General features: G+C 62.9%; 53 protein-coding genes and 1 pseudogene (2 of these 54 only partly in view). 27 read left to right on the top strand and 27 right to left on the bottom strand.

Annotated features, from left to right (window positions below; translation table 11 throughout):
- The 6 genes from JW897_RS00520 to JW897_RS00495 form a co-directional block, all read right to left on the bottom strand.
- Positions 1-158, bottom strand: partial view of a DUF2970 domain-containing protein gene (locus tag JW897_RS00520; protein WP_082158757.1) — the 5' portion only. The gene continues 19 nt to the left of window position 1, outside the view; only the first 158 of its 177 coding nucleotides appear in the window; the start codon lies at positions 156-158; its stop codon lies beyond the left edge, outside the window.
- Positions 155-712 carry a cytochrome c oxidase assembly protein gene (locus JW897_RS00515; protein ID WP_048412976.1) on the bottom strand — a complete coding sequence of 186 codons (558 nt, stop codon included), beginning with the start codon at positions 710-712 and terminating at the stop codon, positions 155-157. Before JW897_RS00515 ends, JW897_RS00520 begins: the two co-directional genes overlap by 4 nt.
- 10 nt (positions 713-722) lie before the next feature.
- Positions 723-2,360 (bottom strand): cytochrome c oxidase subunit I, encoded by a 1,638-nt coding sequence (gene ctaD, locus JW897_RS00510; RefSeq protein ID WP_048412975.1) that lies wholly within the window; start codon positions 2,358-2,360, stop codon positions 723-725.
- Between the two features lie 38 nt (positions 2,361-2,398).
- Complete coding sequence (gene coxB, locus JW897_RS00505) at positions 2,399-3,451, bottom strand: cytochrome c oxidase subunit II (protein ID WP_231589204.1); 1,053 nt, start codon at positions 3,449-3,451, stop codon at positions 2,399-2,401.
- 238 nt (positions 3,452-3,689) lie between these two features.
- Positions 3,690-4,328: a dethiobiotin synthase gene (gene bioD, locus JW897_RS00500; protein ID WP_205464832.1), complete on the bottom strand. Its 639-nt coding sequence runs from the start codon at positions 4,326-4,328 to the stop codon at positions 3,690-3,692.
- 443 nt (positions 4,329-4,771) lie between these two features.
- Positions 4,772-6,580, bottom strand: coding sequence for a 2-isopropylmalate synthase (locus tag JW897_RS00495; RefSeq protein WP_205464831.1), 1,809 nt, complete (start codon positions 6,578-6,580; stop codon positions 4,772-4,774).
- Positions 6,581-6,815: 235 nt separating this feature from the next.
- Here JW897_RS00495 and asd point away from each other — a divergent pair, with 235 nt between their 5' ends.
- Positions 6,816-7,658, top strand: a complete 843-nt coding sequence (gene asd, locus JW897_RS00490) for an archaetidylserine decarboxylase (RefSeq protein ID WP_048413199.1) — start codon at positions 6,816-6,818, stop codon at positions 7,656-7,658.
- Positions 7,659-7,773: 115 nt separating this feature from the next.
- Here asd and ilvC read toward each other — a convergent pair whose 3' ends face one another.
- The 3 genes from ilvC to ilvB are packed head-to-tail and all read right to left on the bottom strand — an operon-like array spanning position 7,774 to position 11,120.
- Positions 7,774-8,790 carry a ketol-acid reductoisomerase gene (ilvC, locus tag JW897_RS00485; protein ID WP_048407995.1) on the bottom strand — a complete coding sequence of 339 codons (1,017 nt, stop codon included), beginning with the start codon at positions 8,788-8,790 and terminating at the stop codon, positions 7,774-7,776.
- Between the two features lie 60 nt (positions 8,791-8,850).
- Positions 8,851-9,342 carry an acetolactate synthase small subunit gene (gene ilvN, locus JW897_RS00480; protein WP_048412972.1) on the bottom strand — a complete coding sequence of 164 codons (492 nt, stop codon included), beginning with the start codon at positions 9,340-9,342 and terminating at the stop codon, positions 8,851-8,853.
- 11 nt (positions 9,343-9,353) lie between these two features.
- Positions 9,354-11,120 (bottom strand): biosynthetic-type acetolactate synthase large subunit, encoded by a 1,767-nt coding sequence (gene ilvB / locus JW897_RS00475; protein ID WP_205464830.1) that lies wholly within the window; start codon positions 11,118-11,120, stop codon positions 9,354-9,356.
- Between the two features lie 196 nt (positions 11,121-11,316).
- Between ilvB and JW897_RS00470 the strand changes: the two genes are divergently transcribed.
- The 4 genes from JW897_RS00470 to JW897_RS00455 are packed head-to-tail and all read left to right on the top strand — an operon-like array spanning position 11,317 to position 13,174.
- The gene (locus tag JW897_RS00470; protein WP_048412970.1) at positions 11,317-11,883 is read left to right on the top strand and encodes an RNA polymerase sigma factor; all 567 of its coding nucleotides are present in this window, start codon (positions 11,317-11,319) and stop codon (positions 11,881-11,883) included.
- Complete coding sequence (locus JW897_RS00465; protein WP_048412969.1) at positions 11,880-12,245, top strand: DUF3619 family protein; 366 nt, start codon at positions 11,880-11,882, stop codon at positions 12,243-12,245. Before JW897_RS00470 ends, JW897_RS00465 begins: the two co-directional genes overlap by 4 nt.
- On the top strand, positions 12,238-12,627 hold the full coding sequence (locus JW897_RS00460; RefSeq protein ID WP_048412968.1) for a DUF3106 domain-containing protein: 390 nt from the start codon (positions 12,238-12,240) through the stop codon (positions 12,625-12,627). The genes JW897_RS00465 and JW897_RS00460 overlap by 8 nt, the downstream gene beginning before the upstream one ends.
- Positions 12,614-13,174 carry an RDD family protein gene (locus JW897_RS00455; RefSeq protein WP_048412967.1) on the top strand — a complete coding sequence of 187 codons (561 nt, stop codon included), beginning with the start codon at positions 12,614-12,616 and terminating at the stop codon, positions 13,172-13,174. The genes JW897_RS00460 and JW897_RS00455 overlap by 14 nt, the downstream gene beginning before the upstream one ends.
- Here JW897_RS00455 and JW897_RS00450 read toward each other — a convergent pair whose 3' ends face one another.
- Positions 13,175-14,068, bottom strand: coding sequence for a LysR family transcriptional regulator (locus JW897_RS00450; RefSeq protein WP_205464829.1), 894 nt, complete (start codon positions 14,066-14,068; stop codon positions 13,175-13,177).
- A gap of 116 nt (positions 14,069-14,184) precedes the next feature.
- On the opposite strand from JW897_RS00450, the gene JW897_RS00445 reads away from it, so the two are divergent.
- Complete coding sequence (locus tag JW897_RS00445) at positions 14,185-14,613, top strand: carboxymuconolactone decarboxylase family protein (RefSeq protein ID WP_205464828.1); 429 nt, start codon at positions 14,185-14,187, stop codon at positions 14,611-14,613.
- Between the two features lie 132 nt (positions 14,614-14,745).
- Complete coding sequence (locus JW897_RS00440; protein ID WP_043589515.1) at positions 14,746-15,243, top strand: MarR family winged helix-turn-helix transcriptional regulator; 498 nt, start codon at positions 14,746-14,748, stop codon at positions 15,241-15,243.
- 93 nt (positions 15,244-15,336) lie between these two features.
- On the opposite strand, the gene JW897_RS00435 is transcribed toward JW897_RS00440, so the two are convergent.
- Together JW897_RS00435 and JW897_RS00430 are read right to left on the bottom strand one after the other, a co-directional pair.
- Positions 15,337-15,972, bottom strand: a complete 636-nt coding sequence (locus JW897_RS00435; RefSeq protein ID WP_205464827.1) for a lytic transglycosylase domain-containing protein — start codon at positions 15,970-15,972, stop codon at positions 15,337-15,339.
- Positions 15,973-15,979: 7 nt separating this feature from the next.
- Positions 15,980-17,689, bottom strand: coding sequence for a proline--tRNA ligase (locus JW897_RS00430; RefSeq protein ID WP_205464826.1), 1,710 nt, complete (start codon positions 17,687-17,689; stop codon positions 15,980-15,982).
- Between the two features lie 309 nt (positions 17,690-17,998).
- On the opposite strand from JW897_RS00430, the gene kup reads away from it, so the two are divergent.
- Positions 17,999-19,864 (top strand): low affinity potassium transporter Kup, encoded by a 1,866-nt coding sequence (gene kup / locus JW897_RS00425; RefSeq protein WP_048412962.1) that lies wholly within the window; start codon positions 17,999-18,001, stop codon positions 19,862-19,864.
- A gap of 208 nt (positions 19,865-20,072) precedes the next feature.
- On the opposite strand, the gene ampD is transcribed toward kup, so the two are convergent.
- The gene (gene ampD, locus JW897_RS24205) at positions 20,073-20,660 is read right to left on the bottom strand and encodes a 1,6-anhydro-N-acetylmuramyl-L-alanine amidase AmpD (RefSeq protein ID WP_231589216.1); all 588 of its coding nucleotides are present in this window, start codon (positions 20,658-20,660) and stop codon (positions 20,073-20,075) included.
- Between the two features lie 48 nt (positions 20,661-20,708).
- Positions 20,709-21,092, bottom strand: a pseudogene (locus JW897_RS24200) (GNAT family N-acetyltransferase); the annotation flags it as partial.
- Between the two features lie 234 nt (positions 21,093-21,326).
- Here JW897_RS24200 and JW897_RS00415 point away from each other — a divergent pair.
- Positions 21,327-21,860 (top strand): hemerythrin domain-containing protein, encoded by a 534-nt coding sequence (locus JW897_RS00415; RefSeq protein WP_205464824.1) that lies wholly within the window; start codon positions 21,327-21,329, stop codon positions 21,858-21,860.
- Between the two features lie 73 nt (positions 21,861-21,933).
- Here JW897_RS00415 and tal read toward each other — a convergent pair whose 3' ends face one another.
- The 3 genes from tal to phoB form a co-directional block, all read right to left on the bottom strand.
- Positions 21,934-22,995 carry a transaldolase gene (tal, locus tag JW897_RS00410; protein WP_205464823.1) on the bottom strand — a complete coding sequence of 354 codons (1,062 nt, stop codon included), beginning with the start codon at positions 22,993-22,995 and terminating at the stop codon, positions 21,934-21,936.
- 176 nt (positions 22,996-23,171) lie between these two features.
- A complete protein-coding gene (gene phoR, locus JW897_RS00405; RefSeq protein ID WP_048412958.1) occupies positions 23,172-24,479 on the bottom strand; it encodes a phosphate regulon sensor histidine kinase PhoR in 1,308 nt (435 codons plus the stop codon).
- A gap of 6 nt (positions 24,480-24,485) precedes the next feature.
- Positions 24,486-25,175, bottom strand: coding sequence for a phosphate regulon transcriptional regulator PhoB (gene phoB, locus JW897_RS00400; protein WP_048412957.1), 690 nt, complete (start codon positions 25,173-25,175; stop codon positions 24,486-24,488).
- Positions 25,176-25,606: 431 nt separating this feature from the next.
- Between phoB and JW897_RS00395 the strand changes: the two genes are divergently transcribed.
- The 6 genes from JW897_RS00395 (at position 25,607) to JW897_RS00370 (ending at position 30,172) form a co-directional block, all read left to right on the top strand.
- Positions 25,607-26,050: an Lrp/AsnC family transcriptional regulator gene (locus JW897_RS00395; RefSeq protein WP_048412956.1), complete on the top strand. Its 444-nt coding sequence runs from the start codon at positions 25,607-25,609 to the stop codon at positions 26,048-26,050.
- A 242-nt stretch (positions 26,051-26,292) separates the two neighbouring features.
- Positions 26,293-27,099: an IclR family transcriptional regulator gene (locus JW897_RS00390; protein WP_205464822.1), complete on the top strand. Its 807-nt coding sequence runs from the start codon at positions 26,293-26,295 to the stop codon at positions 27,097-27,099.
- A 162-nt stretch (positions 27,100-27,261) separates the two neighbouring features.
- On the top strand, positions 27,262-28,422 hold the full coding sequence (locus JW897_RS00385; protein WP_048412954.1) for an acyl-CoA dehydrogenase family protein: 1,161 nt from the start codon (positions 27,262-27,264) through the stop codon (positions 28,420-28,422).
- Positions 28,416-28,571, top strand: a complete 156-nt coding sequence (locus JW897_RS00380) for a hypothetical protein (protein WP_156187766.1) — start codon at positions 28,416-28,418, stop codon at positions 28,569-28,571. The genes JW897_RS00385 and JW897_RS00380 overlap by 7 nt, the downstream gene beginning before the upstream one ends.
- Positions 28,572-28,582: 11 nt before the next feature.
- Positions 28,583-29,746 carry an ABC transporter substrate-binding protein gene (locus JW897_RS00375; protein WP_048412953.1) on the top strand — a complete coding sequence of 388 codons (1,164 nt, stop codon included), beginning with the start codon at positions 28,583-28,585 and terminating at the stop codon, positions 29,744-29,746.
- A gap of 9 nt (positions 29,747-29,755) precedes the next feature.
- Entirely contained in the window at positions 29,756-30,172 is a 417-nt protein-coding gene (locus tag JW897_RS00370) for a PaaI family thioesterase (protein WP_205464821.1), read from the top strand.
- 55 nt (positions 30,173-30,227) lie between these two features.
- On the opposite strand, the gene gap is transcribed toward JW897_RS00370, so the two are convergent.
- From gap to JW897_RS00340, 6 genes are all read right to left on the bottom strand, one after another.
- A complete protein-coding gene (gap, locus tag JW897_RS00365; RefSeq protein ID WP_048412951.1) occupies positions 30,228-31,241 on the bottom strand; it encodes a type I glyceraldehyde-3-phosphate dehydrogenase in 1,014 nt (337 codons plus the stop codon).
- 192 nt (positions 31,242-31,433) lie between these two features.
- A complete protein-coding gene (gene nagE / locus JW897_RS00360) occupies positions 31,434-33,110 on the bottom strand; it encodes an N-acetylglucosamine-specific PTS transporter subunit IIBC (protein ID WP_338030540.1) in 1,677 nt (558 codons plus the stop codon).
- Between the two features lie 145 nt (positions 33,111-33,255).
- A complete protein-coding gene (ptsP, locus tag JW897_RS00355) occupies positions 33,256-35,760 on the bottom strand; it encodes a phosphoenolpyruvate--protein phosphotransferase (RefSeq protein ID WP_205464820.1) in 2,505 nt (834 codons plus the stop codon).
- Between the two features lie 119 nt (positions 35,761-35,879).
- A complete protein-coding gene (locus tag JW897_RS00350; RefSeq protein WP_048412949.1) occupies positions 35,880-36,890 on the bottom strand; it encodes an SIS domain-containing protein in 1,011 nt (336 codons plus the stop codon).
- Positions 36,883-38,004 carry an N-acetylglucosamine-6-phosphate deacetylase gene (gene nagA, locus JW897_RS00345; RefSeq protein WP_156187765.1) on the bottom strand — a complete coding sequence of 374 codons (1,122 nt, stop codon included), beginning with the start codon at positions 38,002-38,004 and terminating at the stop codon, positions 36,883-36,885. The genes JW897_RS00350 and nagA overlap by 8 nt, the downstream gene beginning before the upstream one ends.
- Positions 38,001-38,735 (bottom strand): GntR family transcriptional regulator, encoded by a 735-nt coding sequence (locus tag JW897_RS00340; protein ID WP_048407974.1) that lies wholly within the window; start codon positions 38,733-38,735, stop codon positions 38,001-38,003. The genes nagA and JW897_RS00340 overlap by 4 nt, the downstream gene beginning before the upstream one ends.
- A gap of 439 nt (positions 38,736-39,174) precedes the next feature.
- On the opposite strand from JW897_RS00340, the gene JW897_RS00335 reads away from it, so the two are divergent.
- Entirely contained in the window at positions 39,175-40,338 is a 1,164-nt protein-coding gene (locus JW897_RS00335) for a lytic polysaccharide monooxygenase (protein WP_048412948.1), read from the top strand.
- Between the two features lie 199 nt (positions 40,339-40,537).
- On the top strand, positions 40,538-41,065 hold the full coding sequence (locus JW897_RS00330; RefSeq protein ID WP_205464819.1) for a cytochrome b: 528 nt from the start codon (positions 40,538-40,540) through the stop codon (positions 41,063-41,065).
- 139 nt (positions 41,066-41,204) lie between these two features.
- On the opposite strand, the gene yedA is transcribed toward JW897_RS00330, so the two are convergent.
- The 4 genes from yedA to JW897_RS00310 form a co-directional block, all read right to left on the bottom strand.
- Positions 41,205-42,068 carry a drug/metabolite exporter YedA gene (gene yedA / locus JW897_RS00325; RefSeq protein ID WP_205464818.1) on the bottom strand — a complete coding sequence of 288 codons (864 nt, stop codon included), beginning with the start codon at positions 42,066-42,068 and terminating at the stop codon, positions 41,205-41,207.
- An 85-nt stretch (positions 42,069-42,153) separates the two neighbouring features.
- Positions 42,154-42,822: a protein TolQ gene (gene tolQ / locus JW897_RS00320; RefSeq protein WP_019101077.1), complete on the bottom strand. Its 669-nt coding sequence runs from the start codon at positions 42,820-42,822 to the stop codon at positions 42,154-42,156.
- 26 nt (positions 42,823-42,848) lie between these two features.
- Positions 42,849-43,439 (bottom strand): L-threonylcarbamoyladenylate synthase type 1 TsaC, encoded by a 591-nt coding sequence (tsaC, locus tag JW897_RS00315; protein ID WP_082158755.1) that lies wholly within the window; start codon positions 43,437-43,439, stop codon positions 42,849-42,851.
- A 56-nt stretch (positions 43,440-43,495) separates the two neighbouring features.
- Complete coding sequence (locus JW897_RS00310) at positions 43,496-43,690, bottom strand: hypothetical protein (RefSeq protein ID WP_205464817.1); 195 nt, start codon at positions 43,688-43,690, stop codon at positions 43,496-43,498.
- A gap of 414 nt (positions 43,691-44,104) precedes the next feature.
- On the opposite strand from JW897_RS00310, the gene JW897_RS00305 reads away from it, so the two are divergent.
- The 10 genes from JW897_RS00305 to JW897_RS00260 all read left to right on the top strand — a co-directional run.
- Positions 44,105-44,992: a KpsF/GutQ family sugar-phosphate isomerase gene (locus JW897_RS00305; RefSeq protein WP_205464816.1), complete on the top strand. Its 888-nt coding sequence runs from the start codon at positions 44,105-44,107 to the stop codon at positions 44,990-44,992.
- Between the two features lies 1 nt (position 44,993).
- Positions 44,994-45,767 (top strand): ABC transporter permease, encoded by a 774-nt coding sequence (locus JW897_RS00300; protein ID WP_205464815.1) that lies wholly within the window; start codon positions 44,994-44,996, stop codon positions 45,765-45,767.
- A complete protein-coding gene (locus JW897_RS00295) occupies positions 45,764-46,435 on the top strand; it encodes an ABC transporter ATP-binding protein (RefSeq protein ID WP_205464814.1) in 672 nt (223 codons plus the stop codon). The genes JW897_RS00300 and JW897_RS00295 overlap by 4 nt, the downstream gene beginning before the upstream one ends.
- On the top strand, positions 46,419-47,537 hold the full coding sequence (locus JW897_RS00290) for a KpsE/RkpR family capsule polysaccharide export protein (RefSeq protein WP_205464813.1): 1,119 nt from the start codon (positions 46,419-46,421) through the stop codon (positions 47,535-47,537). Before JW897_RS00295 ends, JW897_RS00290 begins: the two co-directional genes overlap by 17 nt.
- A 7-nt stretch (positions 47,538-47,544) precedes the next feature.
- Complete coding sequence (locus tag JW897_RS00285; protein ID WP_205464812.1) at positions 47,545-49,200, top strand: polysaccharide biosynthesis/export family protein; 1,656 nt, start codon at positions 47,545-47,547, stop codon at positions 49,198-49,200.
- A gap of 69 nt (positions 49,201-49,269) precedes the next feature.
- Positions 49,270-50,592 (top strand): CDP-glycerol glycerophosphotransferase family protein, encoded by a 1,323-nt coding sequence (locus JW897_RS00280; RefSeq protein WP_205464811.1) that lies wholly within the window; start codon positions 49,270-49,272, stop codon positions 50,590-50,592.
- A gap of 13 nt (positions 50,593-50,605) precedes the next feature.
- Entirely contained in the window at positions 50,606-51,988 is a 1,383-nt protein-coding gene (locus JW897_RS00275; protein WP_205464810.1) for a bifunctional cytidylyltransferase/SDR family oxidoreductase, read from the top strand.
- A gap of 73 nt (positions 51,989-52,061) precedes the next feature.
- Positions 52,062-53,219 (top strand): hypothetical protein, encoded by a 1,158-nt coding sequence (locus tag JW897_RS00270; RefSeq protein WP_205464809.1) that lies wholly within the window; start codon positions 52,062-52,064, stop codon positions 53,217-53,219.
- A gap of 285 nt (positions 53,220-53,504) precedes the next feature.
- Positions 53,505-55,535: a capsular polysaccharide biosynthesis protein gene (locus tag JW897_RS00265; RefSeq protein ID WP_420837261.1), complete on the top strand. Its 2,031-nt coding sequence runs from the start codon at positions 53,505-53,507 to the stop codon at positions 55,533-55,535.
- A 10-nt stretch (positions 55,536-55,545) separates the two neighbouring features.
- Positions 55,546-55,624: the beginning of a capsule biosynthesis protein gene (locus tag JW897_RS00260; RefSeq protein WP_205464808.1), read on the top strand. It continues 1,154 nt past the right edge of the window; the window shows 79 of its 1,233 coding nt (coding positions 1-79); it begins with the start codon at positions 55,546-55,548; its stop codon lies off the right edge, out of view.

The following is a 55,624-nucleotide window of genomic DNA, read 5'->3' as shown; positions in this document are numbered from 1 at the left end:
ACCACCAATAGCAACACCCCGATAAAAGTGGCCGCCAACAACAAGGCGGTCAGTATCAGCTGCAGCGGCGACAGCTTGCTGTCTTCGCGCGCGTCCGCCTTGCGGCGCACGCCGAAAAAGGCGGACAGCACCGCCAGCACTCCTTGCCACGCTTTCATGAGCCCGCTCCCGCGTTGCCCGGCACGTCAAACACGGTATAGGCCAGCGTGATGCTGTCTATTGAGGCCGGCAAACGCTTGTCGACGACGAACACCACCGGAAAGCGCCTGGTTTCGCCCGGCGCGAAGGCCTGCTGGCGGAAGCAGAAGCACTCCAGTTTCTTGACGTACTCGCCGGCGGCGGCGGGCAGATAGCGCGGAATCGCCTGCCCCACCACCCGCTGACCGCTGGCGTTGGTGATTTCGTACTCCACCTGCACAAACTGGCCTGGCTTCACCTTGAGCCGGGTCTGCAAGGGACGCACCTGCCACGGCAGGCCGGCCTGCACGGTGGCGTCGAAGGTCATCTCCACCTCGTGCGTCGCCGCGCCGCCGCTTGCCGCCGCATCGTCCAGGCTGTCCGCCTTGACCACGTCGTTGAGGCCGGTGACTTCGCACACCACCTTGTACAGCGGGATCAGCCCCCAGGCGAAAACGAACATCAGCAAGGCCACCACCGCCAGCTTCTTCATCAGCTGGCGGTTGCTGCGTCCCTGCTTGGCGGCGGCTTCCATCGCGTCGTCCTCAGTGGTGCTTGCCGCCGGTGCTGGACACCACCACGCCGTTCTCGATGACTTCCAGCTGCGGCGCCTCGACGAAGCTGTGGTAAGGCGCCGGCGTCGGAATCGCCCACTCCAACGTGTTGGCGCCTTCCCATGGATGCGGCGGCGCGGGCCGGCCGCGGCGCAGCGAACGCAGGATGTTGTAGAGGAAGATCAACTGCCCCAGGCCGAACATGAAGGCGCCGATGCTGGCCAGCTGGTTGAACTCGGTGAATTGCAGCGCGTAGTCGGGAATCCGCCGCGGCATGCCGGCGAGGCCGAGGAAATGCATGGGAAAGAAGGTGACGTTGAACCACAGCAAGGACCACCAGAAGTGCAGTTTGCCCAGGCCCTCGTGGTACATCTTGCCCGTCATTTTGGGGAACCAGTAATAGATGGCGGAGAACAGGCTGAACAGCGCCCCGGCCACCAGCACGTAATGGAAATGGGCGACCACGTAGTAGCTGGCGTGCAGCTGGATGTCCACCGCCGCCACGCTGAGGGTGACGCCGGACAGGCCGCCGATGGTGAACAGCAGGATGAAGCCGATGGCGAACAGCATCGGCGTTTCGAAGCTCATGCTGCCCTCCCACATGGTGGCCACCCAGTTGAACACTTTGACCCCGGTGGGCACCGCGATCAGCATGGTCGCGTACATGAAGAACAGCTGGGCGGTGGCCGGCATGCCGGTGGCGAACATATGGTGCGCCCACACCATGAAGGACAGGATGCCGATGCTGGAGGTGGCGTAGACCATGGAGGCGTAGCCGAACAGCGGCTTGCGGGCGAAGGTGGGAATCACCTGGCTGACGATGCCGAAGGCCGGCAGCGCCATGATGTAGACCTCGGGGTGGCCGAAGAACCAGAACACGTGCTGATACAGGATGGGGTCGCCGCCGCCGGCGGCGTTGAAGAAATGAGTGCCGAAGTGGCGATCGGTCAACACCATGGTGACCACGCCGGCCAGCACCGGCATCACCGCGATGATCAGGTAGGCGGTGATCAGCGAGGCCCAGGCGAACATGGGCATCCGCATCATGGTCATGCCCGGCGCGCGCAGGTTGAGGATGGTGACGATGATGTTGATCGACCCCATGATGGAGCTGACGCCCATGATGTGGATGGCGAAGATGGTCATGTCCATGCCCATGCCCATCTGGGTGGACAAGGGCGCGTACAGCGTCCAGCCGGCCGCCGCCGCGCCGCCGGGCACGATGAAGGACAGCAAGAGCAGCAGCGCCGCCGGCGGCAGCAGCCAGAAGCTCCAGTTGTTCATCCGGGCGAAGGCCATGTCCGGCGCGCCTATCATCAGCGGCAGCATCCAGTTGGCCAGGCCGGTGAAGGCCGGCATGATGGCGCCGAACACCATGATCAGGCCGTGCAGGGTGGTGAACTGATTGAACAGCTCCGGCTGGAAGAACTGCAGGCCGGGCTGGAACAGCTCGGCGCGGATGCACAACGCCATCACCCCGCCTGACAGGAACATGATGAAGGAGAACCACAAATACATCGAACCGATGTCCTTGTGGTTGGTGGCCGCCAGCCAGCGCATGATGCCGCGCGGGCGCTCATGGTGCCCCGGCGCGTGCCCGGCATGGCCGGCGTCATCGACAATTGCCATATCGCTCTCCTTGCATGGATGCGTCGCCGGTCCCGGGCTCAGCCGGTGGCGCCGCGGGCCGCCTTGACCTCTTTGGGCTGCACTAGTTGGCCGGTGTGATTGCCCCAGGCGTTGCGCTCATAGGTGATCACCGCGGCGATGTCGGTATCGGACAGCTGCTTGCCCCAGGCTTGCATCGCCGGATTCTTCTGGCTGCCGAACAGCACGATGTGGATGTGCGCCGGCTTGTCGGCGGTGACCATCTTGGAGCCGTCCAGCGCCGGGAAGGCGCCGGGCAGGCCTTTGCCGTTGGCCTGGTGACAGGCGACGCAGTTCTGGGCGTAGACTTTTTCGCCGCGGGCCTTCAAGTCGGCCAGCGTCCACACCTTGTTGGGGTCGTCCGCCGCCGCGGCCATCTGTTTTTTCTTGGCCTCCAGCCACTTGGCGTAGTCGTCCGGCGTCTTGGCCTCCACCACGATGGGCATGTAGCCGTGGTCCTTGCCGCACAGCTCGGAGCATTGGCCGCGATAGGTGCCGGGCTTGTCGATGCGGAACCAGCTGTCGCGCAGAAAACCGGGAATCGCGTCCTGCTTGACGCCCAGTTGCGGCACCCACCAGGAGTGGATCACGTCGTTGGCGGTCAGCAGCAGCCGCACTTTCTTGCCGATAGGCACCACCAAGGGCTCGTCCACTTCCAGCAGGTAGTTGACCGGTTTGGCCGCGGCGTTGGCGATGGCCTCGCGCGGCGTGGACAAATGGCTCATGAAGCCGAAGTTGTCGTCCAGGTAGTCGTAGCGCCACTTCCATTGGTAGCCGGTGACCTTGACCGTCATGTCCTCGCCACGCGTGCTCTTCTGCGACAACACCGCCTTGGTGGCCGGCCAGGCCATGCCGATCAGGATCAGCAGCGGAATCACCGTCCAGATGATTTCCACCGTGGTGTTTTCATGAAAGTGCTTGGCCTGGTGGCCGGCGGCTTTGCGGTGGCGGACGATGGCGTACATCATCACCAGGAACACCAACGCGAAGATCACACAGGTGATGATCAGCAACATGGTGTGCAGATCGTATTGCTGGCGGGCAATGGGAGTAACGGGGGCTTGCAGATTCAACTCGGCCGCTGACGCGCAGGATATCGGCAGCCAACAGCAAAGGACGCGCATACAGGACATGGAGCCCCCCTAGAAATCCTCAACTGACATGAAATGGTGCTGACGGGTCCGATCTATTCTCATGACCGGTTAATGGCATGCTAGAAAAAAAGGTCAAGGAAAACAAGAAAATGTCTTGCGGCAACGCAATAAAATATTACGAATGCAAGTTAGGCGCAGGCCGCGCCGCGCGCGCGGCTCAGTGGGATTCGCCGGCCTGATGCGGCACTTCCAGCAATAGCGGCGCCGGCATGTGCCGTTGCAGGGTCTCCAGATTCTGCTCGTAAGCCTGTTGCTGCGGCACCACGCGATTGGCCACCCAACCGGCCAGCGGCAGGCCGGCGTCCAGCACCGCGCGCGCGGTCAGCAAGGCGTGGTTGATGCAGCCCAGCCGCATGCCCACCACCAGGATCACCGGCAATTGCAGCGCCTTGGCCATATCGGCCATGAACAGCCGGTCGGACAGCGGGGCCAGCCAGCCGCCCGCGGCCTCCACCACCACCACGTCGGCGCAGGCGGCCAATTGCTGGTAATGGTCGATGATCACGTCCAGCCGGATTTCCACGCCGGCCTCGCTCGCGGCGATATGCGGCGACACCGCCGGCAGGAATCGATAGGGGTTCATCAGCTCCAGGTCGGACTGGCCGGTGGCGGCGGTCAGCCGCGCCACGTCGTCGTTCCACCAGCTGCCGTCGGCCAGCAGTTCGCAGCCTGAGGCCACCGGCTTCATCGCCAGCACGCGCTTGCCTTCGGCCTGCCATTGGCGAATTAGTTGCACGGCGACGTGGGTCTTGCCGATTTCGGTGTCGGTGCCGGTAATGAAGAAGGCTGCGGACATGGCGCTTTCCGTAATGGGGAAGTAGAGAGCTGGCAGTCTAGCGCCGGCCCGTCCGCGCGTAAAACGCAAAAAACCCCGGCTCTGCCGCGCAACGACGCCGACCTCATGGGTCGGCAGTCCGCCGCGCGGCTTTGTGAGCCGGGGCCAGAAGGGGCGGCCTTGTGGGCCTGATGGACTTCACACTCGATAAAGTGAACTCCCGAGGGACTGCGAAAAACCTGCTGCGCGCTCCGAATAGCGTCGTTGCTCCGTGCTCGCTTCCTCGCCGTACCTTTGTACTAGCTCGGTCGCTGCGCGCGGTGCGCCTTGCTCTCGGACCGCTCACGACGGTTTTTCGAGCCCCTTCTGCGGCCGGGCGGTCTAGCGCTGGCGATGCGCCGACAAGGACGGGATGGAAAACCTTGTCGACGCGGCACCGCGCTGGCCTCCTCGGCCGGAAAACGTCATACCAGCGCTTGTGCGTTCAGCTTTTGCTCCTGGTTCATCAATTTGTTCAAGGCGGACAGATAGGCCTTGGCCGAGGACACGATGATGTCGGTGTCCGCGCCCTGCCCGCTGACGATGCGGCCGTCGCGCGCCAGGCGCACCGTCACTTCGCCCTGGGATTCGGTGCCCTTGGTGATGGCGTTCACCGAGTACAATTCCAGCTCCGCGCCGCTGTCGGCCACGCTTTCAATCGCCTTGAAGGCGGCATCCACCGGGCCGGAGCCGCTGGACTGGGCGCGACGTTCTTCGCCGTGCGCCAGGAACACGATGGAGGCCACCGGCGCTTCGCCGGTTTCGGTGGCGATCTTCAAGGACACCAGCTTGTAATCCTCTTCGCGGCCGGTGCTCAATTCGTCCGACACCAGCGCGTGCAGGTCTTCGTCGAAGATCTCGCGCTTGCGGTCCGCCAGCTCCTTGAAGCGGGCGAAGGCGGCGTTCAGCGCTTCTTCGCTGTCCAGCACGATGCCCAGCTCGATCAGCTTGGTCTTGAAGGCGTTGCGGCCGGACAGCTTGCCCAGGGTCAGCCGGTTGGTGCTCCAACCCACCGATTCGGCGGACATGATTTCATAGGTTTCGCGATGCTTGAGCACGCCGTCCTGGTGGATGCCGGATTCGTGGGCGAAGGCGTTGGCGCCGACGATGGCCTTGTTGGGCTGCACCGGATAGCCGGTCACCGTGGACACCAGCTTGGACGCCGGCACGATCTGGGTGGCGTCGATGCCGGTTTCCAGCGCGAAAACGTCCTTGCGGGTGCGCACCGCCATCACCACTTCCTCCAGGCTGGCGTTGCCGGCGCGCTCGCCCAGACCGTTGATGGTGCATTCCACCTGGCGCGCGCCGCCCAGCACCGCGGCCAGGCTGTTGGCCACCGCCATGCCCAGGTCGTTGTGGCAATGGGCGGACCAGATCACCTTGTCGCCGCCCGGCGTCTTGGCGATCAGTTCGCGGAAGAAGGCTTCGGTGATGAAGGGCACCGCGTAGCCGACGGTGTCCGGCACGTTCAGCGTGGTGGCGCCGGCCTTGATCACCTCGCCGAAGATGCGCGCCAGGAAGTTGATGTCCGAGCGCAGCGCGTCTTCGGCGGAAAACTCCACGTCGTCGGTGTATTCGCGGGCGATTTTCACCGCTTCCACCGCCGCCGCCACCACTTCGTCCGGACTCATGCGCAGCTTCTTCTCCATATGGATGGGGCTGGTGGCGATGAAGGTGTGGATGCGGCCGCGCGCCGCCGGCTTGATCGCTTCGCCCGCGGCGCGGACGTCGCGCTCGTTGGCGCGGGCCAGGCTACAGACTGTGGAGTCCTTGATCACCTCGGCGATGGCGCGGATGGCGTCGGCGTCGCCCGGGCTGGCCGCGGCGAAGCCCGCTTCGATGATGTCCACGCCCAGGCGCTCCAGCTGGCGGGCGATCCGGATCTTTTCTTCCTTGGTCATCGATGCGCCCGGCGATTGCTCGCCGTCGCGCAAGGTGGTGTCGAATATATACAGACGATTGCCCATCTGACTGTTTCTCCCTGGTCCCTGCATTGCAATTTCCGCGCCTGTCCCGACGCCGATCAGATAATCGTTGAAATCGAAGCGTTTGCCCTGGCTGGCCGCCATCACCGCCAGCTTGTTGAGCTGGGCCAATGGCAGGCTGCCGCGTTCTCTCCATTTGTATATCGCCGCCCGAGTCACCGGCTCATCGGCGAACAAGCGATTCAGATCTTCGGCCAGCTGTCCCGGCCCGCCGAAATCCGCAATCAAGCGTTCAATGTCCAATTGCATCATGTGCTCCCGCAGCAAATTTTGATTCAGCCTACCGGCAAGCAAGACATAAAGTCAAATTTGCATGTTGAAAACTGTGATTAAAACGTCACACCCGATGTCCAAACCAAAAATATCGGACAATATGTCTATTTTCAATGAAAACCTGCTTACAATTTAAGCAAGCCACACGCGATCAGACGTCGGCAGATCGGTTATACTCTTGGGTTTAGTCAGATTGATCGAGGACAAACCAGTGTCCGAACGCCTGTTCGTGCTGTTGCAACACCTGATGCCCAAGCTGGCCATGACCCGCTTGGCCGGCCGCATCGCCAACTGGGAAGGCGGCAACCTGACGCAATGGATCATCCGCCGCTTCATTGCCCGCTACCAAGTGAACATGGACGAAGCCGCCGCCAGCGATCCGGCGGCCTACGCCAGCTTCAACGCCTTCTTCACCCGCGCCTTGCGCGCCGACGCGCGCCCGCTGGCGAGCGAACGGCTGGTCTGCCCGGTGGACGGCGCCATCAGCCAGTTCGGCCGCATCGAACAGGGACAGATCTTCCAGGCCAAGGGCCGCAGCTACTCCGCCCAGGCCTTGCTGGCCGGCGACGCCGAGTGGGCGCGCCGCTTCGACGACGGCCATTTCGCCACCATCTACCTGAGTCCGCGCGACTACCATCGCATCCACATGCCTTGCGCCGGCCGTCTGCTGCGGATGAGCTATGTGCCGGGCGAGCTGTATTCGGTGAACCCGGCCACCGCCCGCGGCGTGGACCGTCTGTTCGCGCGCAATGAGCGCGTGGTCTGCCTGTTCGAGGGCGAGGACGGCCAGCCTTTCGCGCTGGTGCTGGTGGGCGCCACCATCGTCGGCAGCATGGCTACCGTCTGGCACGGCGTGATCAATCCGCCGCGCCCGGGGCAGATCCGCCACTGGGATTACCGCGACCAGGACATCCGCCTGGCCAAGGGCGAGGAGATGGGCCGTTTCCTGCTGGGCTCCACCGTGGTGCTGCTGTTCCCGCAAGGCCCGCTGAGCTTCAACCCCGGCTGGCAAGCCGCCGGCGCGGTGCGCATGGGCGAGCCGATGGCGGACTGAACGCCTTCGCTCCGGACACGACGGCGCCCTGGGCGCCGTTTTTCATTTCCCCTGCCCCCAAACGCAAAAAAGCCGGGAAGATTCCCGGCTTTGGTCGATGCGGCAGGCTGCGGACTTAGTTCTTGGACTGGTCCACCAGCTTGTTCTTGGCGATCCACGGCATCATCGCGCGCAGCTCGGCGCCGACCTTCTCGATCGGGTGATCGGCGGTCAGACGGCGACGCGCGGTCATGCTCGGATAGTTGGTCTTGCCTTCCAGGATGAACATCTTCGCGTACTCGCCGGACTGGATGCGGTACAGCGCTTTTTTCATCGCGTCCTTGGTGGCGGAGGTCACCACTTCCGGGCCGGTCACGTACTCGCCGTACTCCGCGTTGTTGGAGATCGAGTAGTTCATATTGGCGATGCCGCCCTCGTACATCAGGTCGACGATCAGCTTCAGTTCGTGCAGACACTCGAAGTAAGCCATTTCCGGCGCGTAGCCGGCTTCCACCAGGGTTTCGAAACCGGCTTTGACCAGTTCCACCGCGCCGCCGCACAGCACCGCCTGCTCGCCGAACAGATCGGTCTCGGTTTCTTCGCGGAAGTTGGTCTCGATCACGCCGCCCTTGGTGCCGCCGTTGGCCGCCGCGTAGGACAGCGCCACGTCGCGAGCCTTGCCGGACTTGTCCTGGTAGACCGCGATCAGGGTCGGAACGCCGCCGCCCTTCAGGTATTCGGAGCGCACGGTGTGGCCCGGGCCTTTCGGCGCCACCATGATCACGTCGACGTCGGCCGGCGGCACGATCTGGTTGTAATGGATGTTGAAGCCGTGGGCGAAGGCCAGCGCCGCGCCCTTCTTCAGATTGGGAGCGATGTCCTTGCCGTAGACGTCGGGCTGCGACTCGTCCGGCAGCAGAATCATCACCACGTCGGCCTTCTTCACCGCCTCGGCCACTTCCTTGACCTTGTGGCCGGCCGCTTCCGCCTTCTTCCAGGAAGCGCCGTCCTTGCGCAGGCCCACCACGACGTCCACGCCGGAGTCTTTCAGGTTCTGCGCATGGGCGTGGCCCTGGGAACCGTAGCCGATGATGGCGACCTTCTTGCCCTTGATGATGGAGAGGTCGGCGTCTTTGTCGTAGAAAACTTTCATTTGCAATCCTTGATATCGTTTGTTTGGGCGGCCCGGCCTCCGGCCGGGCTCTCGCCTGCGTCAGATTTTCAGAATCCGTTCACCCCGACCAATGCCGGATGCGCCGGTACGGACCGTTTCCAGGATCACTGTGCGGTCCACCGCCTCGATGAAGGCGCCGAGCTTTTCGCTCGTACCGGTCAGCTCGATGGTGTAAGTCTTTTCCGTCACGTCGATGATGCGTCCGCGGAAGATGTCGGCCATGCGCTTCATCTCCTCGCGGTCCTTGCCGGTGGCGCGGACCTTGATCAGCATCAGCTCGCGCTCGATGTGCTCGGATTCATTGAGGTCTATCACCTTGACCACCTCGATCAACTTGTTGAGATGCTTGGTGATCTGCTCGATGACTTCGTCGGAACCGTGGGTGACGATAGTCATGCGCGACAGCGTCGGGTCCTCAGTCGTGGACACTGTCAGCGAATCGATGTTGTAGCCACGGGCCGAAAACAGGCCCACCACGCGGGACAATGCGCCCGCTTCGTTTTCCACAAGAGTGGATAGGATATGTCGCATACCGGTTGACCTCAACACATATTGCCGTAGTCACGGTTGTTCTCGAAGGGCACGTTCTGCACCTCGCTCATGTGCGCGGGCAGGTCCATCTGGTCCAGACCCTTGCCGTTTTGCACCATCGGGAACACGTTCTCGGACTGGTCGGTACGGAAATCCAGGAATACCAGGCGTTCCTTCAGCTTCTGGCTGAACGCCTCCTTCAATACCGGCTCCACGTCGGCGGGGTCTTCCACCTTGAAGCCGATATGGCCGTAAGCCTCGGCGATTTTGACGAAGTCCGGCAAGGCGTCCATATAGGATTCGGAATAGCGCGTGCCGTAGAAGAACTGCTGCCACTGGCGCACCATGCCCAGGTAGCGGTTGTTCAGGGCCACCACTTTCACCGGGGTATGGTATTGCTTGCAGGTGGACAGTTCCTGGATGTTCATCTGGATCGAGCCCTCGCCGGTGATGCAGGCGACGGTGGCATCCGGGTTGGCCAGTTGCGCGCCCATCGCCGCCGGCAGGCCGAAGCCCATGGTGCCGAGGCCGCCGGAGTTCAGCCACTGCTTGGGGCTGTCGAACTTGTAATACTGCGCCGCCCACATCTGGTGCTGACCCACGTCGGAAGTGACGATGGCCTTGCCGCCGGTGATCTCGTACAGCTTCTCCACCACGAACTGAGGTTTGATCAGCTCGGTGGACGGGGTGTACAGCAGACAGTTGTGGCCGCGCCATTCCTCGATCTGCTTCCACCAGCCGGCCAGGGCCTGAGCGTCCGGCTTCTGGCCGGATTGCTTCAAGAGGTCCAGCATGTCTTTCAACACATGCTTGACGTCGCCGACGATGGGGATGTCCGCCTTGACTCGCTTGGAGATGGAGGACGGGTCCACGTCGATGTGGATGATCTTCTTGGGCTGGCTGAGGAAGTGCGACGGCACGCTGATCACGCGGTCGTCGAACCTCGCGCCTATGGCCACCAGCACGTCGCAGTACTGCATCGCCATATTGGCTTCATAGGTGCCATGCATGCCCAGCATGCCGAGGAACTGCGGGTCGGATCCCGGATAGGCGCCCAGGCCCATCAGGGTGTTGGTACACGGCAGGCCCAGCGATTTGACCAGTTCGGTCACTTCGCCGGCGGCATTGCCCTGCACCGCGCCGCCGCCCACGTAAATGAAGGGGCGCTTGGCTTCCAACAGCAGGTTCACCGCTTTCTTGATCTGCCCCGGGTGGCCGCGGGTAGCCGGCACGTAGGAGCGGATATGCACGCTTTCCGGATATTGGAATTCCGTGCGCAGCTGGGTGATGTCCTTGGGGATGTCCACCACCACCGGACCGGGGCGACCGGTCCTGGCGATGTAGAACGCCTTCTTGATGGTGGAGGCGATCTCGTTCACGTCCTTGACCAGGAAGTTGTGCTTCACGCACGGGCGAGTGATGCCCACCATGTCCACTTCCTGGAAAGCGTCCAGGCCGATGGCCGGGGACGGCACCTGGCCGGACAGCACCACCATGGGGATGGAGTCCATATAGGCGGTGGCGATGCCGGTCACGGCGTTGGTCGCGCCGGGACCGGAGGTGACCAGAGCCACGCCCACCTTGTCGCTGGAACGGGAGTAGGCATCGGCGGCATGCACCGCCGCCTGCTCGTGCCTGACCAGCACATGTTTGAATTTGTCCTGCCGGAAAATGGCATCGTAAATTTCCAGCACCGCGCCGCCGGGGTAGCCGAAAACAAATTCGACACCTTCTTCCTGCAGGCAGCGGACAACCGCTTCCGCGCCCGATATCTGCATATGGCCTCTTTATCTTTGCGTTAGTTTCATCCCGTATCGGTCGACCTTAGCGTATTGCTTTGAAACCGGTCAAGTGCTTTTGTGCAGGTGCAATATGCGCCTAAGCCTCGGTAAATTCAGGAAAAAAATCAGGCTTGGCCGAATCGGCGGCGCTCTGCTACCATCTTCTGTTGGCATCAACTCAAACTCTCATCCGATGGCTAGCCGCGAGGAAATGGCCGACTTCCTGGAGTCGGCGGAGAAACGCGCTTTCAAGCAGGCGTGGTATGCGGTCCAGAACGAAGACAGCGCATTGGATATCGTGCAGGACTCGATGATGAAATTGGCGGATCGCTATCCGCACGCCCCGGCGGCGGAACTGCCGCTGATCTTCCAGCGCATCCTGCAAAACACCATTCGCGACTTCTACCGCCGCAGCAAGGCGCGCCGCTTCGTCAGCACGCTGCTGTCCTCGCTGATCCCCGCCCGCGAAGAGGACGACAGCCCGGATCCGCTGGAAACGCTGGACGTGGCCGCGGACGAGGCGCACAGCAATCCCGAGCTGTGGTGCGCGCGCAAGGAAACCGCCGTGCTGATCGAGGCCTCGCTGCAGCTGCTGCCGGCCCGTCAACGCGAGGCCTTCCTGCTGCGTTATTGGGAGGGTCTGGATGTCGCCGCCACCGCGCGCGTGATGGGCTGCTCCGAGGGCAGCGTCAAAACGCATTGCTCGCGCGCCAATCACACGCTGGCCGCCATCCTCGCGCAAAAGGGAGTGACGCTATGAAACCTTCCAACCCCCTTCCCGGCCATGTGGCGCGCGTGCTGGACCACGCCGCCGCCGATCTCGACGCCGAGCAGAAACGCAAGCTGACCCAGGCGCGCGAGCGGGCGCTGGCCCGTTTCGACGCCCAGGCCGCGGAAGCGGAATCGCCGCGCGAGCGGCTGGGCCTGTGGGCGCAGCGCCACGTGTTGTCGCTGCGCCGCGGCGGCCTCGCCTTGGGCTTCGCGCTGCTGACCGGCGCCGGCATGATGCTGGCGGAAGACCTGCTGCTGGAGGAGGAAGCGGTCGACGCCGCGCTGCTGGCGCAGGATCTGCCCTTCGAGGCCTTGCTGGAACCGCACTTCAGCCGAGGGCTGCATGAATAGCGGCCGCCGCCTCTTGCTCGCCCTGTGCCTGAGCGGACTGCTGGCGCCGGCGGCCAAGGCCAGCCCGCCGGCCAGCCCCCGCTGGGCGCAATTGAGCGCGGAACAGCAACAGGTGCTGGCGCCGCTGGCCACCGAATGGGACCGCTACGCGCCGTACAAAAAGCAGAACCTGCTGGCCATCGTGCCGCAATTCCAACAACTGCCCGAGGCGCAGCGCCAGCGCGTGCAGCAGAAACTGAAAGCCTGGTCCGAGCTGAGCCAGCAGCAGCGCGACGAAATCCGCGCCAACTGGAAGGCGCTGCAACAGATGCCGCCCGAACAACGCCAACAGGCCATCCAGCGCCTGCGGCAACAACATGAAGCCCAAGATGCCTCCCGCTGACGCTCCCGCCCTGACCCCGCCCACGCTGAAACGCAGCCTGGCCAGCCTGTTCTACGAATTGCTGCTGGTCGCCGCGCTCTTGCTCACCGTCACCGCGGCGCTGACGCCGCTGCAAACGCTGATCGGCCAGGGGCCGTTGTTCAAGACGCTGCTGAAAGGCGCGCTCGCCGTGGCGCTGTTCGGCTACTTCGGCTATTGCTGGGTGCGCAGCGGCCAGACCGTGGCGATGAAGACCTGGCGCATCAAGCTGGTCAACGCCCGCGGCGGCGGCATCGTCTGGAAGCAGGCGGCGGCGCGCTATCTGATCGGCCTGGCCCTGTTCGTCGGCATGCCGGCGGTGTCCTATCTCGGCTGGGCCAATGCCTACGGCCATCAGCCGCAGGCGCTGTGGCTGGCGCTCAGCTGGTGCCTGGTTCCCTTCCTGGCCAAGTTCTACGACCGCGACAAGCTATTCCTGCACGACAGGCTGGCCGGCACCCGCCAGATCGTGCTGCCCAAGCCGCCGCATCCGGGCAAGAAACGGCGCGGCGAGCCCACGCCGGGCTGATTAAGCCCGCGCCAGCAAAGGCTCCGTCTCGGCGAACTCCGCCAAGGCGTCCAGCAAGACGCGCACCCGCACCGGCGGATAGCGCCGTTGCGGCCACACCGCGTACACCGGTTGCGCCGGCATTTCCCAGCCGGCCAGCACCTGCCGCAAACCGCCGTCCGCCAACTGGCGGTGGCACAGGCTGTGGGGGCAGACCGCGATGCCCACGCCGGCCTCGGCCAGCCGACGCGGCAGCAGCATATCGTTGACCCGCAGGCGCGGCGGCGGCAATTCCCATTCCGCGTCGTCGCCCCTCCGCCGCAAATGCCAGCGTTCAAACGGCTCCGCCACCAGTAGGGCGTGGCGCGCCAGCGCCTCCGGCGTCCGCGGCTCGCCTTGCGCCTCCAGATAGGCCGGCGCGGCCACCAGCAGGGTGCGCACCCAGCCCAGCCGCCGCTGGTTCAAACTGGAGTCCGGTTGCTCCCCCACCCTCAAGGCGAGATCCGCCATGCCGCTGAGCAGGTCATCGATGGCGTTGTTCAAGTGCAGCTCCAGCCGCAACTCCGGGTAATCCCTCAGCATCCGCCGCCACACCGGCACCAGCACGTCGTTGCCCAGGCTCAGCGGCGACAGCACCCGCAGCACGCCCTTGACCTGATGCAGCGAGTCCGCCAGCGTCGCGGCGGTCTGGCTCAAGGACTGCAGCAAGGGCCGGCATTGCTCGTAGTACTGCCCGCCTTCCGCCGTCAATTCCATCCGCCGCGCGCTGCGGTGCAAGAGGCGGCAGCCCAGTTCCCGCTCCAGCGCCTGCAAACGACGCGACAGGGTGGCGGCGGGCACGCCCAGCCGCCGGGCGGCGGCGTTCAGGCTGCCGGCGTCGACAATGCTCACGAACAACTGCAGATCATCCAGCATGATTTCATTTTTGGAATTTGAATTCGATATTTTAAGTCTATTTACATAAATGATTTTTGCCTAGACTGGCCTTGCAGCTCGCCGCTGCGACGATCTCTCTCTTGAAAGGAATTGCCATGTCCCTGCGCCTGCCCTACACCCAACTGTCCCCCGCCGCCTACCAAGGGCTGGCCGGCGTCAAAGCCAGCCTGCAGCACAGCAGCCTGGGCCTGCCCCTGATCGAGCTGGTTTATCTGCGCGTGTCCCAGATCAACGGCTGCGCCTTCTGCCTGAAAATGCACGCGTCGGCCTTGCGCGCCAGAAGGGAAAGCAATGAACGCATCGACTCCCTGGCCGGCTGGCGCGTCAGCGAGTTGTACAGCGCCCGCGAACGCGCGGCGCTGGAATGGGCGGAGTCGCTGACCGACATCGCCGTCACCCAGGCGCCGGACCAACACTACCTGCCCTTGCAGGAACACTTCAGCCCGGAGGAAGTGGCCGATCTGAGCTTCGCCATCGCCCTGATGAACGCCTTCAACCGGCTGGCGGTCAGCATGCGCCAGTAAACGCGGTTCCCGCTGGTGCGGGTGACGACTGAGGACTATTATTTCACGTGAAGATAAACTAACTTCAAGCCGTGCTAATCTCTGCGCCCGGTAGTCATCCAGTTGTCACCCACACATCAGGAACCGTCAGTGATGCAACAAGCACCAGACCAGATTGACCGTATCGTCGCCCTGTGGCGCGAGGTTCGCCCGGACTTGGACCCGTCCTCCACCGAAGTGGTCGGCCGCATTGTGCGGATGGAGTACTTCGTCACCCGCCGCGTGCTGCATGATTTGGCGCGCCACAATCTGAATGTCGGCGAATTCGACGTGCTGGCCGCGCTGCGCCGCGGCGGCGAACCGTTCCAGCTGTCCCCCAATCAACTGCAAGGCATGGTGCTGATTTCCTCCGGCGCGCTGACCAACCGCATCAACCGGCTGGAGGAAGCCGGCCTGGTGACCCGCTCGCCGGACCCCGCGGACCGCCGCGGCGTGATCGTGACGCTGACGCCCAAGGGTTTCGAGGTGATCGAGGACGCCGTCGGCAACCATCTGTCGGCCGAGGCCGAACTGATCGAGATGCTGGACGCGGAGGAACGCGCCACGCTGGCGCGCTTGCTGAAGAAGATGCTGCAAACCCAGGAGGATTGAGATGCGCGCTTCCTCCTGTAGCCTGCCGCGCTGAGCGCAAAAAAAAACCGGCCTGGATTCCAGGGCCGGTTTTTTTGTCTGCGCCGAGCGGGCTCAGCGCAGCAGCGGCGGCGCCACCGCCGCCGTTTTCACCGGCAGCGGCGCCACCCAGTGCCAGCGGCCTTTCCAGGCGCCCACCACCAGATTGGGATACTCGGCGCGGCCCAGGCTGCCGTTGTAGCGGCCCAGCGCGCGGAACAGATTGCCGCGCTCGATATCCAGGTAGTAGCGCAGAATGGTGCAGCCGTAGCGCAGATTGGTGGTGAGATCGAACAGATTGTGCTGCGCGTTGCCTATGCTGCGCACCCAGAACGGCATCACCTGCATCAGCCCGCGCGCGCCGGCGCCGGAGATCGCGTACTTGTTGAAGCCGCTTTCCACCTGGATCAGGCCCAGCACCAGCTGCGGGTCCAGGCCGGCGCGGGTGGCCTCGTAGTGGATGGCGGTGAGCAGGCGCTCGCGCGTCCACTTGTCCGAGATCCGCTTGGCCAGCCGGCTGGACATCTCGCCCAGCCAGGCGTCGGCCTCGCGCTGGTCGTCGAACACCAGCCGCGGCGCGTTGGCGTCCGACACCGAACGGCGCATGGTGGAAGCGACGTTGGCGGCCAACGCCTCTTCCTTCTGCGCGCCGGCCCACGCCGGCATCGCTGCCAGCGCGGCCAACAATACGACGATGCCGGATCGGATCATAAGACGGTCACAGCCCCAGTTTGGCCAACACTTGTTCCAGCATAGCATCCGCGGCCAGCGCGCTGGCCTCCGCGTCGCGGCGGTGCTGGTACTCGACCTTGCCTTCCTTCAGGCCGCGGTCGCCGATGGTGACGCGATGCGGCGCGCCGATCAGCTCCCAGTCGGCGAACATCGCGCCCGGGCGCTCGCCGCGGTCGTCCAGGATCACGTCCACGCCCTTGGCCAGCAGGCCTTGATACAAGGCGTCGGCGGCGGCCTTCACCTCGGCGGAACGGTCATAGCCCACCGGGCAGATCACCAGGGCGAACGGCGCGATGGCGTCCGGCCAGATCATGCCCTTGTCGTCGAAGTTCTGCTCGATCGCCGCACCCAGGATGCGAGTGACGCCGATGCCGTAGCAGCCCATCTCGAACGGCTTGGGTTTGCCGTCCTCGTCCAGGAAGGTGGCGTTCATCGCTTCGGAGTACTTGGTGCCCAGATAGAACACATGGCCCACTTCGATGCCGCGCTGGATCGCCAGTTCGCCCTTGCCGTCCGGCGAGGCGTCGCCGGCCACCACATTGCGGATATCCATCACTTCTGGTTCCGCGCAGTCGCGGCCGAAGTTGACGCCGGTGTAGTGCTGGTCGTCCTCGTTGGCGCCGGTGATCATGTCGGCCATCTTGGCGACGGTGCGGTCAGCGATGACGCGGCCCTTGAAGCCCACCGGGCCCAGCGAGCCGGGGTTGGCGCCGAAGGCGGCCTTGATCGCGGCCGGGGCGGCGAAAGTCAGCGGCTTCTTGATGCCGGCGATCTTCTCGGCCTTGACTTCGTTCAGTTCGTGATCGCCGCGCACCAGCAGCAGCACCGGCTGATCTTCGTCGCCGTCCACCACCACCGCCTTGACGGTCTGCTTGACGTCCACGTTCAGGAAGCCCACCAGATCGGCGATGGTCTTGACCTTGGGCGTATGCACCTTGGCCATGGCCGCGCCGGCGGCCGCGCGTTCGCCGGCCGGCGCCACCGCTTCGGCCAGCTCAATGTTGGCGGCGTAATCGGAGTCCGGGCAGTAAACGATGGCGTCCTCGCCGGTATCGGCGATCACCTGGAATTCATGCGAGCGGTCGCCGCCGATCGCGCCGGTGTCGGCGGCGACGGCGCGGTAGCTCAGACCCAGACGGTCGAAGATGCGGCAATAGGCGGCGTACATATTGTCGTAGCTGACGCCGGCGGCTTCGGCGCTGCGGTCGAAGGAGTAGGCGTCCTTCATGGTGAATTCGCGGCCGCGCATCACGCCGAAGCGCGGGCGGCGCTCGTCGCGGAACTTGGTCTGGATCTGGAAGAAGTTCTTGGGCAGCGCGCGGTAGCTGCGCAGCTCGTTGCGGGCGATGTCGGTGATCAGCTCCTCGGCGGTAGGCTGCAGCGCGAAGTCGCGCTCATGACGGTCCTTGAAGCGCAGCAGCTCCTCGCCCATCTTGTCCCAGCGGCCGGTTTCCTGCCACAGGCCGGCCGGCTGCACCACCGGCAGGCTGACTTCGATCGCGCCGGCGCGGTTCATCTCTTCGCGCACGATGTTTTCCACCTTGCGCACGCTGCGCAGGCCCATCGGCATCCAGGAGTAAATGCCTGCGGCCACTTTGCGGATGAAGCCGGCGCGCATCATCAGCTTCTGGCTGGCGATGTCCGCGTCGGCGGGGGCTTCCTTCAGGGTGGAAATGAAAAACTGCGATGCGCGCATGATGCGTCCTTGGCAATACGGTGTAATTGAGGGCTTGATTGTAGCGTTTGCCGCGCCTCGCGGCCAAGCCTTGCGCCGGCATAGTCTATTTGCGCTATAAAGATGCGTGCCCCGCCTCCCGCCGGCTACCCCAGAAGCGGCCGCCGCGCAAGCCGACAGCCCGGACTCTGTCGTTTTACAAGAACACATCTCGGCTCTTGCGCGGCCTTTGCTTGGCTTACCCAGACCTCTGGAGTAATCTGCGCGCTCAAGAACCACCGATATTGCTGTGCAGCAATATACGGTGACGAACAATTCCATTGGATGCTTATGCAGGATCACAACAAACAGGCCATGGCTGGCCTGACCCTGGCCGCCTTGGGCGTGGTATACGGCGACATCGGCACCAGCCCGCTGTATACCCTGCGCGAATGCTTCACCGGCCAGGGCATCCCCACCACCCCGGAAAACATCTTCGGCATCTTGTCGCTGATTTTCTGGTCGCTGATTTTCGTGGTTTCCATCAAATACGTGGCCTTCGTGCTGCGCGCCGACAACCGCGGCGAAGGCGGCATCATGGCGCTGATGGCGCTGGCCCGTCATTACACCACCCACGCCGCGCGCTGGAAGATCGTGCTGCTGGGCTTGTTCGGCGCGGCGCTGTTCTACGGCGACGCCATCATCACTCCGGCGGTGTCGGTCTTGTCCGCGGCCGAGGGCATGGAGCTGATTTCGCCGGCGATGGAAAGCTATGTGCTGCCGATGGCCATAGGCGTGCTGACCGGCCTGTTCCTGCTGCAACGCTTCGGCACCGCCAGCGTCGGCCTGCTGTTCGGCCCCATCATGCTGATCTGGTTCTCCGTGCTGGGTCTGCTCGGCTTGCACCAGATCGTGCAGGCGCCGCAGGTGCTGCAGGCGCTCAACCCCTATCACGCGCTGCACTTCATCGGCCACAACGGCTGGGGCTCCTTCCTGACTCTGGGCTCGGTGGTGCTGGCGCTGACCGGCGCCGAGGCGCTGTACGCCGACATGGGCCATTTCGGCAGCTCGCCGATCCGCCGCGCCTGGTTCAGCCTGGTGCTGCCCGGCCTGGCGCTTAACTATTTCGGCCAGGGCGCGCTGCTGATGCAGAACCCGGCGGCGATCAAGAACCCCTTCTTCCTGCTGGCGCCGGACTGGGCGCTGCTGCCGCTGATCGTGATGGCGACGCTGGCCACGGTGATCGCGTCTCAGGCGGTGATTTCCGGCGCCTACTCGCTGACCCGTCAGGCCATACAGCTGGGTTACTGCCCGCGGCTGGAAGTGCAGCACACCTCGGAAAAAGAGATCGGCCAGATCTACATGCCCTTCATCAACTGGGCCTTGCTGATCGCGGTGATGGTGGTGGTGCTGACCTTCAAGACTTCGTCCAGCCTGGCAGCCGCCTACGGCATCGCCGTCACCGGCACCATGCTGATCACCACCTGCCTGTTCTTCGTGGTGGCCCGGGTCAACTGGCGCTGGCCGCTGCCGCTGGCGCTGGGCGTCACCCTGATGTTCGCCACCATAGACCTGGGCTTCTTCAGCGCCAACATCCATAAAGTGGCCGACGGCGGCTGGCTGCCGCTGGTGCTGGGCATGGTGATCTTCACGCTGATGAGCACCTGGAAACAGGGCCGCGAGCTGCTGTTCACGCGCCTGCGCGATCAGGCGCTGCCGCTGGACAGCTTCATCGAGAACCTGGAAGCCTATCCGCCGACGCGGGTGCAGGGCACCGCGGTGTTCCTGACCAGCACCTTGCACGGCGTGCCGCACGCGCTGCTGCACAATCTCAAGCACAACAAGGTGCTGCACGAGCGGGTGGTGTTGATGACGGTGCGCACCGAAGACGTGCCCTATGTGGCGGAAGAGGACAGGCTGGAGATCGTGCAGATGTCGGCTTCGTTCTGGCGCGTGGTGGCCCGCTACGGCTTCAAGGAAGACCCGAACGTGCTGCAGGTGCTGGAAGACTGCACCGCCCAGGGCCTGGCCTTCGAGCTGATGGATACTTCCTTCTTCCTGTCGCGCGAAACCATCGTGTCCACCGAGCGTCCGGGCATGTCGCGGCTGCGCGAGAAGCTGTTCGTGTGGATGAGCAAGAACGCGATGCGCGCCACCGATTTCTTCCAGGTGCCGACCAACCGAGTGGTGGAGCTGGGCGCGCAAGTCGAGCTGTAAGAGCGTGTTTACGATCTCGCGAGCTAGAGCGAGACAAGGCGAAAACGGCTGAGAAAGCGGAATGTACTCGTGGTACATGAGCATTTCGAAGCTGTACTCACCGCGTCACGTTTCACGACGCGCAGCAGATCGTAAACAGGCTCTAAGCCTCCTCGCCCCGCTTCCAAGCCGGACCGGCCTTGCCCGTCCGGCTTTTTCGCGCCTGACTCTAGCGTTGCAGGCCGCTGTCCGCCTCCGCCCGCGCCCAATCGAAGAACGGGCCGGGATCGGTCTTGCGCCCCGGCGCGATGTGCTCGTGGCCGATGACGGCGCGCAGCGGCAGCTGGCGCCGCAATGCCCGCGCCAGCGCTTGCAGCGTCCGGTACTGCGCCTCGCTGAACGGCTCGAAATCGCAGCCTTCCAGCTCCACGCCTATGGAAAAGTCGTTGCAGCGCTCGCGCCCTTGCCAGCTGGAGACGCCGGCATGCCAGGCGCGCCGCGTCACCGGCACGAACTGTTGCAGCTCGCCGGAACGGCGGATGAAGAAATGGGAAGACACGCGCAGATGCTGGATTTCGGCGTAGAACGGATGCTCGTCCGGGTTCAGCCGGTTCTGAAACAGCTGCTCCACGCCCAAGCCGCCGTAGCGATACGGCGGCAGGCTGATGTTGTGGATCACCAGCAGTTCCGGCGCCATACCCTCGCCGCGCTCATCGTGATTGGGCGACGGCAACCGGCGCGCGCCGTCCAGCCAGCCGTCTTCCGATAATTGGAAAGCCGGCGGCGAAGCCGGCTGATAATTCAAACGCCACAGCATCAGCCCGTCCGGCGTGGACCAGCGCTGCTCGGCGACGAAACCGGCCTTGCGATACAGGGACAGCGCGGCGATATTGACCTCGGCGGTGTCGACGCTGACCTCGCTCTCGCCCACCAGCGCCCGGTTCAGCAAGCGGTAGCCCCAGCCGGCGCGCAGCTGTTGCGGATCCACCACCGCTCTTTCGATATGCAGGCCGCCGTCCTCGCGGCGCGAGGCCACCAGCACGCCGCGCAGGCGCTCGCCTTCGAACGCGCCCCAGACAGCGTCGGCGCAAGCCTGCGCGGCGGCGAGGTCGGCCCACAGCACGGGCAGATGCGGATAGGACAGCCACTCCGCCTCCAGGCGGTGGGCGGCCAGCTGCAAATCCAAGGCGCGCGCGGCCAGTCCGGCGTCGCTCAGATCCAGGCGTTTCACTTCAAACGGGGCTTGCATTCACTCTCCCTGCGCGCGTTGCCGATGCAACAATCCGGTAACGGGAACGGTCCAATATCGCACTTGTTTTCTGAGGCCCGACGCGGTATCAAGAACAACCGGGGCGGACAAGCGCTCACCCGGCATTCTACCGCTACCGCCCGGCGGAAGGCTTGCGCGGCTTGAGCCGGATCATGGCCGCGGCCCGCGCCATGCCGCAGAATGCAGGCCGTCACCCATCACAGGAGAACGCCGATGCTGACTCTGGACTCTCTTAGCAACGCCGCCGCGCCCAGCTTCGAACAGCCGCTGGAAATGCTGCAAGCCTGTCACGACAAGATTCGCCGCTTCTGCGAGCAACTGGATCAACTGCCCTCCTACATCGAGCAGCACGGCGTCAACGAGGCCGCCCGCAACACGATAGACGGCGTGGTCCGCTATTTCGACCTGGCCGGCCCCGCCCATCACAGCGACGAGGAAGACGAGCTGTTTCCGCTGATTCTGGAACGGGTGCCCACCGCCGCCTCGCGGCTGGAGCAACTGAGCGCGGAACACGGTTATCTGCATTCCTGCTGGAACGCGATCCGCGACGATCTGCTGGCGCTGCGCGACGGCAAGATCAGCAGCATCAGCCGCAATGAGCTGGAGGAGTTCGCGCGCCAGTACCGCGAGCACGCCGCCGCCGAGGAAAGCTGGCTGTTTCCCACCGCCGCCTCGACCATCAGCGCCGAGGAGATGAGCGCCGCCGGGCAGCGCATGGCGGCGCGCCGGATGCAGCAGGCGGCCTGAACGGCTGCCGCCCTCGAATCGCAAACGCAAAAAAAGGCTGACCTCGATGGTCAGCCTTTTTGTCTTTCCGCGCTCAGGCGGTCAGTTTCAACAACTGCTCGAACGCGTCTTCGAACAGCTTCAGGCCGTCCTGTTGCAGCTTCTCGCCGGCCGCCGCCAGGTCCACGCCGGCGGCGCCCACCGCGTGCAGCAGGGTCTGCGCGTCGTCCATGCCTTCCGGCAGCGTCAACGCGGCCTGGCCGTGGTCGCGGAAGGCCGCCAGCGTGCCGTCCGGCACGGTGTTGACGGTTTCGTCGCCGATCAGGCTTTCCACGTAGAGCACGTCGGAGTAGGCCACGTTCTTGGTGCCGGTGGACGCCCACAGCAGGTATTGCGGACGCGCGCCGGCGGCTTTCAAGGCGGCGAACTCGGCGCCGTGGAAGCGTTCGCGGTAACGGGCGTAAGCGGCCTTGGACAAGGCGATGGCCACCTTGCCCTGATGGGCGGCCGCCACTTGCGGGTCCAGCAGGCTGTCGACGCGGGACAGGAAGAAGCTGGCCACCGCCTTGACGCCGGACACGTCCTTGCCGTCGGCGTGACGAGCGGACAGGCCGGCGATGTAGGCGTCCCACACCGCTTCCACTTGCGGCAGCGAGAACAGCAGGGTGATGTTGACGTTGACGCCTTCGCGGGTCAGCGTCTGGAAGGCGCGGATGCCGGCGGCGGTGGCCGGGATCTTGATCATGGCGTTGGGACGGGCGATTTCCGCCCACAACCGGCGCGCCGCGGCCAGGGTGCCGGCCTCGTCGTTGGACAGCTCCGGCGACACTTCCAGGCTGACGTAGCCGTCGTTGCCCTGGCTGGCGTCGTATTGGCCGCGCAGCAGATCGCAAGCGGCCTGGATGTCCGGCACCACCAGCGCTTCGTAGCGCGCCTCGGCCGACAAGCCGGCGTCCGCTTTCAGACGGGCCAGGTCGGCCTGGTAGCTGGCGTCGCCGCTGATCGCCTTGTAGAAGATCGCCGGGTTGGAGGTCACGCCGGCGATGCCGTCGTCGGCCAGCAGGCGCGCCAGTTCGCCGGAGGCGATCAGTTCGCGGGAAAGATTGTCCAGCCAGATGCGCTGGCCGAACGGGCGGATGGATTGCAGTCGATTCATGGTGGAACGATCCAGAATAAAGTCGGGACGGGCCCGGCGTCGCCGAGCCGGCCGGTGGCTGCCGCGCCGGAGTCGACGGGCTAAAACAAACATCCTAACCCGCCTGAACCGGCGCGCCAAGAGCGCCCGGCTCAAGCTTGCAACAATACGCCGCAATGAGCGCCGCGACGCGGCGCTCAGGCGGCCTGAGAGCCGCTGCGGCGGTCGCGCGGGAACACCGCGGAGAACACGCTGCCCTTGTCCGGTTCGCTGCGGATCTCCAGCCGGGCGTGGTGGCGCGCCAGCACGTGCTTGACGATGGCGAGGCCGAGACCGGTGCCGCCGCTGCCGCGCGAACGGCCGCGGTCCACCCGGTAGAAGCGCTCAGTCAGCCGCGGGATGTGCTCGCGCGGGATGCCGATGCCGGTGTCCGCCACCGAGAAGCGCAACTGCTCGCCCTCCTCCTTCCAGCTCAGGGTGATGCAGCCGCCCTCCGGCGTGTAGCGCACCGCGTTGGACACCAGATTGCCGAAGGCCGAATGCAGCTCCTGCGGGCTGCCCCACAGCCAGGCGTCGCTGTGCCGGTCCAGCTTGACCTGATGGCGGCCGTGGGACAGGCCTTCGGCCTCCACCATCAGCGTGTCCAGCATGTCCTGCATGTCTACGCGCTCCGACACCGTCGCCTTGGGACTGTTCTCCAGCTTGGACAGGGTCAGCAGGTCCTCGACCAAGCTCTGCATGCGTCGCGACTGCTCCATCATCATCGGCAGGAACTGGCGGAAGGTGGCGTCGTCCACCTGCGGCATGTCCCCCAGCGTCTCCAGAAAACCGCCCACCACGGTCAGCGGCGTGCGCAGCTCGTGCGAGACGTTGGCGACGAAATCCTTGTGCACGGTCTGCACCCGTTCCAGCTGGGTGATGTCGCGGGTCAGCAGCAGCTTGCGGGTGGAATCGAAGGGCACCATCTGCAGCGAGATCACCAGCTCGCGCGGCTGCACGAAGTTGAGCACCAGCGGCTGGCTGAAGCGCGCCTCGTTCATATAGGCGTGAAAGGCCGGCTGGCGAATCAGGTTGAGGATCTGGTTGCCGACGTCGCGCTTGCGGTCCAGGCCCAGGTGCTCCACCGCCGTCGGGTTGATCCATTCGATGCGGTCGTGCTCGTCCAGCACCACCACCCCGTCCGGCATCGCCTCGCCGGCGTTGATGAAGCGCTCCAACGCGTGGGTGAGCTTCTTCTGGCTCTGGCTCTGGGTGCGGGTGGTGCGGTACAGCGTCATGAAGATGGTGTGCCAGACGCCGAAGCCGTCCGGCACCCGCTCCGGCGTGGGGCGCTGCAGCCAGCGCAGCAGCAGCGCCACATGGTAGAGATTGAAGGCCAGCCAGCCGCCCAGGCAGATGGCCACCGCGATCAGTCCGTCTTCCGCCGACGATCCCAGCCAGAAGCCGAGGCCGATGACGGCGGTCGCCAGCAGCGAGGCCAGCGTGCGTTTCAGAAATTCAGGCATCAGGCCTCACTGCTGGGTGGAGAAGCGGTAACCGGTGCCGCGCACGGTCTGGATCAGGGTGTCGTGGCCGGTGCCTTCCAGCGCGCTGCGCAGCCGGCGGATGTGCACGTCCACGGTGCGCTCCTCCACGAACACATGATCGCCCCACACTTGGTCCAGCAACTGGGAGCGCGAATGCACGCGCTCGGGATGGGTCATGAAGAAGTGCAGCAGGCGGAATTCGGTGGGGCCCAGATCGATGACGCCGCCGTTGCCGGTGACGCGGTGGGTGACCGGGTCCAGCCGCAGGCCTTGCACGTCCACCGCGTCGTCGGTCATCTGCGGCGCGCGGCGGCGCAGCACCGCCTTGATGCGCGCCAGCAACTCGCGCGGCGAGAAGGGCTTGGTGATGTAGTCGTCGGCGCCGGTTTCCAGGCCGGTGATCTTGTCCTGCTCGTCCGAGCGCGCGGTCAGCATGATGATGGGCACATGGCGGGTGCGCTCGTCGGCGCGCAGCCGTTTGGCGATGTCCACGCCGCTGGCGCCCGGCAGCATCCAGTCCAGCAGCACCAGGTCCGGCAGCGCGTTGCGCACCAGCGTCAGCGCCGCTTCGGCGGTGCTGGCCCGCAGCACGTGGTGGCCGGCCTGCGCCAGGTTGAAGGCAATCAGCTCCTGGATTGCCGGTTCGTCTTCAACAAGCAAGATATTGGCTGGCATGGTTGATCCATTCCCGTTTGAGTGTGTGGCAAGGATAAAAACGGGTGATTACAAAAATATGACATTTCGTCAAACTTTCCCACTTTGGCGCAGATTATTTCAACGCGCCAGCCGTAGACGCCTCGGCAGCCCAAAAAAAAACGGGCCTGTTGCTGTGAACAGGCCCGGAATGGTCGTCGTCAATACAGATTTGATCTGACTAGAGACCAGGGACAAAGAGATCACCAGGACAGTTTCAAATGAGAGTGCTTTGGGACAATTCTCATACGCAACGGATCTGGACAGGCGGGCCGCGGGACAGTGCGGCCAACCCTGATACGGCCAGCATTTTACGTAGCAAACAGGCGTTTTGATCAGATGGTTGATTGGATTTTCAGCCATTCCGCCTTTTTTTATAAGTTTGTTTCGTCATATTTCCTTATAATCGAAACATGGATAAATTTGATAGAAAAATCATCGCCGCGCTGCACGAAAACGCCCGCATCAGCTTCGCGGAACTGGCCCGGCGAGTGAATCTGTCGCCGCCGGCGGTGGCGGATCGAGTGGGCAAACTGGAGCGCGGCGGCGTGATCACCGGCTACCGCGCCACCATCGATCCCAACAAGGTGGGCATGCCGATCTGCTGCATGATAGAGCTGACGGTCAAGCACCTGGAGTACTTCGCGGTGATAGAGGAGATCCGCACCATGCCGGAGATCATCGAATGCATGTCGGTGACCGGCACCAGCGGGCTGATGATGAAGGTGGTGGTGGACAATATGCCCACGCTGCAGGCGCTGATCGCGCGGCTGATGCAGTTCGGCGACACCAAGACCTCGATCGTGATCGAGGTGCCGGTGCCGCCGCGGCTGCCGGATTTGCAGCAGGACGACTAAGCGCCTGTGTCCAAATGGCGACAACGCCCCGTCGCCGTCAAAACACCCCATCCATCTGATTTTCAATGGTTTTACCAAACGACGCCGCGCCTGACAGCCTGCCTTGGCTGGCGGTCAATTTCGCACAGCGAAACTTAATTTCGAAATAATCCCAGCCCCCCGCGCCAGTGCTTACAGTGGGCCATCGCATTCTCACCGAACGGGTGGCGGCCTGCCAGCCACCCGCAAGCGAAGGGGACGCCATGAAGCCCAACCCTCCCGACTGGCCGCTGCTGACGCCAAGCGTGGCCGACGATCACGACAAGCGGCAATTCGTCACCGCCTTGGCCCGCGGCCTGGAACTGCTGCGCTGCTTCACTCCCGACGGCAAACAACTGGGCAATCAGGAACTGGCGCGCCTGACCGGCCTGCCGCGCCCCACCGTGACGCGGCTGACCCATACGCTGACCCAGCTGGGCTATCTGCGCTGCAACGCCGCCTCCGGCAAATATCAACTGGACATCGGCGTGCTGGCCTTTGGCTACGCGCTGCTCAGCAATCTGTCGATCTGCAATGCCGCGCAAACCCGGATGACGGAACTGGCGCGCCTGACGCGGGCCTCGGTGGCGATTGGCGCCCGCGACCGCCTGAGCATGGTCTATCTCGATGTCGCGCACAGCGAAACCCACCTCACCATGCGCCGCCAGATCGGCTCGCGCATTCCACTGCACAGCACCGCCATGGGCAAGGCCTGTCTGGCGGCGATGCCGGAGCCGGAACGGGCCTTTGTGCTGGACCACATCGGCCAGCGTTTCCGCGACGACTGGTCCGCCATCCGCCTATCGCTGGAGCAGGCCTTCCGCGACCACGCCGAACGCGGCTTCTGCCTGTCCCTGGGGGAATGGCAGCGCGACGTCAATTCCGTCGGCGTGCCAATGCGCCATCCCAGCCATGGCCTGATCGTGTTCAGCTGTGGCGGCCCCGGCTTTCAGCTCAAGCCACGGCAGCTGGAGGAGGACATCGGGCCTCGGCTGGTGGACATGGTGCGCAATCTGGAGGCGGTGTGCTAAGACCCGCTAACAAAACCCCTGATCCTGAGTTGCGCCTCCTTGTCGTACTACGGGTACTGCCTGCGTCGGCGCGCCTTGGTTCAGGTTCTCTGCGTGGTTTTGTTAGCGGTTCTAAGCGCCATCGGCCTCGGCCCCGGCCCCCTCACTCACTAGGAGTCAATGATGATTCGAGACCAAGACACCCTGGACAGCCTGCTGGAGGCCATCCGGCGCTTCGTCAGCCAGGCGCTGCTGCCCAATGAGCGGCTGGTGGCCGCGACCGACCAGATTCCGGAACCGCTGATCCAGCAGATGCGCGAGCTGGGACTGTTCGGCCTGTGCATTCCCGAGAACTACGGCGGCCTGGGCCTGAGCACGGAGGAGGAAGTGCTGGTCGCCTTCGAACTGGGCCGTACCTCGCCGGCCTTCCGCTCGCGCATCGGCACCAATAACGGCATCGGCTCCCAGGGTCTGATCCTGCACGGCAGCCCGGAACAGAAGCAGCGCTATCTGCCGCGGCTGGCCTCCGGCGAACTGATCGGCGCCTTCTGCCTGACCGAGCCCGACTCCGGCTCAGACGCCGCCGCCTTGAAAACCAGCGCCCGCCGCGACGGCGACCACTACGTGCTCAACGGCAGCAAGCGCTTCATCACCAATGCGCCGCAAGCGGGGCTGTTCACCGTGCTGGCCCGCACCGATCCGGCGCGCGCCGGCGCCGCCGGCGTATCCGCATTTCTGGTGGAGCGGGAAACTCCCGGACTCAGCCTGGGCCGGCCGGACCGGAAAATGGGCCAGCAGGGCTCGCAAACCTGCGACGTGATCTTCGACAACTGTCGGGTGCCGGCCAGCCAGTTGCTGGGCGGTGAGGAAGGCATAGGCTTCAAGATTGCGATGCGGGTGCTGGACAAGGGCCGCCTGCACCTGGCCGCGGTCTGCGTCGCCACCGCCGAACGCATGCTGGCGGACGCGCTGGACTATGCCTTGAACCGCCGCCAGTTTGGCCAGCCGATTGCCGAATTTCAATTGATCCAGGCGATGCTGGCCGACAGCCAGGCTGAAATCTACGCCGCGCGCTGCATGGTGCTGGACGCCGCCCGCCGCCGCGACGCCGGCGGCGACATCGCCACCGAGGCCGCCTGCGCCAAGCTGTTCGCCTCCGAGATGTGCGGCCGCGTTGCCGACCGCGCGGTGCAGATCCATGGCGGCGCCGGCTATGTCGACGACTACGCGATAGAGCGCTTCTACCGCGACGTGCGGCTGTTCCGCATCTATGAAGGCACCAGCCAGATCCAGCAGCTGGTGATTGCCCGCAATATGATACGGGCCGGGAGCATGGCATGCTGAGCCCCGCTCCCCCCGCGCAGGAACGCATCGACGACATTCTGCGCCGGCGGCTGGCCGCCTACAAATGCCCCAGCGCCATCCACCCGCTGCCGGCTTCCGCCACCGGCAAAATCCTCAAGGCCAAGCTGCGCGGCCTGGTCCATGAATAAGGAGTCTCGCCATGCGCCCGCGACAATCCGCCCTGCTGTTCACCGCCGCCCTGCTCCTGTTCTCCGCCGACAGCGGCGCGGCCGAGTTCCTGGTTGGCGTGCCCTTGTCGCTCAGCGGCAATCTGGCGCGCGTGGGCGGCGAAACCGGACGCGGCATCGAAACCGCCGCCGCCCTGTTCAACCAGGCTCAAAACCGGCACCAGATCAAGCTGCTGATCCAGGACGACGAATCCTCGCCGGCCAAGGCGGTGGCCGCGGTCGAACGAATGGCCAGCCAGGGCGCGCTGGCCATCACCGGCGGCTACAGCACCAATATCATCAGCCCCGCCGCGGACAGCGCCAACAAGCTGGGCCTGGTCTACCTGACCACCGGCAGCGCCACGCTGAGCGCCAGCCAGCGCGGCCTGAAGACCTTTTTCCGGCTGAACGACAACAAGGGCTACATTGTGGCGCTGAGCCATCTGCTGGCCGAACTCAAGGTCGCCTCCGCCGCCATCATCCACTCCACCAAGGATGCCAATCTGGAGCTGGCCGAAGGCATCCGCCGGCGCAACCCTGAGGTCCGGATCTCCATGCATCCCTTCGACCCCAGCCTCAAGGACTTCAAGCCGCTGGTCAACAAGGTGCGGCTGCGGGATAGGCCCGACGTCATCGTGATGGTGGGTTATGAAAACGACTATGTCGGCATTCTGCGCGCCGCCCGGCTGCTGAGGCCGCCGGTCAAGGCCATGATAGGCGCCTGGGGCATCGCGGCGCCGAAAATGGCCGTCGACTTCCCCGAACTGGTCAACAATGTGCTGGGCACCACCATGCTGCCCTATCCGGTCAGCTTCAGTTCGGAGGAGGGTAATCTCTTCGCCGCCGCCTACCGCGCCCGCTACCGGCGCGACCCGGACTATCTCAGCGAGCTTGGCTATGTGCAAGGCCAGATCCTGTTCGAGGCCATCGCCCGCGCCGCCGACAAGGGCAGCCTGCGGCAGCCGGGCGGACTCGTGGCCGAGCTGCGCGCCACCCGGCGCGACACGCTGATCGGCCCGGTCAGCTTCGACGCCAACGGCGACAACCCCAACTTCACCCAATACATCGGCCAGCATCAGGGCAATGGCCGCGTGGAGCTGGTTTCGCCGCGACAAAAGGCGACCGGCAAATTGAATCTCCCCGCCGTGCCCTGGTAAGGAAGCCTGATGTCCCATCCCGCGCTCGCCCCACTGCTGCCGCCCGACAACGGTTTTCGCTCCCTGCTGGGTTTTCGCGTGCTCAGTTGGGGGGACGGCCGCGCCTCCATCGAGCTGGAAATCGGCCCGCAACACTTGAACGCCGCCGGCGTGCTGCATGGCGGCGTCTACGCCGCGCTGCTGGACGCGGCCTGCGGACTGTGCGGCACCTGGCGGCCGCTGGGCGAAACGCCGCGCGCCTGCGTCACCTTGTCGCTGACCACCAGCTTCACCCGCCAGATCAGCGCCGGCCGCATCCGCGCCGTGGCCACCCGACGCAGCCAGGGGCGGCGCATCTACCACGCCAGCGCGGAAGTGCTGGACGAGCAGCAGCGGCTGCTGGCCTTCGGCGAAGCCTGCCTGCGCTATCGCGGCGCGCCGGAATGAAATCAGGCCATGGTTCCGGAGAACCATGGCCTGATCGGTGCAACAGCCGGCGGACTTACTTGGCAGCCTGCCAGGCCACCGCGGTGTCTATCATGCGGTTGGAGAAGCCCCACTCATTGTCGTACCAGGCCAGCACTTTGACTTCGCGGCCGCCGATGACGCGGGTCAGCGTGGCGTCGAAGGTGCTGGACGCCGGGTTGTGCAGGAAGTCGCAGGACACCAGCGGCAGGGTGTTGACGCCGAGCACGCCCTTGAGCGGGCCTTTGGCGGCGTCGCTGATCAGCTGGTTCACTTCTTCCTTGGTGGTGTCGCGGCCGGCGGTGAAGGTCAGGTCCACCAGCGAGACGTTGCTCACCGGCACGCGCACGGCGAAGCCGTCCAGCTTGCCTTTCAGCTGCGGCAGCACCAGACCCACCGCGGCGGCGGCGCCGGTCTTGGTCGGGATCATGGACACTGCGGCGGAACGGGCGCGACGCAGATCCTTGTGATCGGTGTCCAGCAGCACTTGGTCGTTGGTGTAGGCGTGCACCGTGGTCATCAGGCCGCGCTCGATGCCGATGCTGTCGATCAGCGGCTGCACCATCGGGGCCAGACAGTTGGTGGTGCAGGAGGCGTTGGAGACGATGGTCATCGCGCTGCTCAGCTGCTGGTGGTTGACGCCGTAAACCACGGTGGCGTCCACGCCTTCGCCGCCCGGAGCGGAGATCAGCACTTTTTTGGCGCCGGCCTGCAGATGAGCGCCGGCTTTTTCGCGAGTGGTGAACAAGCCGGTGCATTCCATCACCACGTCCACGTTCAATTCTTTCCACGGCAGCTCGGCCGGGTTGCGGATGGCCAGCAGTTTGATCTTCTTGCCGTTGACCACCAGGTGATCGCCGTCCAGCGCCACGGAAGCGGCGAACGGACCGTGCACGCTGTCGTAACGGGTCAGGTGTTCATGCAGCTCCGGCGAGGCCAGATCGTTGATGGCGACAATCTCGATGTCCTGATCGGCATAGCGCTCTTGCCATGCACGCACAATCATGCGGCCGATGCGGCCGTAACCATTGATAGCAACTCGCAACGTCATGATGCATCCTCCAAGTTGAAATGGCGCAAGGTCATCTTCCCGTGCCCTGCGCCACCACTGTCCGCCTGATTCGGCTTGTAATCAACTCGCTACATAAGTAGTGGGCGAATTACCAACATCGGCAGTGCGGAAATTCCGTCCAAGCTTGCCGTGCGTCAAATTCCGCCGGCCGATGTGGCGTCGAACAGCGTCTCAGCCCTGCAGCGCGGCGGCGTAATCGCCGGCGTCGCTATTCAATACTATATGCAATAGCGTGCCGGAGAAGGCGGTGACGCCGCTGGCGCCCAGCAGTTGCAAAGCCGCCTGGTCCACCAAGGCCGCGTCGGCCACTTCCACCCGCAGCCGGCTGCCGGCCACGGCGTCCACCTTGCGCACATTGGCTGCGCCGCCCAGCGCCGTCAGCCAGCGTTCGCGGTCTATGCCCACTACCTCGCCCAAGGCTTGCGCCGGCGCGGCGGCGGCCGGCGCGACAGCGGCGTCAGGGTTGCCCAGCGCGACGCGGATTTCGTCGGCGATCAGGTCCGCCTCCGGCCCCAGCACCACTTGCACGCTGCCGGCGGCCGGCTTGATCAGGCCGCGCGAGCCCAGCGCCTTCAGCGCGGCTTCGTCCACCTTGTCGTTGCTGGCCACTTGCAGGCGCAGACGGGTGGTGCAGGCGTCCACGGACTTCAGGTTGGCGGCGCCGCCCAACGCGGCGATGAAGGCGCGCGCGCGCTCGCTGCCGGCGGCCACCGCCGCCACGGCCACCATCGCGTCTTCGCGGCCCGGGGTCTTCAGGTCGAACTTCTTGATGAAGAACACGAACAGCACGTAGTAGAGCGCGAAGTAGCCGATGCCCACCGGGACCAGCAGCAGCGGCTTGGTGGACAGGCCGAAGTTCAGCGCGTAGTCGAACAGGCCGGCGGAGAAGCCGAAGCCCAGCTTGATGTTGAGCGCGTGCATCAAGGCCATGGCCAGACCGGTCAGCACGGCGTGGATGGCGTACAGCGCCGGGGCCAGGAACATGAAGGCGAATTCCACCGGCTCGGTGACGCCGGTCAGCATCGCGGTCAGCGCCATCGAGAACAGCAGGCCGCCGACGGCTTGCTTGTTCTCGGGCTTGGCGGTGCGGTACATCGCCAGGCAGGCGGCCGGCAGGCCGAACATCATCACCGGGAAGAAGCCGGACATGAACATGCCGGCCGTCTTGTCGCCGGCGAAGAAGCGGGTCAGATCGCCGTGCACCACCTTGCCGGCGGCGGAGGCGAAATCGCCCACCTGGAACCAGACGATGGTGTTGAGGATGTGGTGCAGGCCGGTGACGATGAGCACGCGGTTGAGCACGCCGTAGACGAAGACGCCGATTTCCCCGGCGCCGATCAGCCAGCGGCCGACGCTGTCGATGCCGATCTGCACCGGCATCCAGACATAGCCCAGCACCGCGCCCAACACCAGCATGGAGAAGCCGGTGACGATGGGCACGAAGCGCTTGCCGCCGAAGAAGGCCAGATAGCTGGGCAGCTTGATGTCCTTGTAGCGGTTGTACAGCGCGCCGGCCACCAGGCCGGACAGGATGCCGGACAGCACCCCCATATTGAGCTTCTCGTCTATCACCTTGAGCACCGCGGTGATCACCAGATAGCCGATGGCGCCGGCCAGGCCGGAGGTGCCGTTGTTGTCCTTGGCGAATCCCACCGCCACGCCGATGGCGAAGATCAGCGCCAGGTTGCCGAAGATGGCGTCGCCGGCCTGAGCCATCATTTTGATGTTGAGCAGGTCCGGCTGGCCCAGGCGCAGCAGCAAGCCCGCCACGGGCAGAACGGCGATCGGCAGCATCAGGGCGCGGCCCAGCTGCTGAATGCCAGCGAATTTATTGTCAGAGGTACTCACGTCTCGTCTCCCAGTGTATGGACGCCGATGGGGGCATGGCGCTCCAGGCTGCTACCTTCTTGTGTGTCGGTACCGCTCGCTGCCGCGTGTCCCCGCGGCATGCGATTACTTCAGGATCCGGCGCGGCTTTGCGCGCCGGACCGGTTCAGCTCTCCGGCCACCATGCGGCGGCCTGCGCGCGCACCGCGGCGGCGGAGTCCAGCGTCAGCAACTGCTCGGCGCGTTTGCGGCAAGCCTGCTGATCCAGCGTTCTCACCCTGGCCTTGATCTCCGGCACCAGGCCGGGACTGACCGACAGTTCGGCGACGCCGAGGCCGACCAGCACCGACGCGGCCAGCGGGTCCGAGGCCAGCGCGCCGCATACGCCCACCCATTTGCCGTGCTGGCTGGCGCCGGCCACCGTGCGTTCGATCAGCCGCAGCAGCGCCGGATGCATCGCGTCCAGGCTGGCGGCCAGCGAGGCGTTGCAACGGTCCATCGCCAGCGTGTATTGAGTCAGGTCGTTGGTGCCGATGGACAGGAAATCCGCCTCGGCGGCCAGTTGGTCGGCCAGCAGCGCCGCGGACGGCACTTCCACCATCACGCCCAGCTGCGGCCGCTCGCTCAGCCCCATGTCCGCGGCCAAAGCGTCGATGCGCCGGCGCAGGCGCCGCAGTTCGCCCAGATCGGCGATCATGGGCACCAGGACGCGCAGCAAGGACAGCGGGCGCAGCATCAGCAACGCGCGCAGTTGTTCGTCCAGCATCTCCGGGTGGGCGAAGCCGGTGCGGATGCCGCGCAGGCCCAGCGCCGGGTTCGGTTCCGGCGGCAGGGTCAGATAGGGCACTTCCTTGTCGCCGCCCACGTCCAGCGTGCGAATGATGGCGACGCGGCCCTGCAACTCGTCCAGCACCGCCTGGTAGGCGTTGGCCTGTTCGTAGCGGTCCGGCGCGTCGCGGCGATCGATGAACAGGAATTCGGTGCGCAGCAGGCCGACGCTGTCGGCGCCGTGGCGCACCGCTTCGCGCGCGTCCTCTTCGTTGGCGATGTTGGCGGCCACTTCGACGCGCACGCCGTCCAGCGTCACCGCTGCGCCGTCGGCGTCGGCGCGCATGTCGGCGCGGCGGCGCTCGCGTTCGGCCATGGTCTGCCGCGCGGAGGCCAGCGCGGCGGCGCTCGGCGCCGGATCGCAAGCGCCTTGGCTCGCGTCCAGCAGCACTTCGCTGCCGGCGTCCAGCCGCAACACTTGCGGCCCGCAGGCCACCAGCGCCGGAATGCCGAGCGCGCGCGCCAGAATGGCCACGTGGCCGGTGGCGCCGCCGGCGGCGGACAGGATGCCGGCCACCCGCTCGCGCGGCAGCCGGGTCAGTTCGGAAGGCGCCAGGTCTTCGGCCACCAGGATGGAGGCCGGATACAGCTCGGGCTCGCTCTGAGCGTCGCCCAGCAGCGCTTTCAGCACCTGGCGCTCGATGTCTTTGAGATCGGCCACCCGCTCGGCCAGCAAGGGACTGCCCAGGCCGGACAGCACGCGGCACTGCGCGCGCACCGCCTGGCGGAAGGCGTGGCCGGCGCTGTGGCCGGCGGCGATGTCCCGCTCCGCCGCGTCCCGCAACTCCGGATCGTCCACCAAGGCCAGGTGAGCGGCGAAGATGTCGCTCTGCGAGGTCTGGCCGCGGCGCAGCGCCTCGTCGATGGCGGCGGCGATGCCGGCGCTGACCTCGGCCAGCGCGCGGCGCAGCTGTTCGCGCTCGCTGTCGGCGTTGACCGCGAACTCGGCCACCTGCGGCTCGAAGGCGTCTAGGCGCACCACCTGGCCGATGGCCAGGCCCGGCGCCGCGCACACGCCGCCTATCCAGCCGGCCGGCAGCGCGCGCGCCGGCGCGCCGGCCAAGGGCGCGGACGCGCCGTGGCCGGATTCGGTGCGGGTCTGCAGCGCGGCGATCACCGCGGCGGCGGCGGCCGCGGCGTCCTCGCCCTGCGCCAACACCGCCACATCGTCGTCCTCGGACACGCCCAGCCCCATCAAAGCCACCACGCTGCGGGCGTTGGCGGCCTGGCCCTTGAATTCCACTCGCACGCTGGCGCGATATTGCCGCGCCGCGTTCTGCACCAGCGCCGCCGGCCGCGCGTGCAGGCCACCGGCGTGACGCACCGTGGCCTGACCACGGCTTTCCGCGCCGCTTGCGCTTGGGCCCTCGTCGGCGGCAGCGCCGCCGGACAGCGTCAGAAACACGCTGCGGCCGGCCTGCTGCATGCCGGTCGCCCGCTGCTCCAGCGCATAAGCCTCGCCGTTGGCGATCACCACCATGGTCAGCAACGACGGCGCGCGCCGCGCCACCGCGTCCAGGTCCACTTCGATCAGCGGCTGGCCCTGGCGCACCGCGTCGCCGGCCTTGATCAGCGGCTTGAAGCCCTCGCCGTCCAGCTTGACGGTGTCGATGCCGATGTGGATCAGCACTTCCGCGCCGTTGGCCGCGCGCAGAGTCAGGGCGTGGCCGGTGCGCGCCAGTTGCGCCACCTCGCCGTCACAGGGCGCCAACAGGGTGCCGGACAGCGGCTCGATCGCCAGACCGTCGCCCATCATTAAGCCGGCGAATACCGGATCGGGCGCGCGGCTCAGCGGCACGGTCGGCCCGTCAAACGGGGCCAGGAGTTCGAGCGTAGCGGACATGGGGACGTCTCCATTCTTATATGTCGTCTCCGCGGCCGGCGCGGGTTCCGCTGGGCGCCGTTCGCGGCGCGCCCCGATTCGCATCGCAGATCGGGGCGCGGTTTCAAGCGTTGCCGGACTCAGCGCGTGCAGGTCACCTTGGACAGATGACGCGGCACATCCGGATTCAGGCCGCGCGCTTCGGACAGGCGCGCCGCCATCAGGTAGAAGCTCTGGATCGCCAGCAGCGGGTCCAGCGCCTCGTCGTCGGCCAGCGCCAGGGTCAGGTCGCGGCTGGGCACCGTTTCCGGCGCCGCCAGCAGCACCTTGGCGCCGCGGCCGCGCATTTCCTCGGCCAGCTCGATCAAGCCCTGCTGCTCCGGACCGCGCGGCGCGAAGATCAGCAGCGGATAGCCGTCGTCGATCAAGGCCATCGGACCGTGCTTGATTTCGGCGCCGGAGAAGGCCTCGGCCTGGATCGCGCAGGTTTCCTTGAATTTGAGCGCGGCTTCCAGCGCCACGGCGAAGCCCAGGCCGCGGCCCACCACCATGATGCGTTCGGCGTCGCGCAAGGCGTCCACCGCCAGGCTCCAGTCCTGGCGCGTGGCTTCGGTCAGCCGCTGCGGCAGATTGGCCAGCGCGGCCAGCAGCGCGTCGTCCGCCTGCCAGTGGGCGACCAGGCGCGCCACCGCGGACAGCGAGGTAATGTAACTCTTGGTGGCGGCCACGCTTTTTTCGTCGCCGGCGCACAAGGGCACCACCCATTCGCAGGCGGCGGCCAGCGGCGATTGATGCTTGTTGACCAGCGCCGCGGTGCGCGCGCCGGCGGCGCCCAGCGCCTTCATGGTGTCGATCAGGTCCGGGCTCTGGCCGGACTGGGACAGGGCCACCGCCAGCTGGCCCTTCACCGCCAGCGGCGCTCGGTGCAGCGTCACCAGCGACATCGGCAGCGACACCACCGGCACGCCCAGCCGCTGCATCGCCAGATAGGCGAAGTAGTTGGCGGCGTGATCGGAACTGCCGCGGGCCACGGTCAGCGCCAGGCTGGGGCGCTCCACCGCCAGCGCGCGTCCCAACGCGGCCAGCGCTTCATCGGCGTACATGTGTTGCGCGGCCACCGCTTCGGCGGCGTACAGCGCTTCTTCAAGCATCAACGAGGCCAATTTTTTCTCCCTCTACATAGACTTGCTGCAAATTCAAATCCGCGTCCATCGCGACGATGTCGGCCCAGGCGCCGACGGCGAGCCGGCCGCGGTCGGCCAGCCCCAGGTAGTCGGCCGGATAGAGCGACAGCCGGTTCGACGCGTCTGCCAGCGGCAGGCCGATGGACACCAGGTTGCGCAGCGCCTGATCCATGGTCAGGGTGCTGCCGGCCAGGGTGCCGTCGGCCAGGCGCACGCCACCCATGCATTTGGTCACCGAGTGCGAACCCAGCTTGTATTCGCCGTCCGGCATGCCGGCGGCGGCGGTGGAGTCGGTAACGCAGTACAGGCGCGGAATCGAGCGCAGGGCGGCGCGGATCGCGCCCGGGTGGACGTGGAGCAGATCCGGGATCAGTTCGGCGTATTCGGCGTGCGCCAGCGCCGCGCCCACCATGCCGGGCGCGCGGTGGTGCAGGCCGCTCATCGCGTTGAACAGATGGGTGAAGCCGGACGCGCCCTGCTCCAGCGCCTGCACGCCGTCTTCGTAGCTGCCCAGGGTGTGGCCCAGCTGCACCTTGACGCCCTGCTCAGCCAGCTGGCGGATGATGTCCATGTGGCCGGCGATTTCCGGCGCCAGCGTGATCAGCGACACCGGCGCCAGCGAACGGTACCAGTCCACTTGCTCCATCACCGCGCGGCAGGCGTCGTCGGGCTGGGCGCCCAGCTTGCCGGGGTTGATGTAGGGGCCTTCCAGATGCACGCCCAGGATGCGGGCGCCGCCGGGCTGGCGTTCGCGACAGGAGGGACCGAGCGCGCGCAGCACCTGCTCGATGTCGATCGGCGGCGCGGTCATGGTGGTGGCCAGCAAGGAGGTGGTGCCGAAGCGGGCGTGCAGCTTGGCCACGCGCTCGGCGGCGCGGCCGCCCTCCATGATGTCCACGCCGCCGCCGCCGTGGACGTGCAGGTCGATGAAGCCGGGCAGCAGATAGCGCTCCACCGCTCGCCCGGAGGCCAAACGCGCGTCTATGGCCTCGATGCGGCCGTCGGCGGCCAGTTTCAATTCGCCGTCCATCCAGCCGGATTCGGTCAGGATGCGTCCTTGCAGCACTCGGTGTTGGGTCATCGTCTCAGTTCGGCAACAAAATCGTAGTAGTCGTTACGGCAATAGGTATCGGTCAATTCAATCGCGATGTTCTCGGCGTTGAAGCCGATGCGGGTAATCAGCAGCATCGCCTCGCCGGGGCGGATGCCGGCCAGCGTGGCGATGTCGCCGGAGGCGTTCACCGCGCGGATATGCTGCAGCGCGCGCACCACCGAATGGCCGTTGGCGTCCAGGTGGGCGTACAGCGAAGTGCCCACCTGTTGCGGCTCCGGCAGATAAGCCACCGGCAAGGTGGTCATCTCGATCGCCATCACCACCCCGTCGGCCAGACGCTGGCGCTTCAGCCGCGATACCTGCGAGGTGGGCGACAGCCCCAGCTTGATCACTTCTTCATTGCTGGGCGCGAACACGCCGCGCTCCAGCCACACCGACGACGGCACGAAACCGCGTTGGCGCAATTGTTCGGTAAAGCCGGTCAACCGCGACAGCGGCTGCTCCAGCCGCGGCGTGATGAAGGTGCCCGAGCCTTGGCGCCGGCGTATCAGGCCCTGCTCCAGCAGCACGTCCATCGCCTTGCGCGCGGTGACGCGCGAAATGCCCAGTTCTTCGGAAAACGTCCGCTCCGACGGCAGCGCCTCGTCCGCCTGCCACCAACCGGCGTTGATGGCGTCGGCCAGTTTCCGCGACAGCTGCAGATACAGCGGCGTGGTCAGGGTTTCATCCGGTTTCAATGCAAGCCAGCGATTTTCCATGGGTTGTCTGCAAGTGGTCTGAAAACCCCAGTGTATAACCTGTCTCCCCGGCTGGCATCTTCCGCGCCGACGCGCGTCGATTCCGGCCTTCCGGCTTACCGCGAACGTTAATACCACATTAATACCACGTCAATACCATTTTATTTGCGCGCATTATTGGCGGCTTGCTGCATGGCAGCAAAACGACAAACGGATGATTTGGCAGGGGAAAATTTGGAATCGATCCACCGTGACCGGCGGGACAGGTCTGGGAATGAGCATTTTTTGCAAGAATCAAGCGGATACAAGACCACACAGTAAGTATGGCAATAGTACCTTTCGCCAAACTTACATTAAAAATAGCCGTCTCATTTTAAATCATATGTCATTCATATGATGATTGGACTGCCCGGCGCACTGCTGGGCACTTGCATACCACTCGTAGCTCAAAGGAGTCAGAATGAAACCACAACTGCGCCTTCCCGCCGCTCTCGCCCTGGCCTGCCTCAGCGCGCCGCTCTGGGCCCACGGCACCATGGAAGTGCCCATCAACCGCACCTACAACTGCTTCAAGGAGGGCGCGGAATCGCCGAAATCCGCCGCTTGCCAGGAAGCCCGTCGCGTAGGCGGCACCCAGGCCATGTACGACTGGAACGGCATCAATCAGAACCCGCAGGGCGACAATCACGCGGCGGTGGTGCCGGACGGCAAGCTGTGCGCCGGCGGCCAGGACAAGTTCAAGGGCTTCAACCTGGGACGCACCGATTGGCCGAAAACCAAGCTGGTGCCGGACGCCAACGGCAACTACGAGTTCGTCTACCACGCCACCGCGCCGCACTCGACCAAGTACTTCAAGTTCTACGTCACCAAGAACGGCTGGGATCAGACCAAGCCGCTGAAGTGGTCCGACCTGGATCCGCAACCGTTCCACACCGTCACCGGCAACCCGCCGCTGGACGCCAACAAGCGCTACCACATGGTGGCCAAGCTGCCGACCGGCAAGAGCGGCCCGCACATCATCTTCAATGTCTGGAAACGAGCGGACAGCGAGGAAGCGTTCTACTCGTGCTCCGACGTCGTCTTCGGCGACGGCACCAACCCGCCGGAACCCCCGCCGGTAACCAATCCGTGGAAAGAAGTCGGCAAGGTGACCGCCTATGAAAACCTGCCGAACAACAGCACCGCCACCCTGCGCGTCTTCGACGCCGGCGGCCGCGACGCGGAAACCATCCCGGTCACGCTGGACGCCGTCAGCGGCCAGATGGCCAACTGGCCGTACGAGCTGGGCGTGAAGGTGAACGCCACCTCCAAAGCGATCCGCATCGGCGTGATGAGCCAGAAACAACGCACGGTGACCATCACTCCGGAGCGCAGCGCCACCGCCAACCGCGTGTACCTGAACGACAGCTACAAGGGCTACACCTACCAGATCGACCTGAAGAAAGGCGACGGCGGCATCAATCCGCCGCCGGTGGGCGACACCTGGAAAGAAGGCCTGTCCTACACCGCCGGCCAGATCGTCAGCTATCAGGGCAAGAAGTACCGCTGCCTGCAGCCGCACACCGCCTGGGCCGGCGCGGGCTGGACCCCGTCCACCCAACCCGCCTTGTGGGCGCCGGTTTAAGCCTCTCGCCCCGCTCTCGGCGCGCGGACTAAACGTCTGAGGCGCTGAACCGCCGGCCTTCTCCTTCCGGGAAGGCCGGCCTCCTCCCACTCCTCCTGCCGCAGGCTCCCGCCTTGGACGGCGGCCACGCCGTGCCCGCGACGCAGGCGGGACGACTGCCGCGCGTCGCCTGCCGGGATTCGCAAGAAAGTCGATTCCGATGGAAACCTCGACCCGAAGCTATCCGCCCCTCGCCGCCTGGCTGCACTGGATTTGCGCAGCCGTGATCCTGTGGGCGATGCTCAGCGGCTTCGCCCTCGCCTCCGGCGCGCTGCCGCCCGCCGTCGCCGCGGCGATTCCGCCGTTCAACGTTGCGCTGACCACCCTGTTGATGCCGGTCTTCCTGCTGCGCATCGTCTACCGCACCAGCTTCCGCATGCCGCCGCCGGCCGGCATTACCCCTGCCAAGCACCGACTGGCGCGCCGCGCGCATGCGCTGCTCTATCTGCTGACCTGTTCATCGCTGGTCAGCGGCTGGCTGATGATGGAACGGCCGGTCGACCTGTTTGGCCTGATCACGCTGCCGCCCAGCCTGGAACCAGGCGCGGCCACCCGCGCGCTGGCCAAGCTGCACTTCGCCAGCAACGTTGCGCTGGCCCTGCTGCTGACCGGCCACATCGGCGCGGTGATCCAGCACCAACGCCAGGGACGCCGCCTGCTGCGGCGCATGTTGCCGCTGACGGGCTAAGAAGCTGTTCAAAGTCTGCTGCGCTTCAGCGATACGGCGTTAAAAACAAGCTCAAAATGCTCATGTACCCCTCGTACATTCCGCTTTTTCGCTCGTTCTCGCCTTGTCTCGCCCTTGCTCGCGAGACCTTGAGCAGGCCCTAACGCCGCCAGCTGATCAACACCACCGCCGCCACGATCACGCTCATCGCCAGCATCTCGTGCAGGCCGATGTGCTCGCCGAGGAAGACCACGCCCAGCAAGACCGCGATCACCGGGTTGACGTAGGCGTAGCTGGTGGCGGCGGCCGGCGACACGGTCTTCAGCAGGTGCAGATAGGCGCTGTAAGCGATGATGGAGCCGAACACCGCCAGATAAAGCAAGGCCAGCCAGCCGGAAAGAGTCGGCATCCCCTGCAGCTTCTCGCCATAGGCCTGACTGGCCAGCAACAAAGCGGCGCCGCCGAAAATCATCATCCAGGCGCTGCCCATCGGTCCCTTGGGCTGAGCCAGATGCCGGCTCCAGGCCGAGCCCAGCGCCCAACCGGCGGAGGCCAGCAGCAACAGCGCGGCGCCGCTGGGGCTGGCCTTCAGATTGGCCCCCATATTCAACAGCACCATGCCGCAAACGCCCAGACCGATGCCGGCCCACTCCACCTTGCGCGCTTTTTGACCGAACATGCGCGCGAACAACAGGGTGAACAGCGGCACGGTGGCGATCACCAAGGCCGCCACGCCAGAGGACACGTCTTTCTCCGCCACCGTGACCAGACCGTTGCCCACCGCCGGCATCAGCACGCCGAGCAAGGCGGCGCCGCCAAGCTCGCGCGCGTTCGGCATCGGGTATTTGCGCAAGCATAGATAGGCCAGCATCAGCCAGCCGGCCAGGGAGAAACGCAGGCCGGCCATCATCATCGGCGGCCAGGACTCGATGCCGATGCGTATGCCCAGATAGGTGGAGCCCCAGATCACGTACAGGGCGAAGAAAGCGGCTAAGGTCAGCGGGGGGATGCGCGAAAACGGCATGGTGCGGCTCGGGAAAGTGGAACCGGATACCATGCCGTATGGGAATGTCCGTGGCAAGTCCAATTTTGCCGCGGACGGGCCAGGCTTAACGCGTGGCCAGACGCTGCAGGATGTTGGAGAACTCTTCCATATAGCTGTCGAAGCGGGTGGCCAGACGGTCGACGTCGGTGGCGAAGCGGTTGTAGGCCACCACCGCCGGAATCGCCGCGAACAGGCCGATGGCGGTGGCCACCAGCGCCTCGGCGATGCCCGGAGCCACCGTGGACAAGGTGGCCTGGCCGGCGTTGCCCAGGCCGATGAAGGCATGCATGATGCCCCACACCGTGCCGAACAAACCGATATAGGGGCTGACCGAACCGACGGTGGCGAGGAAGGAAGTATGGCTGTCCAGCGCGTCCAGCTCGCGCTGCGCCGCCGCCTTCATCGCTCGGCGCGAGCCGGCCATGATGTCGGACAGCTCGGTGCCGTTGCGGCCGCGCAGCTTCAGGAACTCGGCGAAACCGGACTGGAAGATGCGCTCCATGCCCACGGTGTCGCTGCGGCGGCTGGCGTCCTCGTACAAGCGGTTCAGATCCGCGCCGCTCCAGAAATTGCGCTCGAACTCGTCGCTATTGCGCCGCGCCGCGCGCAGCACCGCGATCTTGTTGAAGATCAAGGCCCAGGACAGCACCGACATCAAGGCCAGGCCGGCCATCACCAGTTGCACCATCAGGCTGGCGTCCAGGATCAGGCTCAGGAAGGAAATCTGTTGCACGGCAACTCCTCTTGTAATCGCCAGGCTCAGCGCAACACGCGGCCTGTTTCCAAATCAATGATGGTGGACGGTTTGCGCCGCTTGCCGATGCGGCCCGGCAGGGTCAGCACCCGCTGGCGGAACGCCTCGCGGCAGGCCCGCGCGGTCTTCAGCGATTGCTGGCCGGCGCGGTTGGCCGAGGTGGACACCAGCGCCGTGCCCAGGCTGCGGCACAGGGCCGCCGCCTCGCCATGCGCGGTCACGCGCACGGCGATCTTGTCGTGTTTGCCGCGCAAGGCCGGCGGCACCCGGCGCGAGGCCGGCAGCAAAAAAGTATATGGACCCGGCCAGTAGCGCGCCAGTTCCGCATATTGGGCGGCGCTCAGCGGGCGGATCAGGTGGCGGATCTGGGAAACGTCGGCCGCGATCACGATCAGCCCCTTGTGATTGGGCCTGGCCTTGATCGCCAGAATTTTGCGGATGGCGCGCACATCCAGCGGACTGCAGCCCAAGCCGTAGCAGGATTCGGTGGCATAAGCGATGACCTCGCCCTGCTTCAAGGCGGCGCGGGCCTGCTGTTGCAGGGCGCGGCCGGGCAGACGGGGCAGAGGCCGCACCCGGCCTGGCGTGAACTTCATGATGGACGGCGATGGCGAAAGTAAAGCCGCATTGTACCGCTGTCCGCGGCGGCGACCTAGCGCTTCGACGCCGCGTCGTCGACATCCTCCGGCGCCGGCCGCCAGGCGTAGCAGCGCAGCGGCGGCCTGTCGCTGTGGAGCTGCTGCAACCAATACGCCAGCCGGCGCCAGCGGCGGCGCTCATGACGTAAGCGCTGCGCCAGTCGACGGCGCCAACTCCCGGACTCCGCGTCCTCTTCCGTTTCAGCCATGACGCCTCCTCAGCGGATATGCGCCGCGTCCTTGCAAGCGCCGCGGCCCAAGCCGGCAATTCAGACTTGATGGAAAGAGCCTACAAAAGCATATGCAAATATATGGTTTAAATAACCTTTATTTTTATAAAAGAAAAGAAAAGACATTTAAATAAATATATTAATTAATTATCAAAAAAAACAGCCCACCAGAAAAAATTTGGCGGAAACCCCGGATTTTTTTAGGACTTTTCCTAATGAGGATATTTCAAGTCGATGCTAGCATCATGATGAATTATTGACCCGGTGCCGGGTGAAAGCTGATACAGCGAGCGCGCCAGAAAAATAAGGCTGTTGCGCCGCACATCCTATTGGATTAGCCACATGCATGCGATTAAAACCGGAGTACACGTCTTACGCACCCAAGGGCACGCGTTGATTCGACAAGCGGACACGCTGTCGGCTTCTTTCTCCTGCGCCATCGACTTCATGTATGCCACCACCGGCAAGGTCATCGTCTCCGGCATGGGCAAGTCCGGCATCATTGGACGCAAAATCGCCGCCACTCTGGCCTCCACCGGCACCCCTAGTTTCTTTGTCCATCCCGGCGAAGCCTTTCATGGCGACCTGGGCATGATCATGGCCAACGACTGCCTGTTGCTGATCTCCAATAGCGGAGAAACCGAGGAGGTGCTGCGCCTGCTTCCTTACCTCCAACACATCCGGGCCAAAGTCATCGCCATCACCGGCAAACCGGAATCCACCCTGGCGCGGCAGGCCGACCTATCCTTGCCCATCCCGGTGGAGCGCGAAAGCTGCCCCAACAATCTGGCGCCCACCACCTCCACCACCCTCGCTCTGGCCATGGGCGACGCCTTGGCCGTGGCGCTGATGGAGAAACGCCAGTTCCAGGCTGAAGACTTTGCCCGTTTTCATCCTGGCGGTTCGCTGGGCCGCAAGCTGCTGACCAAGACCAAGGACGCGATGCATGCGCGCGTTCCTTTCAACTTGCCGGACGACACCTTCACCACCGTCGTCAGCACCATCACCGAAGGCTGCCTGGGCTTAAGCGTGGTTGGAGCGCCCGGCGCGCCCGCCGTCGGCATCATCACCGACGGCGATTTGCGCCGCGCCATCGAACAGCACGAAGACCTCAAGTCTTTAAGCGCGCGCGACATCATGAGTCCGTCGCCCTTTTGCATCGCCGCGGACGCCCTGCTGTCAGACGCGGAAGCGCTGATGAACCAGCGCAAAATCACCGCCTTGCTGGTTACCGACGAAAGACGACGGACAGTCGGCATCATCAAATCGTTCGATATCTGATATGCGCAGCGGCTTCGACATCATGCGCGCCACCGTGCACGCGCTACTGCTGAGAGAATTGAAAACCCGCTTCGGCGAGTATCGGCTGGGCTATCTATGGGCGCCGCTGGAGCCGGCTGCGCATATGGCCATCCTGCTGCTGGTACTCGGCTTCATCGTTCAGCGCGCGCTGCCCGGCATGTCGTTCCCGGTCTTTCTGGCCAATGGCATCGTGCCTTATATGCTGTTTCGCAATATCTCTCTGCGCTCCTTGAACGCCATAGAAGCAAATCGCGGACTGTTCAACTACCGCCCGGTACGCCCGCTAGACGCGGTGCTGGCTCGGACTTTGTTGGAGGGCCTGACCTATGCGCTGGTTTACGCCATGCTGATGGCCTGCCTATGGCTTGCCGGCGAGCCTATTCAATTCAGCAAGCTGCCGCTGTTAATCACCGCCTGGCTGCTGCTGTGCTTGCTCGCCCTGGCCTGTGGCCTGGTCTGCATGGTTTTGGGTCATGCCTTCAAGGCCGTCGACAAACTGCTTCCCATCCTGATGAAGCTGCTCTACTTCCTCAGCGGAATCTTGTTCCCCCTCAGCCTGATCCCGGTCGAATACCGCTGGCTGGTGGAATGGAACCCCCTGCTGCACGCCTTCGAATTGATGCGGTACGCGGCCATGTTCGGTTACCCGTTCAACGACACCAGCCTGTCCTATCTCTCCGCGTGGACGCTGGCCCTGCTGTTTGCCGGCTTATCTCTCTATAAAGGCCGGGAACCGGCCATGTTGCGCTCATGATCCAGATACACAAACTCAGCAAGTCCTACAGGACGCCAAACGGACGGTTCCATGTCTTCAAAGACCTGAACCTCGAGATCCCGTCCAATATCAGCGTTGGCCTGATCGGCCGCAACGGCGCGGGCAAATCGACCTTGCTGCGCATCATCGGCGGCATGGACCGGCCCGATTGCGGCAGCATCGTCACTCGCCACAGCATTTCCTGGCCAGTGGGTTTGGCCACGGGCTTTCAAGGCAGCATGACCGGACGTGAAAACGTCAAATTCGTCGCTCGGCTCTATGCCCACAAACACGAGCTAAACGACAAGGTCGCTTTTGTCGAGGACTTCGCCGAGTTGGGCAACTATTTCGACATGCCGATCAAGACCTATTCCTCCGGCATGCGCTCCAGACTCGGCTTTGGCCTGTCTATGGCCTTCCCCTTCGACTACTACCTGGTCGATGAGATCACCGCAGTGGGCGATGCCGCCTTCAAGCGCAAAAGCGCGGCACTGATGCTGGAGCGGCGCCGACACAGCCAGTTCCTGATGGTGTCGCACTCCATGTCCGAACTGAAGAAATTCTGCGACGCCGGGCTGTTGATCGGCCGTTACCAAGTCCGTTATTTCCAGCGCATTGACGATGCGATTCAGGCCTACCGGGAAGAAGAAAATGTTGAAGTGGTTTGACCGTTTCCTGCCCCAAGCCCTGCTCGCCCGCCTCGTCTCGCCATGGATCTGCATCGGACTGCCGCTGACGCTGTGCGGCGCATATTTCGTCCTGATCGCCCAGGATCGCTACGTCAGCGAATCCAAAGTCATCGTCAAACGCTCCGGCGACGGCGGAGGAGATCTCAATCTGAGCACACTATTAGGCGCCGGCGCCTCCACGGTCCGGGAGGACGCCATGCTGTTGCAGCAGTACATCCATTCACCGGACATGCTGCAACGGCTGGAGCAGCGCCTGGGGCTCAAGCAGGCCTACCGCGCCGCAGGCCTGGACTGGCCGCACCGGCTATCGGCATCGGCGAGCAAAGAAGACACGTTGACCTTCTATCGCAATAAGGTAGGCGTCCAATTCGACGATAAAACCTCCTTGCTGACGATACGCAGCCAAGGCTTCACCCCCCAGTTCGCCCAGGGCTTGAACCTCGCCATCCTGCAAGAATGCGAGCGCTTCATCAACGGACTGTCGCAAACCATCAGCCGCAACGAGCTTGCCTTTGCCCAACAAGAGACCGAACGCGCCTATCAAGGCCTGAACACGGCCAAAGAGGCCTTGCTGAAGTATCAGAACAGCCATGGCCAACTCGATCCTATCGCCCAGGCCCAGGCGGCAGGCCAGCTGCTGGCGGAGCTACAGGCCAAGCAGGCGCAATTGGAGGCCGAATTGCGCAATTTGCAAAGCTATCTGCAAAGCGACGCCCCCCAGATCACGGCTCAGGCCGGCGCGCTGGCGGCGCTGAAGGCCCAGATTCTCCATGAAAAAAGCAAGCTGGCCGCTCCTGAAGATGGACGGCTGAACCGTCAAGCCGCCCAGTATCAGGAACTGAAGGCCAAAGTCGATTTTCAGGCCGACCTGTACAAGCTGGCGCTGACCGCTCTGGAGAAAAGCCGCGTGGAAGCCAGCCACAAGCGCAAGAGCCTCGCCGTCGTGACCTCGCCGCAGTTGGCCGAAGACGCGGAATACCCGCGCAAACTTTATACCCTGGCCACGCTGTTGATCGCCTGCAGCCTGCTCTACGGCTGCGCGCGCCTGGCCCTGTCCATTATCGAAGACCACAAGATTTAACTTCACTATGCAACGCGCCAAGCTCTTCCCGCTTCTCTGCCTGGTTCTGGGCCAGGCTCACGCGGTTTCCCTGCTGACCGGCACGCCGGCGGAGCCGGAACCGCTCTCGCGGCAACAAGCCGCCGAGCGCTCCGCTCCGGCTACACCGCAGGAAATCCCGTTCAGCGTCCCTCCTCAGCCGCCTGGCCGCATGTTCGGCTCGCAACTCTTTGGCGGCGCCTTCCGCAATAGCGCGGGCCAGGGCTTCAACCCCAACTATCAGCTCAGTGTCGGCGACCGCATCGCTCTGCGCCTATGGGGAGCCTTCAGCTTCGACGCGCAACTGCTTGTCGACCCCCAAGGCAATATCTTCATCCCAAACATCGGCCCGGTGCCGGTCGCAGGCATTCGCAACGGCGAACTGAACGCGGCGGTGTCGAACCAAGTGCGCCGGGTCTACAAGGCCAATGTCAACGTGTACGCGGCGCTGGACGTTGCCCAGCCGGTCAAGGTCTTCGTCACCGGTTTCGTCAAGCAGCCCGGCCTCTATGGCGGCATCGCCGCCGACAGCGTGCTCAGCTATCTGGACAAGGCAGGCGGCGTCGACGCCGAGCGCGGCAGCTATGTCGACATTCAGATCAAGCGCGGCGACCTCGTGCGTCAACGCGTCAACCTTTACGACTTCCTGCTTCAGGGCAGGATGGACATGGTGCAGTTCTCCGATGGCGACGTCATCGTGGTGGGCCCGCGCCAACATACCTTCTCAGTCAGCGGTCAGGTATTCAACGCCTATGACTTCGAATTCGGGCAGAACAGCATCAGCCTGCAACAAGCCTTGCAAGTCTCTCGCCCCAAACCCGGCGCCACTCACGCCAGCATCATCCGTCGCCAAGGCACGCAGAAGCGCAGCGAGTACTACCCGCTGGAACAGGCCGGCAACGTAGTTCTGCAGGACGGAGACCAGTTGCTGATCAGCGCTGACCGCTATGCCGGCACCATCCAGGTGCGAGTGGAAGGCGCCCATTCCGGCGAACACGCCATCGTGCTGCCCTACGGCGCCAGCATGGCCGACGTGCTGGCCAAGGTGCAAGCCAACAGCATGTCGCGAGTGGACGCGCTGCAGTTGTTCCGCAAATCAGTGGCCGAGAGGCAAAAAACCATGCTGGAACAAGCGCTGCAGAAATTACAGGAAGCCTCGCTTTCCGCCCGCTCCGCCACCAAGGAGGAGGCCGATTTGCGTATCAAAGAAGCCGAGTTGATTGAGCGCTTCGTGGCCAAGGCCAGCAAGATCGAGCCGCGCGGGCAAGTGGTGCTGAATCAGGAAAACCTGTACGCCACCCTGCTGGAAGACGGCGACGTCATCCGCATCCCGGAAAAAACCAGCGTAGTCATGGTGCACGGGGAAGTGATGTTCCCCAATGCGGTCAGTTGGCAGCAAAACCTGAAGGTTAAAGACTACATCGAACGCGTGGGCGGTTACGTCCAAGGTGCCAAAAATGCTCGCCTAATCCTCTTGAAACAAAATGGAGAAACTCAAACCGCAACCTCCTACACGCAAATAGTTGCTGGAGACGAAATTATGGTGCTGCCAAAAATTGAGAGCAAGAACATTGAAATCACTCGCGGCATTACCCAAATCCTTTATCAGATCGCAGTAGCCGCAAAAGTGGTTTTTAATCTTTAAGCAAACAAAACATTCGAAAAGTCACGGCAACGTAAAAATGTGAACCCAACAATTTAAAAAGGATAAACCATGGGAAAACTGAGAAAACTCATTAACAATCCTAGTCTGTTTTTTTACGACATGGCCAAAAAGAGAGGACATATAGGAAATGATGCCATGTCGCCACCTGGAGTAAAAATGCAATCCCAAGCAAAACCTGCAGCAAAAACACCGGCCAAGGCACCGGCAAAACCTGCGCTCAGTTCTATCGAATCCGCCAGCGCCAAGCCAGCACTTGACACTATCGACACTTCTGCCATTAATTTTTTCATGCCGGCTTACCTAATGATACACACAGGGGAAGGAGAAGCATCTGGCAGTTTGCATCTAAACTCCTGGATTCCCTATTTTGCTGCATCAGGCTGCCCTTTTGTAATTCTCACTAGAAATATAGCACTCTACAAATCAATAAGGGCAAAGTATCCGCTGTTTCCCGTTGTTTTTGCGAAAAACCCGATTGATGTCGAGGCTGTAGTAAACCGGCTGCCGGCACTGAAGGCTTGTTTCTACCCTTCAAACACGGGGAACAATATTCACCTTCTGAGATTCAACCACTTCGAACACATATTTATAGGACATGGGGATAGCGATAAATCCGCAAGTGCGCATAAATTCTTTCGTGTCTATGACGCTATCTGGGTCGCAGGACAAGCCCATATCGATCGATTCAAAAATGCCGGCTTTGAACCAAGACATTTGAATTTCGTAAAAGTCGGCCGCCCTAATCTACGAGAAATATTGATCCGATCAGAAAAACCATGGCACGATCGAGGGTTTGTTCCCAATATTCTCTACCTGCCTACTTGGGAAGGCACATTCGAAGAGCAGAATTATTCTTCAACCTTGCTATCCGGAGAATTAATTCGCTGCATTAAACAGCGATTCGATGTGGACATGAGCATCAAGTTTCACCCGATGACAGGCAATCGCAAGAAGAACCTTCTTAATATTCATGAAGAGCTTGGCAATGCATTGGATCAGCAGGGAATTGACGCTGTTATTGAGCAGAAGAGCACGCCAATCAATCACCTGCTTAGAACCGCCAATGTCTTTGTTTGCGACATCTCCGCGGCGGTCTCCGAATGCTTGTCCGCCAACGGCCCCATTTTCGTATTCATCCCGCAAGACCGTGAGATCAAGCTCTCCTCCAGCGACATGTCTTACGAATATTACTCTTATACATTCCACACTATCGAGGAGCTTATGGCAAAGATGAACCAGGTTCTGAATGGCGATGATTATTTAGCGGAACGAAGAATGGAGGCAATCGACTATATGATAGGTAAAGAACAGACCCTCCATTCAGAATTCATAAGACAACTGAAATCGTTTGAAATAAGCGAAACCACATAAACAGGAGAAACCCATGAAAAACGTCGGCGTAATTCTATCGGGTGGCAACGGATCCCGATTTGGCGGACCGGTACCAAAACAGTTTGCAAAACTTGCAGGACGTTGCGTCATTGAATACACCATTGATGCGTTTGAAAACACGCACGACATTGATGAAATCATCGTCGTATCCAAAGCGGACTATGTGGAATTTGTCTGGAGCCTGGTCAACAAGAACCACTGGGAAAAGGTTGTCAAAGTGATTGCCGGCGGAGAGGACAGGTTTACCTCCACTTACTCGGCAATTCAAAGTCTGATGAATTATCCAGGCAAAACCAAAGTGTTGTTTCATGATTCCGTGCGTCCCTTGGTGAATGAGCAGATAATCCGCGAATGCATCAATAAGCTGGATGTTTTCTCGGCCGTCGACGTCGTCATCCCTTCCAGCGACACGTTGATACAAGTTGGCGATGACGGCTGCATCAAAGACATTCCTCCCAGAGACTTGATGCGCAGAGGACAAACTCCACAAGGTTTTCTGCTGGAAACCATTCGAGAGGCTTATAAATTGGCGATAGAAAAGGATCGCCGAAACTTTACCTGTGACTGCGGCGTGGTGCGTGCGATGTTGCCTCATATCAAGATTGCGACTACAGATGGCACCGATAGCAATCAAAAAGTCACACACACGATGGATTTATTCACCATAGAGAAAATGTTGCAAGCTCGCAGCAATTCTTTCCGTTTCGACCCTACTTTGCTGAAAAACCTGAAAGGCAAAAACATCATTATTTTTGGTGGCTCCAGCGGCATTGGCAAAGCAATCCATGACTTGGCGACATTGAACGGCGCCAGAGCATTCTCTGCAAGCCGCACTCAAAACGGCATAGACATATCAAAAAGAGAGACGATTGAGGCATTCCTAAGCAGTGTCATAGACAGCGTTGGAAAAATAGACATCGTAATAAATACTGCTGCCTTGCTGATAAAAAAACCTCTCGAAAAAACATCACCCGAGGAGATCAACGCCATTATCAGCACCAACTACTTAGGCATGATAAACATCGCCCTCTCTGCGCACAAGTTCCTGAAAGAGTCCAAGGGAACCCTGCTAAATTTCACTTCCAGCTCCTACACTAGAGGACGAGCTTATTACTCGCTTTATTCATCCACAAAAAGCGCGGCCGTCAACTTCACCCAGGCTCTGGCTGATGAATGGAGCAAGGATGCAATCAGAGTCAATTGCATCAACCCCGAAAGGACACAGACCCCGATGCGCGTGACAAACTTTGGCCTGGAAGATCCCTCTCTGCTATTGAAAGCGGAAGACGTTGCGGAGACGAGCCTGCTCGTCACCCTAATGCGCAAGACAGGAATGATAGTCGACATCAAAAAAGAAGGAGCGCTACTCATATAGCTCCATTAATAAACCACCCACCCACAAATATGAATATGAAATTTTTACCCATTTTAAATCACTGGAAACTTCAATGCTTCCTTGCAATACACACATATATATAGACACAAAAATCACTGGCACCATTTATCAATTGGCCAATTATTTTCATGCGGGCGTTTTTGATCAAAACACTCTCGTGCTTATTAAAAAATACAAAGCAATAGAAAAAAAATTTCCTGCCATTCTCGAACGGCTCGACATTCCATACCAATGGATAGAGAGAAACAGCCAAATAGATGCATTAGATAATGGCATTATATTTTATCCATTCAACGCGCAGTCCAATTGCCGAGTCGTTGCCAATAGAAAAATGATACATGTTTTTATCACTCATGGAGAAAGCAATAAAAAATCATCCATCAAGCCTATTACTAGAATTTACGACTTTATTATTGTGGCAGGAGAAGCTGGCATTGATCGTTATCTACACGACGGCATCTTCTCTGTATACGACAGAACCCATGGCCGTTTAATAAAACTTGGAAACACTTTCTCCGGCAGCTTAAATGGTCACTTCACACTACCCAAGGATGGCGGCGTACTGTTTTATGCCCCCACCTGGGAAGGGGGGCTGGAATCAGAAAATTACTCCAGCTTAACCAATATCGACAACTTCAGCAAATTAAAACGGCTGGCCAACAGATTGGAGATAAAATGCATTACCATTCAAACCCACCCTAATTTAGGCTACAGAAGCCAAACTCATATGAATAATTTATGGATTGGCATCTTCAGATTACTTCAGGCCGGCCTCGAGGTAAGGCTGGTTCAGCCCTATCACTCAATGAAAGTATTTACAAATCTATTTAATTTTTTTGAAAAATTTAGAATATTACCTCGCGGAGATTATCTTAAGATTGCCATGGCCATTACTGATGTTTCCGCGATGGAGGTCCAATGCTTAGCGGCCGATATCCCTGTCTGCGTGCTGATCAAAAATGAACCTCACCCAGATATTTTTTCAAAACGACAAGAAAAGCACTACTCCATTTTCGGGGTCAGAGAAAATGAAGAGATTCCTTCCGTCATTTCCCATGAAGTGGATACAAAAAGCAATATTGATGTAAAAAACTACTACATATCGTATGAACATGATTTTTTAGAAAAGATGCCCCTATCATCCCGAATAGAATGGCTGAGCAATATTGCAAGAGAAAATCTCAAGAATGCCAGATTCTTAAGTTGTTAAATTAAAAACAAATACAATTGCATGTAATATATTTCTCAAGAACAAAAGAAAAATATACACATCTCGCTTTTTAAACAGATTGATTTTGATTGCGGCTAGGCCGATCAGCATAGACAAAATTCAAACCTTAGAGCCTGCGAGCAAGGGAGAAACAAGGCGAAAGTGAACGAAAAAGCGGAATGCACGAGTGGTACATGAACATTTTGAGCTTATTGCTAACGCCCCTTTCTATCCATCCAGCTAAAGCGCAACCGACTTTGAACCAGCTCTTACATCTGAAAGCCCATGATGACCGTTGCTTGCTCCCCCGGCATTTATCGCATTCCTCATCTTTCTCAGTTCCTTGGCCGCACCGTCGTCCCTACCTCGGTACGGACGCGCCATGCCATCACTGCCATAGCGGTTTGGGGCCACCGCCCAAGCGCTCGCCGCGGAGAGAATTTAGCCATGCGGCTTAAAGTCCCTGTCCTCCGCTTGGAAGACGGCTTCATACGCTCGCTGGGACTTAGCATCAGGGCTTGCCCGCCTTTATCGGTCGTCTTGGACCACGTCGGCATCTACTATGACGCTACTCACCCTTCTCAGCTGGAGCAGCTGATTCTCAACGGCGCCCCATCTCCAGGGGAACAAGCCCTCTCCACACTTGGACTATCGTGGATCAAGCATCTCCGCCTGTCCAAATACAACCACTCACCGATTCTGAGCTTGCCACCGCGAAGTGGACGCCCACGCGTGCTGGTGCTGGATCAAACCAAAGGCGACGTGTCCGTGCGACTGGGCGGTGCGGACACATGCACTTTTCAAGCCATGCTGGAAGCCGCCTACCGCGAGCATCCCGCAGCGGAAATCTGGGTAAAAACGCATCCCGACGTGATCGCCGGCAAAAAACGAGGCTATCTGCCTCTCCCTCCGCCCGACGTGAAGTTGATCGCTGAGGACGCCTGTCCCCAATCGCTGCTGTCCCAGGTGGATGTGGTCTACACCGCCACCTCGCACATGGGCTTCGAAGCCTTGATCGCCGGCTGCCAGGTCGTCTGCTTCGGCATGCCGTGGTATGCGGGCTGGGGGCTGACCGATGACCGCCACCCGGAGATGCCCACGCTGAAGCTGCGCCGGTACTGTCGCCGGACCTTGGAGGAGCTGTTTCACGCCGCCTATCTGCAATACGCCCGCTACATTCATCCGGAAACCGGGGAACCCGGCACCTTCTTCGACGTGGCGGAGTGGATTCATCTAAACCGGAGCTTGCGGCAGCAAACCGGCGGCGTGCTGTGGTGCATCGGCATGAGCTGGTGGAAACGCGCGGTGGTGTGGCCCTTCCTGAAGCACCCCGGCAACCAAGTCCGCTTTATCTCGAAACCAGGCAAGCTGCCGCCGCAGCTTCCTCCAGACAGCAAGCTGGTGGCCTGGGGCATGGCGCCGGACGCCGCCTCTCTGGCGGCGCGGCATGGCTTGCCTTTGCTGAGGATGGAGGACGGCTTTGTGCGCTCGCGGGGACTGGGCTCCGATTTGCAGCCGCCCTTGTCCGTGGTGGTGGACGACGCCGGCCTCTATTACGCCCCAACGCCGGCCTCGCGCCTGGAACGCTTGCTCTGCGAACTCGAGCTGGACCCGCAGCAGCTTCTTCGCGCCCAACGCCTCAGATTACGGCTGTTGGAGCTGCGACTCAGCAAATACAATGTGGGCGCGGCGTTCGAGCTCGCCGCAGCGGCCACCGGGAAAACCATAGTCCTGGTTCCCGGCCAAGTGGAAGACGACGCCTCCCTCCGCGAAGCCTCCCCTTGGCTCAACAGCAATCTGTCGCTGCTGCGGGAGGTGCGCCGGCTGCGGCCGCACGCCTGGTTGATCTACAAACCGCATCCCGATGTCTCGTCCGGCAACCGGCATGGGGCGGTCTCCGAGCAGGAGCTTGCCTGCTTGGCGGACCAAGTGGCGGACAACGCCGACATCATTGCCTGCCTGAGCGTCGCGCACGAAGTCCACACCATGACCTCCCAGGCCGGTTTCGAAGCCCTGCTGCGCGGCAAGCCGGTACATTGCTACGGCATGCCCTTCTACGCCGGCTGGGGCCTGACTCACGATCATCTGCCCATCCCCCATAGACAACGCCGGCTCACGCTGGAGCAGTTGGTCTACGGCGTGTTGATTGCCTATCCCCGTTACGTGATCCCGGGCCAGCCGGGCTTCGCCAGAGCCGAAGCCGTGGTTGAACACCTATGGCGGCGCAAACAGCAACTCAAGCCTGGACGCACCCGCTCGCACTGGCTGGCGAGACAGTGGCGCAAGGGTCTGGGTCTGTTGCGTACCTTGCATTGAGCGCCGCCCCATGCTCGCCGCTCAAGCCTTGCTCTCCCATCAACGCCTGCTGCTCTTGCAAGGGCCGATGGGCAACTTCTTCAACCAGT

It is taken from the genome of Chromobacterium alkanivorans, assembly GCF_016937655.1.
GTDB lineage: Bacteria > Pseudomonadota > Gammaproteobacteria > Burkholderiales > Chromobacteriaceae > Chromobacterium > Chromobacterium alkanivorans.
Note: the sequence above shows the minus strand (reverse complement) of the source record. Positions and strands in the feature narration are given on the sequence as shown.

What these genes read in the sequence shown, in the direction of transcription:
- JW897_RS00515 (WP_048412976.1), bottom strand. Translation starts at nt 712, where the DNA reads ATGGAAGCCGCCGCCAAGCAGGGACGCAGCAACCGCCAGCTGATGAAG.
- ctaD (WP_048412975.1), bottom strand. Translation starts at nt 2,360, where the DNA reads ATGGCAATTGTCGATGACGCCGGCCATGCCGGGCACGCGCCGGGGCAC.
- bioD (WP_205464832.1), bottom strand. Translation starts at nt 4,328, where the DNA reads ATGTCCGCAGCCTTCTTCATTACCGGCACCGACACCGAAATCGGCAAG.
- JW897_RS00495 (WP_205464831.1), bottom strand. Translation starts at nt 6,580, where the DNA reads ATGCAATTGGACATTGAACGCTTGATTGCGGATTTCGGCGGGCCGGGA.
- ilvC (WP_048407995.1), bottom strand. Translation starts at nt 8,790, where the DNA reads ATGAAAGTTTTCTACGACAAAGACGCCGACCTCTCCATCATCAAGGGC.
- ilvN (WP_048412972.1), bottom strand. Translation starts at nt 9,342, where the DNA reads ATGCGACATATCCTATCCACTCTTGTGGAAAACGAAGCGGGCGCATTG.
- ilvB (WP_205464830.1), bottom strand. Translation starts at nt 11,120, where the DNA reads ATGCAGATATCGGGCGCGGAAGCGGTTGTCCGCTGCCTGCAGGAAGAA.
- JW897_RS00470 (WP_048412970.1), top strand. Translation starts at nt 11,317, where the DNA reads ATGGCTAGCCGCGAGGAAATGGCCGACTTCCTGGAGTCGGCGGAGAAA.
- JW897_RS00465 (WP_048412969.1), top strand. Translation starts at nt 11,880, where the DNA reads ATGAAACCTTCCAACCCCCTTCCCGGCCATGTGGCGCGCGTGCTGGAC.
- JW897_RS00460 (WP_048412968.1), top strand. Translation starts at nt 12,238, where the DNA reads ATGAATAGCGGCCGCCGCCTCTTGCTCGCCCTGTGCCTGAGCGGACTG.
- JW897_RS00455 (WP_048412967.1), top strand. Translation starts at nt 12,614, where the DNA reads ATGCCTCCCGCTGACGCTCCCGCCCTGACCCCGCCCACGCTGAAACGC.
- JW897_RS00450 (WP_205464829.1), bottom strand. Translation starts at nt 14,068, where the DNA reads ATGCTGGATGATCTGCAGTTGTTCGTGAGCATTGTCGACGCCGGCAGC.
- JW897_RS00445 (WP_205464828.1), top strand. Translation starts at nt 14,185, where the DNA reads ATGTCCCTGCGCCTGCCCTACACCCAACTGTCCCCCGCCGCCTACCAA.
- JW897_RS00440 (WP_043589515.1), top strand. Translation starts at nt 14,746, where the DNA reads ATGCAACAAGCACCAGACCAGATTGACCGTATCGTCGCCCTGTGGCGC.
- JW897_RS00435 (WP_205464827.1), bottom strand. Translation starts at nt 15,972, where the DNA reads ATGATCCGATCCGGCATCGTCGTATTGTTGGCCGCGCTGGCAGCGATG.
- JW897_RS00430 (WP_205464826.1), bottom strand. Translation starts at nt 17,689, where the DNA reads ATGCGCGCATCGCAGTTTTTCATTTCCACCCTGAAGGAAGCCCCCGCC.
- kup (WP_048412962.1), top strand. Translation starts at nt 17,999, where the DNA reads ATGCAGGATCACAACAAACAGGCCATGGCTGGCCTGACCCTGGCCGCC.
- ampD (WP_231589216.1), bottom strand. Translation starts at nt 20,660, where the DNA reads ATGCTGTGGCGTTTGAATTATCAGCCGGCTTCGCCGCCGGCTTTCCAA.
- JW897_RS00415 (WP_205464824.1), top strand. Translation starts at nt 21,327, where the DNA reads ATGCTGACTCTGGACTCTCTTAGCAACGCCGCCGCGCCCAGCTTCGAA.
- tal (WP_205464823.1), bottom strand. Translation starts at nt 22,995, where the DNA reads ATGAATCGACTGCAATCCATCCGCCCGTTCGGCCAGCGCATCTGGCTG.
- phoR (WP_048412958.1), bottom strand. Translation starts at nt 24,479, where the DNA reads ATGCCTGAATTTCTGAAACGCACGCTGGCCTCGCTGCTGGCGACCGCC.
- phoB (WP_048412957.1), bottom strand. Translation starts at nt 25,175, where the DNA reads ATGCCAGCCAATATCTTGCTTGTTGAAGACGAACCGGCAATCCAGGAG.
- JW897_RS00395 (WP_048412956.1), top strand. Translation starts at nt 25,607, where the DNA reads ATGGATAAATTTGATAGAAAAATCATCGCCGCGCTGCACGAAAACGCC.
- JW897_RS00390 (WP_205464822.1), top strand. Translation starts at nt 26,293, where the DNA reads ATGAAGCCCAACCCTCCCGACTGGCCGCTGCTGACGCCAAGCGTGGCC.
- JW897_RS00385 (WP_048412954.1), top strand. Translation starts at nt 27,262, where the DNA reads ATGATTCGAGACCAAGACACCCTGGACAGCCTGCTGGAGGCCATCCGG.
- JW897_RS00380 (WP_156187766.1), top strand. Translation starts at nt 28,416, where the DNA reads ATGCTGAGCCCCGCTCCCCCCGCGCAGGAACGCATCGACGACATTCTG.
- JW897_RS00375 (WP_048412953.1), top strand. Translation starts at nt 28,583, where the DNA reads ATGCGCCCGCGACAATCCGCCCTGCTGTTCACCGCCGCCCTGCTCCTG.
- JW897_RS00370 (WP_205464821.1), top strand. Translation starts at nt 29,756, where the DNA reads ATGTCCCATCCCGCGCTCGCCCCACTGCTGCCGCCCGACAACGGTTTT.
- gap (WP_048412951.1), bottom strand. Translation starts at nt 31,241, where the DNA reads ATGACGTTGCGAGTTGCTATCAATGGTTACGGCCGCATCGGCCGCATG.
- ptsP (WP_205464820.1), bottom strand. Translation starts at nt 35,760, where the DNA reads ATGTCCGCTACGCTCGAACTCCTGGCCCCGTTTGACGGGCCGACCGTG.
- JW897_RS00350 (WP_048412949.1), bottom strand. Translation starts at nt 36,890, where the DNA reads ATGCTTGAAGAAGCGCTGTACGCCGCCGAAGCGGTGGCCGCGCAACAC.
- nagA (WP_156187765.1), bottom strand. Translation starts at nt 38,004, where the DNA reads ATGACCCAACACCGAGTGCTGCAAGGACGCATCCTGACCGAATCCGGC.
- JW897_RS00340 (WP_048407974.1), bottom strand. Translation starts at nt 38,735, where the DNA reads ATGGAAAATCGCTGGCTTGCATTGAAACCGGATGAAACCCTGACCACG.
- JW897_RS00335 (WP_048412948.1), top strand. Translation starts at nt 39,175, where the DNA reads ATGAAACCACAACTGCGCCTTCCCGCCGCTCTCGCCCTGGCCTGCCTC.
- JW897_RS00330 (WP_205464819.1), top strand. Translation starts at nt 40,538, where the DNA reads ATGGAAACCTCGACCCGAAGCTATCCGCCCCTCGCCGCCTGGCTGCAC.
- yedA (WP_205464818.1), bottom strand. Translation starts at nt 42,068, where the DNA reads ATGCCGTTTTCGCGCATCCCCCCGCTGACCTTAGCCGCTTTCTTCGCC.
- tsaC (WP_082158755.1), bottom strand. Translation starts at nt 43,439, where the DNA reads ATGAAGTTCACGCCAGGCCGGGTGCGGCCTCTGCCCCGTCTGCCCGGC.
- JW897_RS00310 (WP_205464817.1), bottom strand. Translation starts at nt 43,690, where the DNA reads ATGGCTGAAACGGAAGAGGACGCGGAGTCCGGGAGTTGGCGCCGTCGA.
- JW897_RS00300 (WP_205464815.1), top strand. Translation starts at nt 44,994, where the DNA reads ATGCGCAGCGGCTTCGACATCATGCGCGCCACCGTGCACGCGCTACTG.
- JW897_RS00295 (WP_205464814.1), top strand. Translation starts at nt 45,764, where the DNA reads ATGATCCAGATACACAAACTCAGCAAGTCCTACAGGACGCCAAACGGA.
- JW897_RS00290 (WP_205464813.1), top strand. Translation starts at nt 46,419, where the DNA reads ATGTTGAAGTGGTTTGACCGTTTCCTGCCCCAAGCCCTGCTCGCCCGC.
- JW897_RS00285 (WP_205464812.1), top strand. Translation starts at nt 47,545, where the DNA reads ATGCAACGCGCCAAGCTCTTCCCGCTTCTCTGCCTGGTTCTGGGCCAG.
- JW897_RS00280 (WP_205464811.1), top strand. Translation starts at nt 49,270, where the DNA reads ATGGGAAAACTGAGAAAACTCATTAACAATCCTAGTCTGTTTTTTTAC.
- JW897_RS00275 (WP_205464810.1), top strand. Translation starts at nt 50,606, where the DNA reads ATGAAAAACGTCGGCGTAATTCTATCGGGTGGCAACGGATCCCGATTT.
- JW897_RS00270 (WP_205464809.1), top strand. Translation starts at nt 52,062, where the DNA reads ATGCTTCCTTGCAATACACACATATATATAGACACAAAAATCACTGGC.
- JW897_RS00265 (WP_420837261.1), top strand. Translation starts at nt 53,505, where the DNA reads ATGATGACCGTTGCTTGCTCCCCCGGCATTTATCGCATTCCTCATCTT.